At 71.0% G+C, this 55867-nt stretch carries 53 protein-coding genes, 1 tRNA gene and 1 pseudogene (1 of these 55 cut by a window edge); 16 read left to right on the top strand and 39 right to left on the bottom strand.

What is annotated here, in order from left to right; translation table 11 throughout:
* From ACH4D3_RS29160 to ACH4D3_RS29150, 3 genes are all read left to right on the top strand, one after another.
* Positions 1 to 117 carry the 3' portion of an ABC transporter permease gene (locus ACH4D3_RS29160; RefSeq protein WP_398327961.1) on the top strand. It extends 1503 nt beyond the left edge of the window, so 117 of the gene's 1620 nt are visible here — the last part of the coding sequence; its start codon lies beyond the left edge, outside the window; the stop codon is at positions 115 to 117.
* Between the two features lie 133 nt (positions 118 to 250).
* On the top strand, positions 251 to 715 hold the full coding sequence (locus ACH4D3_RS29155; RefSeq protein WP_398327958.1) for a cupin domain-containing protein: 465 nt from the start codon (positions 251 to 253) through the stop codon (positions 713 to 715).
* A gap of 67 nt (positions 716 to 782) precedes the next feature.
* On the top strand, positions 783 to 1058 hold the full coding sequence (locus ACH4D3_RS29150; protein WP_398327955.1) for a hypothetical protein: 276 nt from the start codon (positions 783 to 785) through the stop codon (positions 1056 to 1058).
* Here ACH4D3_RS29150 and ACH4D3_RS29145 read toward each other — a convergent pair.
* Positions 1041 to 2270, bottom strand: a complete 1230-nt coding sequence (locus ACH4D3_RS29145; RefSeq protein WP_398327952.1) for a cytochrome P450 — start codon at positions 2268 to 2270, stop codon at positions 1041 to 1043. The genes ACH4D3_RS29150 and ACH4D3_RS29145 overlap by 18 nt on opposite strands.
* A 47-nt stretch (positions 2271 to 2317) precedes the next feature.
* On the opposite strand from ACH4D3_RS29145, the gene ACH4D3_RS29140 reads away from it, so the two are divergent.
* Entirely contained in the window at positions 2318 to 2836 is a 519-nt protein-coding gene (locus tag ACH4D3_RS29140) for a GNAT family N-acetyltransferase (protein WP_398327949.1), read from the top strand.
* Here the strand turns inward: ACH4D3_RS29140 and ACH4D3_RS29135 are convergent.
* A complete protein-coding gene (locus tag ACH4D3_RS29135; RefSeq protein WP_398327946.1) occupies positions 2808 to 2996 on the bottom strand; it encodes a DUF397 domain-containing protein in 189 nt (62 codons plus the stop codon). The two genes, ACH4D3_RS29140 and ACH4D3_RS29135, sit on opposite strands and share 29 nt — an antisense overlap.
* Complete coding sequence (locus tag ACH4D3_RS29130; protein WP_398327943.1) at positions 2996 to 3847, bottom strand: helix-turn-helix domain-containing protein; 852 nt, start codon at positions 3845 to 3847, stop codon at positions 2996 to 2998. Before ACH4D3_RS29130 ends, ACH4D3_RS29135 begins: the two co-directional genes overlap by 1 nt.
* A 233-nt stretch (positions 3848 to 4080) precedes the next feature.
* On the opposite strand from ACH4D3_RS29130, the gene ACH4D3_RS29125 reads away from it, so the two are divergent.
* Entirely contained in the window at positions 4081 to 4518 is a 438-nt protein-coding gene (locus tag ACH4D3_RS29125; protein WP_398327941.1) for an ATP-binding protein, read from the top strand.
* Here the strand turns inward: ACH4D3_RS29125 and ACH4D3_RS29120 are convergent.
* The 19 genes from ACH4D3_RS29120 to ACH4D3_RS29030 all read right to left on the bottom strand — a co-directional run bounded on the left by ACH4D3_RS29120 (position 4488) and on the right by ACH4D3_RS29030 (position 24684).
* Positions 4488 to 5153 carry a response regulator gene (locus tag ACH4D3_RS29120; protein WP_398327938.1) on the bottom strand — a complete coding sequence of 222 codons (666 nt, stop codon included), beginning with the start codon at positions 5151 to 5153 and terminating at the stop codon, positions 4488 to 4490. The genes ACH4D3_RS29125 and ACH4D3_RS29120 overlap by 31 nt on opposite strands.
* Positions 5150 to 6496, bottom strand: coding sequence for a sensor histidine kinase (locus tag ACH4D3_RS29115; protein WP_398327935.1), 1347 nt, complete (start codon positions 6494 to 6496; stop codon positions 5150 to 5152). The genes ACH4D3_RS29120 and ACH4D3_RS29115 overlap by 4 nt, the downstream gene beginning before the upstream one ends.
* Before the next feature lie 96 nt (positions 6497 to 6592).
* Complete coding sequence (locus ACH4D3_RS29110; RefSeq protein WP_031085127.1) at positions 6593 to 7279, bottom strand: response regulator transcription factor; 687 nt, start codon at positions 7277 to 7279, stop codon at positions 6593 to 6595.
* Positions 7276 to 8682: a histidine kinase gene (locus ACH4D3_RS29105; RefSeq protein WP_398327931.1), complete on the bottom strand. Its 1407-nt coding sequence runs from the start codon at positions 8680 to 8682 to the stop codon at positions 7276 to 7278. The genes ACH4D3_RS29110 and ACH4D3_RS29105 overlap by 4 nt, the downstream gene beginning before the upstream one ends.
* A complete protein-coding gene (locus ACH4D3_RS29100) occupies positions 8675 to 9922 on the bottom strand; it encodes an acyltransferase (protein ID WP_398327928.1) in 1248 nt (415 codons plus the stop codon). The genes ACH4D3_RS29105 and ACH4D3_RS29100 overlap by 8 nt, the downstream gene beginning before the upstream one ends.
* On the bottom strand, positions 9915 to 10904 hold the full coding sequence (locus tag ACH4D3_RS29095; RefSeq protein ID WP_398327925.1) for an alpha/beta hydrolase: 990 nt from the start codon (positions 10902 to 10904) through the stop codon (positions 9915 to 9917). Before ACH4D3_RS29095 ends, ACH4D3_RS29100 begins: the two co-directional genes overlap by 8 nt.
* Before the next feature lie 216 nt (positions 10905 to 11120).
* Positions 11121 to 12068 (bottom strand): alpha/beta hydrolase, encoded by a 948-nt coding sequence (locus ACH4D3_RS29090; RefSeq protein WP_398327922.1) that lies wholly within the window; start codon positions 12066 to 12068, stop codon positions 11121 to 11123.
* A 164-nt stretch (positions 12069 to 12232) separates the two neighbouring features.
* A complete protein-coding gene (gene kynU / locus ACH4D3_RS29085) occupies positions 12233 to 13444 on the bottom strand; it encodes a kynureninase (protein WP_398327919.1) in 1212 nt (403 codons plus the stop codon).
* Positions 13437 to 14252, bottom strand: coding sequence for a tryptophan 2,3-dioxygenase (locus ACH4D3_RS29080; RefSeq protein ID WP_398327916.1), 816 nt, complete (start codon positions 14250 to 14252; stop codon positions 13437 to 13439). Before ACH4D3_RS29080 ends, kynU begins: the two co-directional genes overlap by 8 nt.
* A 145-nt stretch (positions 14253 to 14397) precedes the next feature.
* Positions 14398 to 14811, bottom strand: a complete 414-nt coding sequence (locus tag ACH4D3_RS29075) for a DUF3151 domain-containing protein (RefSeq protein ID WP_030183762.1) — start codon at positions 14809 to 14811, stop codon at positions 14398 to 14400.
* 212 nt (positions 14812 to 15023) lie between these two features.
* Complete coding sequence (locus ACH4D3_RS29070) at positions 15024 to 16490, bottom strand: MFS transporter (protein ID WP_398327913.1); 1467 nt, start codon at positions 16488 to 16490, stop codon at positions 15024 to 15026.
* 81 nt (positions 16491 to 16571) lie between these two features.
* The gene (gene fbaA, locus ACH4D3_RS29065; protein ID WP_398327911.1) at positions 16572 to 17603 is read right to left on the bottom strand and encodes a class II fructose-bisphosphate aldolase; all 1032 of its coding nucleotides are present in this window, start codon (positions 17601 to 17603) and stop codon (positions 16572 to 16574) included.
* A gap of 173 nt (positions 17604 to 17776) precedes the next feature.
* Positions 17777 to 18325, bottom strand: a complete 549-nt coding sequence (pyrE, locus tag ACH4D3_RS29060) for an orotate phosphoribosyltransferase (RefSeq protein WP_398327908.1) — start codon at positions 18323 to 18325, stop codon at positions 17777 to 17779.
* 10 nt (positions 18326 to 18335) lie between these two features.
* Positions 18336 to 19133: an aldose 1-epimerase gene (locus tag ACH4D3_RS29055; protein WP_398327906.1), complete on the bottom strand. Its 798-nt coding sequence runs from the start codon at positions 19131 to 19133 to the stop codon at positions 18336 to 18338.
* A 79-nt stretch (positions 19134 to 19212) separates the two neighbouring features.
* Positions 19213 to 20115, bottom strand: a complete 903-nt coding sequence (locus tag ACH4D3_RS29050; RefSeq protein ID WP_398327903.1) for an SRPBCC domain-containing protein — start codon at positions 20113 to 20115, stop codon at positions 19213 to 19215.
* A gap of 52 nt (positions 20116 to 20167) precedes the next feature.
* Positions 20168 to 20914, bottom strand: coding sequence for a response regulator (locus ACH4D3_RS29045; RefSeq protein ID WP_398327900.1), 747 nt, complete (start codon positions 20912 to 20914; stop codon positions 20168 to 20170).
* Positions 20911 to 22083, bottom strand: coding sequence for a sensor histidine kinase (locus ACH4D3_RS29040; protein ID WP_398327897.1), 1173 nt, complete (start codon positions 22081 to 22083; stop codon positions 20911 to 20913). The genes ACH4D3_RS29045 and ACH4D3_RS29040 overlap by 4 nt, the downstream gene beginning before the upstream one ends.
* A gap of 307 nt (positions 22084 to 22390) precedes the next feature.
* Positions 22391 to 24049, bottom strand: coding sequence for a polyamine aminopropyltransferase (locus ACH4D3_RS29035; RefSeq protein WP_398327894.1), 1659 nt, complete (start codon positions 24047 to 24049; stop codon positions 22391 to 22393).
* A gap of 98 nt (positions 24050 to 24147) precedes the next feature.
* Entirely contained in the window at positions 24148 to 24684 is a 537-nt protein-coding gene (locus ACH4D3_RS29030; protein ID WP_398327891.1) for a DUF2617 family protein, read from the bottom strand.
* Between the two features lie 843 nt (positions 24685 to 25527).
* Between ACH4D3_RS29030 and ACH4D3_RS29025 the strand changes: the two genes are divergently transcribed.
* A complete protein-coding gene (locus tag ACH4D3_RS29025; protein ID WP_398327888.1) occupies positions 25528 to 26718 on the top strand; it encodes a pyridoxal phosphate-dependent aminotransferase in 1191 nt (396 codons plus the stop codon).
* Between the two features lie 90 nt (positions 26719 to 26808).
* Here ACH4D3_RS29025 and ACH4D3_RS29020 read toward each other — a convergent pair whose 3' ends face one another.
* From ACH4D3_RS29020 to ACH4D3_RS29005, 4 genes are all read right to left on the bottom strand, one after another.
* Entirely contained in the window at positions 26809 to 27345 is a 537-nt protein-coding gene (locus ACH4D3_RS29020; protein WP_164418319.1) for a YbjN domain-containing protein, read from the bottom strand.
* A gap of 125 nt (positions 27346 to 27470) precedes the next feature.
* Positions 27471 to 29114 carry a recombinase family protein gene (locus ACH4D3_RS29015; RefSeq protein WP_398327884.1) on the bottom strand — a complete coding sequence of 548 codons (1644 nt, stop codon included), beginning with the start codon at positions 29112 to 29114 and terminating at the stop codon, positions 27471 to 27473.
* Between the two features lie 172 nt (positions 29115 to 29286).
* Entirely contained in the window at positions 29287 to 31884 is a 2598-nt protein-coding gene (gene clpB, locus ACH4D3_RS29010) for an ATP-dependent chaperone ClpB (RefSeq protein WP_398327881.1), read from the bottom strand.
* Between the two features lie 282 nt (positions 31885 to 32166).
* On the bottom strand, positions 32167 to 32502 hold the full coding sequence (locus tag ACH4D3_RS29005; RefSeq protein ID WP_328561712.1) for a hypothetical protein: 336 nt from the start codon (positions 32500 to 32502) through the stop codon (positions 32167 to 32169).
* A 252-nt stretch (positions 32503 to 32754) separates the two neighbouring features.
* Between ACH4D3_RS29005 and ACH4D3_RS29000 the strand changes: the two genes are divergently transcribed.
* Positions 32755 to 33768 carry a helix-turn-helix transcriptional regulator gene (locus ACH4D3_RS29000; protein WP_385352694.1) on the top strand — a complete coding sequence of 338 codons (1014 nt, stop codon included), beginning with the start codon at positions 32755 to 32757 and terminating at the stop codon, positions 33766 to 33768.
* A 25-nt stretch (positions 33769 to 33793) separates the two neighbouring features.
* Positions 33794 to 34777, top strand: a complete 984-nt coding sequence (locus ACH4D3_RS28995) for a LuxR C-terminal-related transcriptional regulator (RefSeq protein WP_398327878.1) — start codon at positions 33794 to 33796, stop codon at positions 34775 to 34777.
* On the opposite strand, the gene ACH4D3_RS28990 is transcribed toward ACH4D3_RS28995, so the two are convergent.
* From ACH4D3_RS28990 to dnaK, 6 genes are all read right to left on the bottom strand, one after another.
* Entirely contained in the window at positions 34740 to 35777 is a 1038-nt protein-coding gene (locus ACH4D3_RS28990) for a LuxR C-terminal-related transcriptional regulator (protein ID WP_398327875.1), read from the bottom strand. The two genes, ACH4D3_RS28995 and ACH4D3_RS28990, sit on opposite strands and share 38 nt — an antisense overlap.
* A 156-nt stretch (positions 35778 to 35933) precedes the next feature.
* Complete coding sequence (locus ACH4D3_RS28985) at positions 35934 to 37052, bottom strand: substrate-binding domain-containing protein (protein ID WP_398327872.1); 1119 nt, start codon at positions 37050 to 37052, stop codon at positions 35934 to 35936.
* Positions 37053 to 37256: 204 nt separating this feature from the next.
* Complete coding sequence (locus ACH4D3_RS28980) at positions 37257 to 37712, bottom strand: heat shock protein transcriptional repressor HspR (protein WP_059299450.1); 456 nt, start codon at positions 37710 to 37712, stop codon at positions 37257 to 37259.
* A gap of 5 nt (positions 37713 to 37717) precedes the next feature.
* On the bottom strand, positions 37718 to 38914 hold the full coding sequence (gene dnaJ, locus ACH4D3_RS28975) for a molecular chaperone DnaJ (protein ID WP_398327868.1): 1197 nt from the start codon (positions 38912 to 38914) through the stop codon (positions 37718 to 37720).
* A gap of 42 nt (positions 38915 to 38956) precedes the next feature.
* Positions 38957 to 39634 (bottom strand): nucleotide exchange factor GrpE, encoded by a 678-nt coding sequence (grpE, locus tag ACH4D3_RS28970; RefSeq protein ID WP_398327865.1) that lies wholly within the window; start codon positions 39632 to 39634, stop codon positions 38957 to 38959.
* Positions 39631 to 41490 carry a molecular chaperone DnaK gene (gene dnaK, locus ACH4D3_RS28965; protein ID WP_398327862.1) on the bottom strand — a complete coding sequence of 620 codons (1860 nt, stop codon included), beginning with the start codon at positions 41488 to 41490 and terminating at the stop codon, positions 39631 to 39633. Before dnaK ends, grpE begins: the two co-directional genes overlap by 4 nt.
* Before the next feature lie 446 nt (positions 41491 to 41936).
* On the opposite strand from dnaK, the gene ACH4D3_RS28960 reads away from it, so the two are divergent.
* The 3 genes from ACH4D3_RS28960 (at position 41937) to ACH4D3_RS28950 (ending at position 46795) form a co-directional block, all read left to right on the top strand.
* Positions 41937 to 44219 (top strand): heterodisulfide reductase-related iron-sulfur binding cluster, encoded by a 2283-nt coding sequence (locus tag ACH4D3_RS28960; protein ID WP_398327859.1) that lies wholly within the window; start codon positions 41937 to 41939, stop codon positions 44217 to 44219.
* A gap of 133 nt (positions 44220 to 44352) precedes the next feature.
* Positions 44353 to 45684 carry an FG-GAP repeat domain-containing protein gene (locus tag ACH4D3_RS28955; RefSeq protein ID WP_398327856.1) on the top strand — a complete coding sequence of 444 codons (1332 nt, stop codon included), beginning with the start codon at positions 44353 to 44355 and terminating at the stop codon, positions 45682 to 45684.
* A gap of 154 nt (positions 45685 to 45838) precedes the next feature.
* A complete protein-coding gene (locus tag ACH4D3_RS28950; protein WP_398327853.1) occupies positions 45839 to 46795 on the top strand; it encodes a Yip1 family protein in 957 nt (318 codons plus the stop codon).
* Between the two features lie 98 nt (positions 46796 to 46893).
* Here ACH4D3_RS28950 and ACH4D3_RS28945 read toward each other — a convergent pair whose 3' ends face one another.
* Entirely contained in the window at positions 46894 to 47391 is a 498-nt protein-coding gene (locus ACH4D3_RS28945; RefSeq protein ID WP_003975262.1) for a phosphoribosyltransferase, read from the bottom strand.
* 34 nt (positions 47392 to 47425) lie between these two features.
* Entirely contained in the window at positions 47426 to 48001 is a 576-nt protein-coding gene (gene dcd / locus ACH4D3_RS28940) for a dCTP deaminase (RefSeq protein WP_109029314.1), read from the bottom strand.
* Between the two features lie 509 nt (positions 48002 to 48510).
* On the opposite strand from dcd, the gene ACH4D3_RS28935 reads away from it, so the two are divergent.
* The 3 genes from ACH4D3_RS28935 (at position 48511) to ACH4D3_RS28925 (ending at position 50095) form a co-directional block, all read left to right on the top strand.
* A tRNA-Gly gene (locus ACH4D3_RS28935) sits at positions 48511 to 48584 on the top strand.
* Between the two features lie 453 nt (positions 48585 to 49037).
* The gene (locus ACH4D3_RS28930; RefSeq protein ID WP_224353298.1) at positions 49038 to 49373 is read left to right on the top strand and encodes a helix-turn-helix transcriptional regulator; all 336 of its coding nucleotides are present in this window, start codon (positions 49038 to 49040) and stop codon (positions 49371 to 49373) included.
* Entirely contained in the window at positions 49373 to 50095 is a 723-nt protein-coding gene (locus tag ACH4D3_RS28925) for a cation transporter (protein WP_398328433.1), read from the top strand. The genes ACH4D3_RS28930 and ACH4D3_RS28925 overlap by 1 nt, the downstream gene beginning before the upstream one ends.
* A gap of 134 nt (positions 50096 to 50229) precedes the next feature.
* Here the strand turns inward: ACH4D3_RS28925 and ACH4D3_RS28920 are convergent, their stop codons facing one another.
* From ACH4D3_RS28920 to ACH4D3_RS28900, 5 genes are all read right to left on the bottom strand, one after another.
* Positions 50230 to 51384 (bottom strand): XRE family transcriptional regulator, encoded by a 1155-nt coding sequence (locus tag ACH4D3_RS28920; RefSeq protein WP_033276654.1) that lies wholly within the window; start codon positions 51382 to 51384, stop codon positions 50230 to 50232.
* Between the two features lie 32 nt (positions 51385 to 51416).
* Positions 51417 to 52085 (bottom strand): hypothetical protein, encoded by a 669-nt coding sequence (locus ACH4D3_RS28915; RefSeq protein WP_051724607.1) that lies wholly within the window; start codon positions 52083 to 52085, stop codon positions 51417 to 51419.
* Between the two features lie 188 nt (positions 52086 to 52273).
* Entirely contained in the window at positions 52274 to 53425 is a 1152-nt protein-coding gene (locus ACH4D3_RS28910) for a tyrosine-type recombinase/integrase (RefSeq protein WP_398327848.1), read from the bottom strand.
* Positions 53425 to 53637 carry an excisionase family DNA-binding protein gene (locus ACH4D3_RS28905; RefSeq protein ID WP_031043819.1) on the bottom strand — a complete coding sequence of 71 codons (213 nt, stop codon included), beginning with the start codon at positions 53635 to 53637 and terminating at the stop codon, positions 53425 to 53427. The genes ACH4D3_RS28910 and ACH4D3_RS28905 overlap by 1 nt, the downstream gene beginning before the upstream one ends.
* 126 nt (positions 53638 to 53763) lie before the next feature.
* Positions 53764 to 54021 carry a helix-turn-helix domain-containing protein gene (locus ACH4D3_RS28900; RefSeq protein ID WP_030401440.1) on the bottom strand — a complete coding sequence of 86 codons (258 nt, stop codon included), beginning with the start codon at positions 54019 to 54021 and terminating at the stop codon, positions 53764 to 53766.
* A gap of 505 nt (positions 54022 to 54526) precedes the next feature.
* Here ACH4D3_RS28900 and ACH4D3_RS28895 point away from each other — a divergent pair.
* Complete coding sequence (locus tag ACH4D3_RS28895) at positions 54527 to 55483, top strand: hypothetical protein (RefSeq protein ID WP_031043824.1); 957 nt, start codon at positions 54527 to 54529, stop codon at positions 55481 to 55483.
* A pseudogene (locus tag ACH4D3_RS28890) lies at positions 55480 to 55770 on the top strand (ATP-binding protein); the annotation flags it as partial. The gene ACH4D3_RS28895 and the pseudogene ACH4D3_RS28890, both read left to right, overlap by 4 nt.
* Positions 55771 to 55867: the final 97 nt, after the last annotated feature.

Here is a 55867-nt window from a genome sequence, read left to right as displayed (position 1 = left end):
CTGCCGAAGCTGCCCGGCGGGGAGATGAGCTGGTCGCCGGTGCTGGTGCTGGTCCTGATCGCCGGGGCGCTGGTGGCGGCGGGGCTCGCCGGGCTGCGGCGGCGGGACCTGACGTGACGTTCGCGGGGCCGGTACGGGCCGCGGACGTCGGAATCCGGACAGATCGCGGCGGATCGCGGCGGCCCCTTGCGGGGAGGCGACGCAACGGAAATAGTTGAACGCTAAACCACAGTAGAAGGGGAGCACCCACATGAGCGTCGCGCTCGTACGCAACCCCGGCGAAGGCAGCCACTACCACTACTACGACAGCGTCCAGGAACAGGTCGTGTCGACCACCGAGACCCAGGGAGTGGTCACCGTCGCGCGGGTGACCGCGCGCCGGTCGGACGCACCGCCCCTGCACGTCCACAGCCGTGAGGACGAAAGCTGGGTGGTGCTGTCCGGTCGCGTCCGCTTCTGGATCGGCTCGTCCTCGCTCGACGCGTGCGACGTCCACGACGCCGGGCCGGGCGCCTACGTCTTCGGTCCCCGGTCGGTGCCCCACACGTTCCAGCCGCTCACCACGACGGCGGAGCTCCTGGTCATCAACAACCCCGGGGCGATCGAAGGCTACTTCCACTCGGTCGGCGACGCCGACGCGCGTCACGACGCGGACCACGTCGACGCGCTCGCCGAGTACGGGGTGGCCCTCCTCGACGCCCCGCCCCAGGCATAGGGCGTCGCGACTGCCACTTCCGCCCCGCCGTGAAACCGGGGCGGGGGGCGCGGACGTCCTGACGGGCATGAAACGAGACGCGGGGACGTACGGCGGCTGCCTGGTGTCGATGGCGGGTGCCGCGGGGGCCCTGTGGCTGTGGGGCGCCTCGGACCGCACGCAGCGGCACCTCGGCAACGAGTTCGAGAACAACGGGCAGGACTTCGGCGCCGTCCTCACCGAGCTGCCGTTCGTCTTCCTCGCCGGGGCCGTCGTACCCGCCGTGGTGTGGGGGCTCGGGGCGTGGCTGCTGGGACGGCGCCGGCGCTCGGAGTCTTCGAGGGCTTCAGAGTTCCACGCGTAGCTCCTTCAGCCCGCGCATCACGAAGTTCGGCCTGCGTTCCGGTTCCGCCGCCAGGCGCAGCCCCGGGGCCCGCTCCAGCAGGGACGTCATGGACGCCGCCAGTTCGATGCGGGCCAGCGGGGCGCCGATGCAGTAGTGGATGCCGGCGCTGAAGGAGATGTGCGGGTTGTCCCGGCGGGTGAGGTCGAGGCGCTCCGGGTCGGTGAAGACCGCCGGGTCGTGGTTGGCCGAACCGAACAGCATCGCCACCTCCGCGCCGCGCGGGAGGGTCGTCCCGTCGATCTCGATCTCGTCCAGGACCCAGCGTTCGAAGAGCTGGAGCGGGGTGTCGTAGCGCATCAGCTCCTCCACGGCCGACGGGACGAGGGAGTGGTCCGCGCGCAGGGCGGCCAGCTGGTCGGGGTGGCGGAAGAGCGCCAGCCAGCCGTTGGTCGTCGCGTTCACCGTGGCCTCGTGACCGGCGTTCAGGAGCAGGACGCAGGTCGAGATCATCTCCTGCTCGGTGAGGCGGTCGTCGTCCTCGTCGTGCGCCGCGATCAGGCCCGAGATCAGGTCGTCGCCGGGGTCCTTGCGGCGGGCCGCGATGAGTGTGCGCAGGTAGTCCGAGAAGTCGAGCGAGGCCCGGACCGCCTTCGCCGCCGTCTCCTCGGACGGGTTCAGCTCGTACATCCCGCAGATCTGCGCCGACCAGGGACGCAGCGGGGCCCGGTCGGACTCCGGGATGCCCAGCATCTCGGCGATCACGGCGACCGGCAGCGGCTCGGCCACGTCGGTGAGCAGATCGCCGCCGCCCGCCGCGACCAGCCGGGCCACCAGGTCGTCCGCCAGGCCGTGCACGTACGGCTTCAGCCGCTCCACGGTGCGCGGCGTGAACGCCTTCGACACCAGGCGCCGGATCCGGGTGTGGTCCGGCGGCTCCAGGTCGAGCATGCCGTGGTCGTTCAGCGTGTGGAAGGGCTCCTGCTCCGGCGGGGGCGGGGTGCGCCCGAAGTCCTCGTGGCTGAAACGGTGCTGGTACGTCCGGCCGAGCCGACGGTCGCGCAGCAGCGCCGACACGTCCGCGTGGTGCGGAACCAGCCACTGGTCGCTCGGCTCGTAGTAGAGCACCCGCCCCCGGGCCCGCAGCTCGGCGAAGGCGGGGTAGGGGTCGGCGACGAACGCGGGGTTCCAGGGATCGAACGCGAGGTCGGACTCATCGGATTCAGCCGTCATGGACGGACGATAGGAAACGAAGAGCGTCATGCGAAAGGGGACGGACCATGTCAGAGGTGCGCCAGGCTCTCGTCACCGACCACCGCACGATCGTCGAATGCGTGCGGAGGTGGTGGGGCGACTCCCGCACCCCGGAGCAGGCGCACGAGTTGTCCCTGCTGCTGCCGAAGCTGTTCCTGCAGTTCTTCTCCGGCACCAGCCTGGTGCTGGAGGATGACACCGGTATCAGGGCGTTCCTGGTCGGCTTCTACTCCGCCGACGACGAGGACGAGGCATACATCCACTTCGTGGGGGTGGATCCGGCGCTGCGCGGGCAAGGTGTGGCCCGCGGGCTCTACACGACGTTTTTTCAGCGGGCCGCCGAGGCCAAGCGCCGCCACGTGCGTGCGATCACCTCGCCCGCGAACACCGGGTCCATCGCATTCCACCGGGCCATGGGCTTCGTCCTGGAAGAAGGCGATCACCGCATCGACGGCCTGCCCGTGCACAGCGACTACGACGGCCCCGGCCAGAACCGCGTGTGCTTCCGCAAGGAACTCACGCCCCGGGCCGGGAGTGCCGCTTGACGCCCTCGACGAAGGCGGCGAAGGCGGGGACGGGGACGGAGAGGGTCGCGCGGGCGGGGGCCTTGGAGTCGCGGATGGCTATGTGGGTGACCGACTCCGCGATCTCGACGCAGGTGTCGCCGTCGCCGCCGCTGGAATAGGTGGACTTCCGCCAGTTCATCACAGCTCCTTCGCCAACCGGTGAATGAGATCCCGCGACGCTGCGGAATCCAGCGACGCGCTCTTCACCTTACGGAACAATGTGCGAAGGTTTTTCAGCTGAGGCTCCGCATCACAGAAGGAAGCGCCGGTGGGCGAATCGCGCAGCCCGGTGTCTAGTTGAGGTACCGGACCGCCCAAATACATCAATGACGCCCCGGCACCCCCGAAGCCCTCGCAGTCGACGGGGATGACCTGCACTGTGGCCCGCTTCTGCTCAATCGCGTCCAGAACAAGGCGCAGTTGAGTGCGGGACACCTGGCGGTCAGCCACGTGGACGCGTAGGGCGAACTCATGAACAACGGTTTCGTACGGCGTCGCATTGTCGCGCTCGATGACCAACTGTCGGTTCATCCGGTGCTCCACACGCGACGCCACCTCGCTCTCGGGCAGCTCGGGGCGCATGTAGCGGAAGACCGCGCGTGCGTAGTCGGCGGTTTGCAACAGGCCGGGCACGTGCGTGATCACCACCTCTCGTAGGTACGTCGCGTGGTACTCGGCTTCAGCGGTGTCCAGGAACGCCGGAGGCAACACCCCCCGGTACTCCTCCCACCAGCCGCGCGTCCGATCGGTCGCCAAGGATACGAGCGCGTCGATCAACGCCTCGTCGGTGCAGGCGTAATAGGAGGCCAGACGGCGAACGCGCTCCGCACTGACAGCCGCGATGCCCAGCTCCACGTGACTCATCTGGCCCGAAGTCGAGTTCAGGAACGCTGCCGCCTCACGAGCCTTCAGGCCGGCAGCCTCGCGCAGCCTGCGCAATTCCGTTCCCAGGCGCACCTGTCGGGCAGTGGGATTACTCCTCGGCGGCATGCATCCTCCCGGTTCAACGCCCCTCTGGCGGCGCCACGTTCGGGTGTCAGATTACGGCAACCAGTTGCCGTGGCACGAATTTGTGCCATACCGTCAGTGACGCGACGCACACGCTGCGGCACCCCGGGGCACCGGAAGCGCACCGCACCGTCCTGCCATGACGGACGCGGCATGGACACCGCCCGGAGGCCGTGCCCTCCCTCACCTCCCCTGCACCCGAACGGAGTTGCCGCATGCCCGAAGACGAGTCCTGGGAGTACTCCCTGTACATCCCCAACGACCCGCGCGCAGTCACCGTCAGTCGGCGCACCCTGCGCCTCATTCTCACCATGCACGGACTGATCCGCCTCGTCGATGTCGCGGAACTCCTCGCGGCGGAGCTGATCGGCAACGCCGTGCTGCACACCAAGGGCCCCGCCGCACTGCGGGTGCGCTGGTCGCCGCCGGGGACGCTGCGGATCGGCGCGTGGGACGCGGACCCCGAACCGCCCGACGCTCCCGCCCGGTTGGCGGACGTGACCGACGACGAGAGCGGGCGGGGGCTCGCCCTCGTCAGAGCCTGCTCCGACCTGTGGGGCTGGCAGCCGCTCTCCCGGTTCGGCAACAGGGGCAAATACGTATGGTGCGAGGTCGGTGCCGGTCAGCCGGGTGTGACCAGCCGCGCCTCGTAGGCGAAGACGGCTGCCTGGGTGCGGTCTCGCAGGCCGAGCTTCACCAGGATGCGGCTGACGTGGGTCTTGATGGTCGACTCGGCGACCACCAGGCGTTCGGCGATCTCCGCGTTGGACAGGCCCTGCGCGATCAGGACGAGGACCTCCGTCTCGCGCTCGGTCAGGTCGCCGTAGGCCGCCTGGGCCGAGGACATCAGGCGCGGGGCGTCGGAGAGCTTGGAGAACTCGGTGATCAGGCGCTTGGTGACCGTGGGCGCGAGGAGCGCTTCGCCGGACGCCACCACCCGGACGCCGTCCGCGAGCTGCCGGGCCGAGGCGTCCTTGAGGAGGAAGCCGGACGCGCCCGCGCGCAGTGCCTGGTACACGTACTCGTCGAGGTCGAAGGTGGTGAGGACCAGCACCTTGGACGTGGTGTCCGCCGCCACGATCTCCCGCGTCGCCTCGATGCCGTTCAGCTCGGGCATGCGGATGTCCATCAGGACGACGTCCGGGGCCAGCTCGCGGACCTTCGCCACCGCCTCCCGGCCGTTGACCGCCTCGCCGGCGACCTCGATGTCCGGCATCGCGTTCAGCAGGACCGAGAAGCCCTCGCGCACCATCATCTGGTCGTCGGCGATCAGTACGCGGATCGTCATGCCTCGTCCTCGGTCTGCACGGTGACCGGCAGGAACACCGTCACCTCGTATCCTCCGTCGTCCGTCGGATTCGCCGTCATCCCGCCGTTCAGCATCGAGACGCGTTCACGCATGCCGGTGATGCCGTGCCCGGCGCCGGGCGACGCCTTGACCAGGGTGTTCGGTGGGACGGCGGTGTTGACGACGCGCAGGCCCAGGCCGCCCAGCACGTAGGAGACCTCGACGCGGGCCGTCGAGCCGGGCGCGTGGCGCAGGCTGTTGCTCAGCGCCTCCTGCACGATCCGGTACGCCGACAGCTCCACCCCGGGCGGCAGCTCGCGCACCGCGCCGGTCACCGCCTTGTCCACGACCAGGCCCGCCTCGCGCACGTTGGCGAGCAGGGCGTCCAGGTCGGCGAGCGTCGGCTGCGGGGCGTCCGGGGCCTCGTAGTCCTCGGCGCGGACCACTCCCAGGACGCGGCGCAGCTCGGTGAGGGCCGCCACCGCGTTCTCCCGGATGGTCGCGAAGGCGCGCTCCAGCTCCTCCGGCGGATTCTCCACGCGGTAGGGCGCGGCCTCCGCCTGGATGGCGACCACCGACATGTGGTGCGCGACCACGTCGTGCAGCTCGCGGGCGATGGTGGTGCGCTCCTCCAGCAGGGTCCGCCGGGACCGCTCGTGCGCCGTGACCGTCTGCTCGGCGGTCACCTGCTGCCGGGCGTCGCGCCGGATGTGCCACACCGATATCAGGAGCAGGCCGAAGGCGTTGAGGACCAGCAGCGGGGTGGCATTGCTCCCGAAGTGGCCGGCACCCCAGAAGGAGTCGTTGACGAATCCGTACGCCGCGGTCAGGGCCCACATCCACGCGGCCGTCCGGGGCCGGGTGCGTATCGCCACGATCAGCATGACCACGGTGTGACACAGGAACGCGCCGGGCAGCCACGGCCAGTTCGCGTAGCTGCTGCCGAGCAGGGCGACCACGGGGGTGGCCGCCATGGACAGCCAGAAGGCACCGACGGGCCGGACCAGTGTGGTCAGCACCGGAACCGCGCACACCAACCCGCTCAGCAGGCTGAGCGGGCCGTCGGGCACGCCTTCGACCGTCCCGGCGTAGAGGCACAGGAGAGCGAGGGCCACCACCAACGCGTGCGGGATGCGGGCGGCGTGGGTCTTCAGTCTGGCCGGCAGGCGGCGGGCCACCGGGCCGTCGGTGCCCATGCGAGGCAGCGGTCGGTAGGCGAAGGCGTCGTGGAACAGGTCCTCGCGCAGCCCGCTCAGGGCGTTCATCGCCAGCCGGTACTCGGGGCTGCGCGATCCGCTTCCGCCTCCGGGAGGCGCGGTCCGGATCTGGGTCGTCTCGGTCACGTTGGCAACCGTAGGCGCAGCCGAGGTACGACGTCGTCACCAGTGAGAGGGGTCCTGCGGCATCCATCTCAGGTACTACGGAGGCAACGACGGGGCTCAGTACCCCGCGGGGCGCACCAGCCCCGACTCGTACGCGAACACCGCCGCCTGCGTGCGGTCCCTGAGGCCCAGCTTCACCAGGATCCTGCCCACGTGGGTCTTCACCGTCTGTTCGGCGACCACCAGGCGCTGGGCGATCTCCGCGTTCGACAGGCCCTGCGCGATGAGGGCGAGCACCTCCGTCTCCCGCTCGGTCAGCTCGCCGACGCGGGCCTTCAGCGGGGCGCGCGGGCGGTCGTCCAGCCGGGAGAACTCGGCGATCAGCCGCCGCGTGATCCCCGGCGCGAGCAGGGCGTCACCGGCGGCCACCACCCGGACGGCCTCGGCGAGCTGGTCGGCGGAGGCGTCCTTCAGCAGGAACCCGGAGGCCCCCGCCCGCAGTGCCTCGTACACGTACTCGTCGAGGTCGAAGGTGGTCAGCACCAGCACTCTGATCTCCGGTGTGGCCCCGGTGATGCGCCGGGTGGCCTCGATGCCGCCCAGCTCGGGCATCCGGATGTCCATCAGGACGACCTCGGGGGCCAGCTCGGCGACCTTGGCCACGGCGTCCAGGCCGTCCACCGCCTGCCCGATCACCTCGATGTCGGGCTGGGTGTTGAGCAGCACGGTGAAACCCTGCCGGACCATCTGCTGGTCGTCGGCGATCAGCACGCGGATCACGCGGCCGTTGCTGCTGGTCGTCATGGGGAGTCGTCCTCGGTGGAAGGGGCTGCGGGATCTGAAGGGTGGGAAGGGTCCGAAGGGCCGGTGAAGGGCCCGGCGGGCAGGTCGGGGACGTCGGCCGGCAGGAACGCCGCCACCTGGTAGCCGCCGTCCGGCAGCGCCTGCGCCGTCAGCGTGCCGTCGAGCATCGCCACCCGCTCCCGCATGCCGAGCAGCCCGTGCCCGGCCCCCTGCGACGGCGCCGGTGTGCGCAGCGGCCGGGTGTTGGAGACCACCACACGCAGCCCGATGGAGAGGTGGATGAGGTGGACCTCGGCGCTCGCACCCGGCGCGTGCCGCAGTACGTTGCTGAGCGCCTCCTGCACGATCCGGTACGCCGACAGCTCCACGCCGGGCGGCAGCGGTCTGCGCGTCCCGCTCGTATCGGTGGTGACGGACAGTCCGGCGGCCCGAATGTTGTCCACCAGCGCGTCGAGCCGGTCCAGGGTGGGCTGCGGGGCGTGCGGGGCGGCGTCGCTCCCCTCGGGCGCCTCCAGCGCGTCCGGGTGCTCGGCGCGCAGCACGCCCAGCACCCGGCGCAGCTCGGTGAGCGCCTCCAGTGCGTTCTGCCGGATGCCGGCGAGGTTCTCCTTCAGCTCGTCCGGCGGGTTCTCGACGAGGAGAGGGGCGACCTGGGCCTGGATGGAGATCACCGACATGTGGTGGGCGACCACGTCGTGCAGCTCGCGCGCGATGCGGCCGCGCTCCTCCAGCAGGGTGCGCCGGGCTCTCTCCTCGGCGGTGAGCGAGGTCTGCTCGGCCAGTTGGGTGCGGGCCTCTCTACGGCCGCGCAGGGCGATGCCGAGAAGGACGACGACCGCGAACAACGCGACCGCCAGCCAGCCGGTGGGCTGGTAGTTCCGCGCACCGATCAGGCCCTGGAGCACATAGGTGATCAGTGCGCTCAGGGCAAACGCCTCAACGGCCACGCGCGTACGGACGCGTAGAGCGAGCAGCAGCATCACGAACATGTGGGCGATCAGTCCGGCGGCCGTCCAGGGCCAGGTGAACTTGTAGTCCTCGGCGTTCATCAGCACCGCGAAGGCTCCGACCACGGTGGCCGCTGTCGACAGCCACCACGCCGGGACCGGCCGCCACAGTGCGAGCACCATCGCGCAAGCCGAACCGAGGGCGATCAGGAACGCGAACTCCGGCTGCAGCTTGCTGTGGTCATTGAGCTGGGCGGTGTCCCCCAGCAGCACCCCCAGCGCCGCCAGGCACACCACCCCGTGCGGGAACCAGCGCAGCCACACCGAGGGCGGCAGCGGGTCGGCCCGCCAGGTCCACAGGTCGTCGTGGAGCACGCGCAGCGCGCGCCCGGCCCGGACCCGGGACCGGGTCCACTGCCGTTTCCCCCATCGCCTCACGGGCTCCACCCTAGACATGACGTGCACCCGCCGTGGTCCCCCGGCGCCGCGGGCTGTGCACACGGACGACCCGGGTGCCGCGCCGTACCCCACCGTGCTCGCAGGAGCGGAAGGTGGCCCAGCAGCCGGCCAGGACCAGCGCGAACACCGGGAGCCAGGCGAGCCGGGCCGCGACCCAGTCCAGGCCGTCGGGACGCGTGTGCAGGCCGGGCAGACGGCCCGCGAGGAGGCCGGTGGCCGTGGTCGCCATCAGCGCCGTCTGGTGCCAGAGGAAGATCGTCATCGCGGAGAGGTTGACCAGCGCGACCGCGGCCCACGCCACGGGACGCCGCATCGCCCGGCGCAGCCGCTCGCGCAGCAGCAGGGCGAGCCCGCACTGGGCCAGTCCGAAGGTGACGGCGGCCAGGGTCGGCGGGTTGAGGTTCGACACGGGCGCGCCGGGGACGCCGACCATCGACGCCGGGTAGCCCGCCCAGGCGACGAGCGCCGCGGTCGCCGCCGTGCCGCCGGTCAGCAGGATCCAGCCCGACCGGCGGCGGTCCAGCTCACCGCGGGACCAGGCGGCGCCCAGGGTGTACGGGACCAGCCAGCCGGCCGCGAGGTTGACCCAGCCGAGCCCGGACGGAGCGCCCAGACCGAAGCGCAGCAGGTCCACGTGGAGGACGACGACCAGCGGCCACAGCGGATGCATCCGGGTCAGCAGCGGTGTCGCCGCGGTCAGCGCGGCGAAGACCAGCAGGAACCACATCGGGGACAGCGCCAGCTTCACCAGCGTGTGCACGGTCACGAAGTCGGCGCCCGTCAGGAGCAGCAGCGCCGCCGTCGCCGTCCACAGGGCGAGGACGGCCAGGACCGGCCGGAAGAGCCGGGACAGCCGGGCGGTCAGCCAGCGGCCGTAGGACTCGCCGCGAGCACGGGCCGACGCGTATCCGCGGGTGGCGACATGACCGCCGACCAGGAAGAACACGGCGAGGGTCTGGAAGGCCCAGGAGACCGGGGCCAGCCAGGGCATGTCCCCCAGCGGGCTGGCCGCGTGCAGGCTGCCGCCGTCGGCGACCAGGGCCGTCACCAGCCAGTGCCCGAGGACCACCCCGAGGATGGCGAGGGCGCGCAGGGCGTCCACCGCCCGGTCCCGGTCCTTGGGAGTGGCCGCGTCGATACGGGCGGCGGCCTCGCGCAGGGCGCCGCGTGCGAACGACGGTATGACGGTCGGGGTCGGTGCCGGGGTCGGTGCCGGGGTCGGGGCAAGGTCAGGCATGGGTCACTTCCGTGGTCTCGCCCAGGGCGATCCGGGCCAGGTTCGTCAGGGAGCGGGAGCCGGGGTCGAAGTAGTCGCTGTGGCCGCCGTCCCCGGCGTCGAAGACCTGGGCACCGAAGGCCGCGGAGACCGGGTCCGTGCCGAAGCCGACGGTGGTGCCGAAGAGGTCGGCGCTGACGTGCGGAACGTGCTCCACCCAGTCGTCGGAGCCCCGCCCCGCCCATATCCGGGCGTCGGAGCGCAGACCGGCGGCGGTGTCGGCGCCGGTGCCGGGGCTGCCGACCAGGGCGATGTCGGCCACGTCCAGGCCGTCGGCGGCGCGGGCGCAGACCACCGAACCGTAGGAGTGGCACAGGAGGGTGAGGCGGGTGCCGGGGCCGGTGATCCGGCGCAGGTCGCCGACCAGGGCGCGCAGCCCGGGGGCGGCCCGGTCGGCGCGGTCGGTCGTGGCGACGGTGGTGCTGACGGTGCCCGGCGTCTCGTAGCCCAGCCAGGCCACGACGGCGGTGCGGGTCCCCGCGGGAGCCTCGGCGACGAGCTGCCGGTGCAGGGCCAGGGCGGCGGCGCGGAAGCGGCCGTAGGTGTCGAGGCCGGTGTCGGAACCGGGCACCAGGACGGCGACGCGGTCGGCCCGCGCCAGGTCGCCGAAGACCTCGGTGGCCAGTCCGGCGCCCCGGCCGTCGAAGGCGAGGAGGCGGCGGGACCGGTCGGCCATCGCGCGGTCCGCCGCCGCGCGGTGGCGGTCGCCGTGGTCGGCGGCCATCCGGGAGGCCTCGGCCGCGTTCGCCCGGTTGGCGGCGTACGCCTCCTGCAGCGTCGCGGCCGTCGGGGCCGCGAGCGCGGCGGGCGGCGGGGCGGGGATCTCGGGCCGCGCGGCCCCGGAGAGGGGAAGCGCCACGGCACCGGCGATGAGGGCGGCACAACCGGCGCGGCGCCATCCGCCCACCCGCCGCCGCCAACGTACCGTCGTCCCGGGCCCCATGGCCGCCCCCCTCCAGCACGCCCGCCCACCGGACGCGTCTGCAAGGGAAGTTATGGATCAGGCCGGGTAACCCGCGTCCCGCCAGGGAACTCACCTGCGGGGTAGCTCTCAGGTACTACGGGTACGACGGGTACGACGGGTACGACGGGTACGACGGGTACGACGGGTGTGACGGGTGTGACGGGTGTGACGGGTACGACGACACCCGCCGTCCGCTCACCAGGCCAGCTGCGCGATCTCCTCCGCCACCACCGCACACGCGTCCGCCGCCGGGTCGATCAGCGGGTAGTGGCCGACGTCCTCCAGCAGCGTCACCCCCACCACCTCCCCGGCCTTCGCCGCCGCGTCCGCGTACGCCTCGGCGACCGCCTGCGGGACGTCCACGTCGGCGCGGCCCTGCACGAGGGTCGTCGCGATCCCCGTGGGCAGCAGCAGGGCGGGGTCCGCGTACGGGCGGCGCTCGGCGAACAGCTCGCCGTCGCCCAGCAGTTGCCGCGCCGCGCCACCGCACACGCCGAGCCGGTCGGCGACCTCGAAGTCGGCGATCGGCGCGAGCGCGACCACGCCGCGCAGGGGCGTCGGACGGTCGGTCCGCCACGGGGCGTCCGCGGGCAGCAGGTGCCTGGCGGCCGCCCACAGAGCGAGGTGGCCGCCGGCGGAGTGGCCGGTGAGCACCACGCGCCGCGCGTCCGCCCGCGGCAGGTGCCGCCGGACCAGCTCCGGCAGGGCGTCCAGCGCGGCGGCCACGTCGTCGAACGTGTCGGGCCAGCGCCCCGCAACGGGATCACCACCCGTGCCCGCCGCACCGGTCCTCGCGCCCTCCGCACCGGCTCCCGCGCCCTCCGCACCGACTCCCTCCGCCCCGCGCCGGTATTCCACACTGGCCACGGCGAAGCCCCGGCGGGCCAGGAAGCCGGCGAACGGGCTGATGTGGCGCCGGTCGTACGGGGCCCGCCACGAGCCTCCGTGCAGGACCACCACGACGGGAGCGGCCTCGCCCGGGCCCGCCTCGCCGCGCGGCTCGTAGAAGTCGATCACCTGGTCGGGGTGGTCGCCGTAACCGGCGGTGCCGTCGGGTTCGACCGCCGGGTGGGAGAGGGCCGATTTCTCCTCCGCCGCGTCCCTCGCGGCAGCGGTGCCCGGTTCTGCGGCGGCGTCCGGCATGGTCAACCTCTCAGCGACGGAACGGTGTTGGCGGACCGGGAGTGTGAAATCGGCCGTTGGCGGGACGTTATCAGGCCGATGACGTGCGCGGACATGGGGATGTGACGCTGGGTGAGGACCGGACGAGGATGCGTACGGTCCCCACTCGACGACCCGCCCGCGGCTCAGCCGACCAGCGTCCGGGCCAGCACCCGCGCCGCCCGCTCCACGTCCGCGAAGCCGACGTACAGCGGGGTGAAGCCGAAGCGCAGCACGTCGGGGGCGCGGTAGTCGCCGACCACCCCGCGCTCGATCAGCCGCTTCATCACCTCGCCCGCGTCGTCACAGCGCAGCGCGACCTGGCTGCCCCGCTCGGCGTGCGCCGCCGGGGTCACGGACTCCACGCGGCCGTCCGGGACATAGGCCCCGACGCAGCGCAGGAAGAAGTCCGTCAGCGCCAGCGACTTCTCCCGCACCGCCGCCACCGAGACCCCGTCCTCGTCCCACACGTCCAGCGCCGCGTCCAGGGCGAGCAGGGAGAGGATGTCCGGCGTGCCGACCCGCCCGCGCACCGCACCGGAGGCCGGGGCGTAGGCGGGCCGCATGCCGAACGGCTCGGCGTGCGAGTTCCAGCCGGGCAGCGGGGAGTCGAAGCGGGGCTGGAGGTCACGGCGGACGTACAGGTACGCGGGCGAGCCGGGGCCGCCGTTGAGGTACTTGTAGGTGCAGCCGACCGCCAGGTCCACGCCGTGCTCGTCGAGTCCGACCGGCAGCGCGCCCGCGCTGTGGCACAGGTCCCAGACCGCGTACGCCCCCGCCGCGTGCACCGCGGCCGTCAGCGCGGGCAGGTCGTGCAGCCGGCCCGTGCGGTAGTCGACGTGGTTGAGGAGTACGGCCGCCGTACGGTCCCCCAGCGCCGACGGCACCTCGGCCGGGGCGACCGGACGCAGGGCGCACCCCGTCATCCGGGCCGCCGACTCGGCGATGTACCCGTCCGTGGGGAAGGTGGTGGCGTCCACGAGGATCTCGTTCCGCCCGGGCCCGTCCTCCTGCGCCATGCGCACCGCCGCGACTAGCGCCTTGAAGACGTTGACGCTGGTCGAGTCGCCGACCACGACCTGCCCGGCGGCCGCGCCGACCAGCGGGGCGATCCGGTCGCCGATCCGCTCCGGCGCGGTCCACCAGCCGCTCTCCTCCCAGGACCGGATGCGCAGCTCGCCCCACTGGCGCCGTACGACGTCCGCCACGCGCGCGGGGACGTGCGCGGGGAGGGCGCCCAGCGAGTTGCCGTCGAGGTACGTGACGTCGTCCAGGACGAACCGCTCGCGCACCGCCGCGAGTCCGTCGGCGGCGTCCAGCTGCTGCGCCTCGCCCGCGAGGCCCGTCGGCTCAGACATAGGACCGCGCCGTCCACAGCTCGGGGAACACGTTGCCCCGGGCCCGCTTCTCCAGCCAGGCCACCCCGGCGGAGCCGCCCGTGCCGGTTTTGGAGCCCATCGCGCGGCGGGTGGCGACCAGGTGGTCGTTGCGCCAGCGCCAGACCAGCTCGGCGACGTCGGTGAGGGCCTCGCCGAGGCGGGCCAGCTCGCCGTTCTGGTCGCCGGAGTAGACGGCCGTCCAGGCGGCCTCCACCTCGGGCGCGGCCTCGTACTTCTGTGTGACGTCGCGCTGGAGCACGGCGTCCGGGATGTCGTACCCGCGCCGGGCGAGCAGCCGGACCACCTCGTCGTACAGGCTCGGCTCGTGCAGCGCCTTCTCCAGTTCCGCGTGGACGCGCGGGGCGCCGCGGTGCGGGACGAGCATGGACGCGGACTTGTCGCCGAGCAGGAACTCCAGACGGCGGTACATCGCCGACTGGAAGCCGGAGCCCTCGCCGAGGGCGGACCGGTAGGAGTTGAACTGGGCCGGCGTGAGCTGGGCCAGGGGGGTCCAGGAAGCGTTCAGCGCCTCCAGCTCGCGCACCGAACGCTTGAGCGCGTCGGTCGCCACCGGGATCCGGTCCTCGCGCAGGGCGCGGGCGGCGGTCTCCCACTCGTGGACGATGACGGTGAACCACAGCTCCATGACCTGGGTCGTGACCAGGAAGACCATCTCTCCGGGGTCGTCGGAGAGGGTGTGCTGGAGGTGGGTGAGCACGTCCGCCTTGACGTAGTCCTCGTAGGGCGTGCTGCCCTCGAAGTCGAGATTCGGGGCGTCGTGGGACATCGCTGTCTCCTGATGTGCACGGGTAGCGGTCCGCCCTGCCGTTACCGGCACGGGGCCCCGGTCCCCAACGGCATCCTCCGCAATCGTCGCAGGAAACCGCAAGGCCCGCCCGCGCGCGGCGGGCGGGCCGGAGCGTGCACCGGGGTCAGCCCAGCACCTCGGCCGCGCTCGGCGAGGAGTCCTTCAGGAACTGGCTGCAGCGCTCGTACTCCTCCTTCTCGCCGATCGCCTGGGCGGCGCGGGCGAGGGCGTGCAGGGCGCGCAGGAAGCCGCGGTTCGGCTCGTGCTCCCAGGGCACCGGGCCGTGCCCCTTCCAGCCACTGCGGCGCAGGGCGTCGAGGCCGCGGTGGTAGCCCGTACGGGCGTACGCGTACGACTCCACGACGCTGCCCCGCTCGAACGCCTCGTCGGCCAGGCGGGCCCAGGCGAGCGAGGACGTCGGGTACTTCGCGGCGACGTCGGCGGGGGAGGTGCCGCCGGCCAGCAGCTCGCGCGGCCCGGGGTCGTCGGGGAGGTGGGTCGGGGGCGGTCCCCCGAGGAGGTTCTCGTGAATGGCCATGGGACAAGTCTGCGGTATCGCCGGCGGCAGCTGGACGGGGCGGGGTGCGTTGTCGGGTGCGGGTGCGTTGTGGCTGGGCGCGCAGTTCCCCGCGCCCCTTGAGGGCATGACCCGGGCGTCGGCCGGGGCGGCGCCCCGCATTCCCTTCCGTGCGCGGTTCCCCGCGCCCCTTGAGGGCATGACCCCGGCGTTGGCCAGGGGGGTGCCCTGGGTCACCCTTCGTGCGTGGTTTCCCGCGCGCCTTCCAGTGGGGGTGTCAGGACCGAGCCGTGGGTGCGGCACTGGGGGCGGGGGCAGTCCGGGGCCGGGCGGCGCACCGTGGTGAAGGCGATCACGGAGCCCGCCACCAGGACGCCCGCGCAGATCAGCATCGCCGGTCCGAACGCGTCGTCGAACGCGTCGGCCGACCGGTACGCCTCCTCCCCCATGCCGGTGAGCAGGGGCAGCGCGGCGACCGCGACGAGCCCCGCCGCACGGGCCGCCGCGTTGTTGATGCCGCTGGCCAGACCGGCGCGCGCGGTGTCCACGGCGGCCAGCACGCTCGCCGTCAGCGGCGCCACCAGCGTGACCATGCCGAGGCCGAGCACCAGCAGGGCGGGCAGCACGTCGGCGAGGTACGAGGCGCCGGGACCGACGCGCAGCATCAGCACCATCCCGGCGGCGCAGAGCAGCGGGCCGACGGTGAGCTGGAGGCGGGGGCCGAGGCGCTCGGCGATTTCGCCGGAGCGGGCGGAGAGCAGCAGCATCAGGACGGTGGTCGGCAGCAGGGCCGTACCGGCGGCCAGCGCGGACCAGCCGACGACGACCTGGAGCTGGAGCGCGGCGAGGAAGAAGAAGCCGCCGAAGGCCGCGTACACGCACAGGGTGACCAGGTTGACCGCCGTGAACTGGCGGGAGGTGAAGACGTCGAGCGGCATCATCGGGTCCTTGCCGCGCCGCTCGACGACGACGAAGGCCACGGCGGCCACCGCCCCGGCCACCGCGCTCAGCGCCACCGCCCAGGACGCCGTACGGGCCTCGATCAGCGCGTAGGTGAGCAGCGCGAGGGCCGCCGCGCACAGGACGGCGCCGAGCACGTCGAAGCGGGTGTGGGCGCGCTCGTCCGAGGACTCGGGGACGTGCCGCAGCGCGATCGGGGCGCACAGCAGCGCCAGCGGGACGTTGAGCAGGAACACCCAGCGCCAGCCCGCGCCGTCCACCAGCCAGCCTCCGAGGAACGGCCCGATCGCCGCGCCGACGCCCCCGAACCCCGACCACAGGCCCACCGCACGGCCCCGGTCGTCGGCGTGGAAGGAGGCCTGGATCAGGGCGAGGGAGCCGGGGGTGAGCAGCGCCCCGCCGACGCCCTGGAGGGCACGGGCGGCGATCAGCACACCGGCGTTCGGCGCGAGGCCGCACAGCAGGGAGGCGGCGGCGAACCACAGCACGCCCAGGACGAAGATCCGGCGGCGGCCGAACCGGTCCCCGAGGGCGCCGCCGAGGAGGATCAGGCCGGCCAGCGTGACCATGTACGCGTTGACGGTCCACTGGAGGGCGGCCAGGTCGGCGCCGAGGTCGCGCCCGATGTGGGGCAGCGCGACGTTGACGACGGTCGAGTCCAGCAGCGCCATGCTGGAGCCGAGGACGGTGGTCAGCAGGATCCACTTGCCCTGCGGTGAGGACAGCCGGACATCGGGCATGGTCCAGATATACACCCGGCTGTGCGGCGAGCCCGGCGCGAAGGGCGCCGGGCTCGTGCGTACGGTCGTGTCGACCGGGTGTTACTTGATCTTCTGGCCCGCCGAGCGCAGGTGCCCGCAGGCCTCCACGACGCGCGCGGCCATGCCGGCCTCGGCCAGCTTGCCCCAGGTGCGCGGGTCGTACGTCTTCTTGTTGCCGACCTCGCCGTCGACCTTCAGGACGCCGTCGTAGTTGCGGAACACGTGGTCGACGACCGGACGCGTGAAGGCGTACTGGGTGTCCGTGTCGATGTTCATCTTGACCACGCCGTTCTCCAGGGCGGTGGCGATCTCCTCGGCGGTGGAGCCGGAGCCGCCGTGGAAGACGAAGTCGAACGGCTTGCTGCCGGCCGGCCGGCCGTACTTCGACGCGATGCCCTCGTTCAGCTCCTTGAGCAGCTCGGGGCGGAGCACGACGTTGCCCGGCTTGTAGACGCCGTGCACGTTGCCGAAGGACGCGGCGAGCAGGTAGCGACCCTGCTCGCCCAGGCCCAGGGCCTCGACGGTGCGGACGGCGTCGTCGACCGTGGTGTAGAGGGAGTCGTTGATCTCGTGGGAGACGCCGTCCTCCTCGCCGCCGGTCGGGGTGATCTCGACCTCAAGGATGATCTTGGCGGCGCGGGCGCGCTCCAGCAGCTCGGTGGCGATGGAGAGGTTGTCGGCCAGGGTCTCGGCCGAGCCGTCCCACATGTGCGACTGGAAGAGCGGGTTGCGGCCGGCCTTCACCCGCTCCTCGGAGACCGCCAGCAGCGGGCGGACGTACCCGTCGAGCTTGTCCTTGGGGCAGTGGTCGGTGTGCAGGGCGACGGTGACGTCGTACTTCTCGGCGACGATGTGCGCGAACTCGGCGAGGGCGACGGCGCCGGTCACCATGTCCTTGTTGTGCTGGCCGCCCAGGAACTCGGCGCCGCCGGTGGAGATCTGGACGATGCCGTCGCTCTCCGCCTCCGCGAAGCCGCGCAGGGCGGCGTGCAGCGTCTGGGAAGAGGTCACGTTGATGGCGGGGTAGGCGAACTTTCCTGCCTTCGCCCGGTCCAGCATCTCGTTGTAGACCTCGGGAGTTGCGATGGGCATCTGTCCGCTCCTTGTATGTGCGGGTGGGCGTGTTGTTGCTTATGGCCCTGACCTAGGACTGGGGGGCGACGTCATCGTCGGCCCCATCCTTCCAGACGGAACGGGAATACCCGAGTGGACCCCGGTCCCGTCTCGGCCCCTGGTCCCCCTGGCACCCCCTGGTACCCCTGGTGTCAGTCCAGGCCCAGCTCGTCCTTGCCGTACGCGTACCGGTACGGCACTCCGGTGCCCGCCTGGATCTTCTCGCCGGCCCCGGTCGCCCGGTCGACGATCGTCGCGACGGCGACCACCTCGGCACCGGCCTCGCGCACGGCCTCGACGGCGGCGAGCGGGGTGCCGCCGGTGGTGGAGGTGTCCTCGACCACCAGGACGCGGCGGCCCTTGATGTCCGGGCCCTCGACGCGCCGCTGCATCCCGTGCGTCTTGGCGGTCTTGCGGACCACGAAGGCGTCCAGCCGCCGCCCCCGTGCCGAGGCGGCGTGCAGCATGGCCCCGGCGACCGGGTCGGCGCCCAGGGTCATCCCGCCCACCGCGTCGAACTCCAGGTCGGCGGTGAGGTCGAGCAGCACCTGGCCGACCAGGGGCGCGGCCTCGCCATCGAGGGTGATGCGGCGCAGGTCGACGTAGTAGTCGGCCTCCAGACCCGAGGAGAGGGTCACCTTGCCGTGCACCACGGCCTTGTCCTTGATCTGCTGCAGCAGCTCGCCACGTACATCCGTCATGTACGCCAGCTTAAAGGCGGCGCCAGGTCCAGGTCGTCGTGGCCTCCAGCGGCTCCAGGGGCGTGACCAGGCGGGGAAGGGTGTTCAGGCCGTTGGGCGGGCCGGTCTGCGGCTCCACGCAGACGGCGGCCTCCTGCTCGTCGTACACCACGGCCCACTGCTCCCGGCTGGTCACCTTCAGCTCCAGCCGTCCCGGCCAGGTGAGGGTGACGTCGACGCCGTCGGGCATGCCGAAGCAGTCGTCCCAGGGGCCCGGCTTCGGGTCGACGCGGTTGCCGGTGGGGAGGTGGTCGTCGCCGCGCTCCTCCTGCCAGGCGGGGTCGAAGGCGATCTCCACACCGGTGCCGTCCGCGCCGTCGAGGGTCCGGTTGAACCAGGGGTGCCAGCCGACCTGCGCCGGGAAGGACGACTCGTACGTCTCCACGGACATCGTCAGCGTCAGCGCGTCCTCGGCCAGGGCGACGACCTGGGTGACGCGGCCGGTGTACGGCCAGGGATCGACGAGGTCGTACGTGAGGACGGCCTCGCTCCCGCCGACGCGGGCGGTGCGCCAGGCGGCGTCGCGGGCGGTGCCGTGGATGGCGTGCGGCGGGGAGTTCAGCGGCATCTGGTGGACCACGGCGCCGTCGCTGAAGCGGCCCTCGCGGATGCGTCCGCACCAGGGGACCATCGGGAAGCAGCCGTAGCGCTCGCCCTGGCGGAGCAGCTCCGTGCCGCCGACGCGGAGCCCGCCGATCCGGCCGCCGTTGCCCGGCAGCACGGTCGCCTCCGCGTCGCCCGCGGTCAGCGTGATGGGTTCGTTACTCACGCCACGACCCTACTGGGGCGATCAAGGGTGCCCCACCCGGCGGTGGTGCGGGGCGGCCCCGCGGTGGGTCCGGCGGTGGTCAGCGGCGTCTGCGCAGTGCGCGGCCCACCACGATCGCCGACGCCACGACCAGCGCCGCCGCGGGGGCGGCCCAGCGCAGGGGGGCGCCGACCGCGCCCGCCTGGGGCGCGGGCACGGGGGCGTACCGGCCGCGCGGCGGGGCGTGGTCCACCTCCTCGGCGCTGCGGCCGATCATCGTGCGGCGCGCGTGCGCGGCCTCGGCGGGGGGCGGGACGGCCGGCTCGTCGTCCGTGCGCCCGCCGCCGTGCGCGTCCCCGTCCCCGTCCGCGTCCGCTTCCGCCTTCTCGTCCGCGTCCGCGTGTGCGTGCACGTCTGTGGCTGCGTCCGTGTCTGTGGCTGCATCCGTGTCTGTGTCCTCGTCGCTGTCCGCGAGGGAGGACGGGGGGACCTCGGTGTCGAAGACGGAGGCGGGGCGCGGTTCGGGTTGCGGGCTCGGCTCCGGCTCCGGCTTTGGCGCCGCCTCCGGCGCGGGGGGCGTCCGCGCCGCCGTGGCCAGGTTCTCCGCGAAACGGGCCAGCAGCCGGGTCGTGGCCGACGCCACCGAGTCCGGCGGCAGCTCCGTGACCCGCCCGTCCGCGGTGGCCGTCCCGGTGAACGTGAGGGTGGTGCCGCCCTCGGCGTCGTCCGCGCGCAGCGTCAGCGCGAGCGCGACCGCGCCGGTGCCGCGCGACTCGGTGGCGTCGCCCTCGACGGAGTACGTGCCGTCCTCGCGCGCGGACAGGCGCAGGGAGCCGCGGTAGGTGATGGAGTGACTGCCGATGCGTACCTTCAGCCGGCCCGCGACGGGCTCGGCCCCGGCGTCCTGCTGGAGCCCCGGAACCGCCCGGGCGACCCGGACGGGGTCGGCCAGCACGTCCCTGAGCCGCTCGGCCGGAACCGGAACGAACACCTCATGCTCCATGTCACGGCACCCTACCCAGCGGCGGCCCGCCGCACCCCCCGTCGGCACAAAGTCACCCGGCGCCCGCGCTCCCCGGCGTCACCAGTCCCGTCTCGTACGCCACGACCACCGCCTGGGCCCTGCTGGTCAGGCCCAGCTTGGTCATGGTGCGGTTGAGGTGGGTCTTCACGGTGGCCTCGCTGATGAACAGCCGGTCGGCGGCCTCGGCGTTGCTCAGTCCGCGGGCGACCAGTCGCAGGACCTCGGCCTCGCGGCCGGTCAGCGTCGTCAGCTCGGGCGGCGGCGGAGCGGCGTGCCGCGGGTCCGCGCGCCCCGTGTCCGTCATCCGCGTGAACGCCTCCACCAGGCGCCGGGTGACCACGGGGGCGAACAGCGCGTCGCCGCCGTGCACCGCGGTGACCGCGGCCAGCAGCCGTTCGGGGCCCGCGTCCTTGAGCAGGAAGCCGGACGCGCCGGCCCGCAGGGCGCCGTACACGTACTCGTCGAGGTCGAAGGTGGTCAGGACGAGGACGCGGGGCGCCGGGTCCACCGCCTCGGCGAGGATCCGCTCGGTGGCCTGGATGCCGGTGAGGCCGGGCATGCGGATGTCCATCAGGACCACGTCCGGCCGGGTCCGCGCGGCCAGCTCCACCGCCTCGGCGCCGTCGGCCGCCTCGCCGACCACCTCCATGCCGGGGGCGGCGCGCAGCAGCGTGGCGAGGCCGGTGCGGACGAGGTACTGGTCGTCGACGACGAGCAGGCGGATCGGCCCGGCGGCGGCGTGGTGCGGCCCGTCCGTCGGGCGGTCTGCGTCGGTCATTCCCGCACGGAGTCTCCCCGGCGTGCGACTTGTACCGGCGTCGGAAGGGTCAGGCGCACGCCGAATCCACCCTCGCTGCGCGGGCCGACGGCGATCGTCCCGCCGTAGAGCTTGGCCCTCTCCCGCATCCCGATCAAGCCGTGGCCGCCCCGTTCGGCAGGTGTGTCCGGATCCGGTCCCCCGGCCGGTCTCCCGGCCGGTCCGTCGTCGGTCACCGAGACGGTCACCTCGCCCGCGCGGTAGGCGAGTTCGACGGCGGCGTCCGCGCCGGGCGCGTGCTTGAGCACGTTGGTGAGGGCCTCCTGCACCACCCGGTAGACGCACAGCTGAACGCCCGGCGGAAGGGCGCGCGGAGTGCCGGTGACACGCAGCCGCACGCCCACGCCGCCGGTGCGCACCCGGGTGACCATCTCGTCGAGCTGATCGAGGCCGGGAGCGGGGGCGCCGTCCGCGCCCTGCACGCCGTCGGCGCGCAACAGGCCGAGCATGCGGCGCAGTTCGGCCAGCGCCTCGCCGCTGGCGCCCTCGATGGTGTCCAGGGCGTCGCGCGCGGTGCGGGCGTCGGACCGGAAGACGAAACGGGCGAGGCCCGCCTGGACGTTGATGACGGCGATGTGGTGGGCGACCACGTCGTGCAGTTCGCGGGCGATCCGCACCCGTTCCTCGGCGACCTCGCGCCGGGCCCGGTCGGCCTGTTCGGCCCGCAGCCGCAGCGTCAGCTCGCCGGTCCGCCGGGCCACGTACCCGAACCGCCACAGCACCAGCGGGAAGCCCACGGCCTGCCCCGCCACCGAGGCCATGGCCCCGGAGTCGCTGCGCAGCCCGGCGTAGATCCACACCCCGGCGAGCAGCGCGGCGCAGGCGGCGGCGGTGCGGGTGGGGCGCTGGGCGGCGACGGTGTAGACGGCGAGCATGGGGCCGAAGGAGCCGACGACGGGCCAGTAGTCGAGGGTGATGTAGAGCGCCCAGCAGGCGTGGACGGCCAGGCAGACGGTGACGGGGGCGCGGGTGCGCAGGACGAGGGGGAGGGTGAGCAGGGCGACGAGCGTCCAGGCGAGCGGGTCGAGCGCGGGCCACCCCTGGGCGACGGCCTCGGTGCCGAGCAGGACCGCCACGGTCGTCAGCGCCGCGGCGATCAGGCCGTCGGCCGCCAGGGGGTGCAGGCGCATTCCCGCAGCGTAGGTCCGCCGCCCGGCGTCGGCGTCATCCTCCTGCCGTACCGCGGAAGTTGCAGGAACCGGGCGACTACCGCGCCGGGTTGGCTCCGGTCTCCACCCACCGCCGGATTCCGGGACGCGCGGGGCGGCCGTAGATTCTCGGTGCGAGCGATCCACAGGGGGGTGTGGCGGTCCGTCCCGCACCGGGGGGGGGAGGGTCGGGCCGCCGCACGGAAACTCGGTGGATCGCGGTCGCGGCGCCCGTGCGGGCGTGCGGGCGGCCGGGCGTGCGGGCGGGCGGGCGGCCGGGCGTGCGGGCTCAGAACCGCGGATGCACGAGCGTGGAGGGCGGCAGCCCGGCCATCCGGGTGCGGGCCGCCTCGCGGACGCCTCGGGCCAGGGAGTCCGGGGTGATGCTGCGCGGGCGGGGTGCCGCCGGGTCCAGGCGCGGGACGGGGGCCGCGCGCGCGGCCAGCAGGAAGCCCCAACTGCGGGGCGCGGGAGGGTCCGCGGCCGCGCGACGCGGGCCGGGCGCGGAGCCGGAGCCGGTGTCGCGTGCGCCGACGCGGTAGGCGACGGCGGGCAGGCCCGCCGCGCGGAGGGTGGCGTCCACGGTCCAGAAGGCGCGCGGGTGTGCGTCGACCGGGCCCGCGTGGACCGCCAGCCGCCCGTCGGGCGCGAGCACCCGCCGCAGCAGTCCGTAGAACTCCTGGGAGTACAGCTTCGTGCTGGCCGTGATGCCCGGGTCGGGCAGGTCCGAGATCACCACGTCGTACGCGGCGGAGGGCGTCGCGCGCAGCCGGTGGAAGGCGTCGCCCGTGAGGACCCGGACGCGCGCGTCGCCGTAGGCGTGCTCGTTGAGGGTGGACAGCCCGGGGTCGTGCCGGGCCAGCCGGGCGAGGCCGGGGTCGGCCTGAAGGACGTCGACGCGGCGCACACCGGGGTGGCGCAGCACCTCCCGCGCGGCCAGGCCGTCGCCGCCGCCGAGGATCAGCACGCGCGCGTGCGGGCCGCTCATGGCGGGGTGCACCAGCGCCTCGTGGTAGCCCCGCTCGTCGCCGGCGCGCACCCGCAGCCGCCCGTCGAGGTACAGGTCGAGGGGCCGGCCGTCGGCGTCGCCGGTGACGACGACCTCCTGCACGTCGGTCCGGACGGCCACCCGGACGTCCTGGCCGTACACGGCGTGCCGGGCCGCGCGTTCGAAGTCGTCGGCGAGGACGGTCGCCGTGGCGAGCAGGGCGAGGACGACCGCGTTGGCGATCAGCAGCAGCCAGCGCGCCCGGCGGGTCAGGTCGCGCCGGAACAGTCCGAGGACCAGGGCGGCGCCGACGACCGCGTTGACGGTGCCGGTGAGCAGGGCGCCGGTGAGCTGGCCGAGGAAGGGCAGCAGGACGAACGGGAAGGCGAGGCCGCCGACGAGCGCGCCGACGTAGTCCGCGGCGAACAGGTCGGCGACGGCGCCGCCCGGGTCCTGCCGGCGCACCCGCTGGATCAGCTCCATGAGCAGCGGCACCTCGGCGCCGATCAGCACGCCGATGGCGAGGGAGAAGGCGACCAGCAGGACGCGCGGGCCGTCGGCCCACAGGCCGCCCCAGCCGCCGGTCCAGGCGAAGACCGCGTACAGCAGCATGGCGCTGGAGCCGCCGACCAGGGCGAGCGCGGCCTCCAGGGCGCCGAAGCCGGCCGCGGCCAGGCCGCGCAGCCGTTTGGCGGCGAGCGAGCCGAGGCCCATGGCGAAGACCATGACGGACAGGACGACGGACGCCTGGGTGACCGAGTCGCCGATCAGGTACGAGGCGAGCGCGACGAGTTCGAGTTCGTACACGAGCCCGCAGGCCGCGCACACGAACACGCCCGCCAGCACCAGGAACCGCCCGACGGCCGGCCGGACGGGCAGCCGCGCGGGCGCCTCCGGACCGCAGGGGCCGCCCCAGGACGGCGGAGAGCCGGGCGGGGCGGGCGCGTGCGGTTCGATCACGCAGTGACGTTACGTCACTCCAGCACTGCGCTTCGTCACCCACACGTGTGAAACTCGGGGCCTGTCGTGCACCACAGGTTTATCCGGCCCCCGCCCGCTCACACCGCGGACGGGCTGAGCCGGTCCGTCGGCACCCGCACGCCCACGCGCGTCCGGGTCGCCACCAACTGGCCGTCCTGCGGATAGGCGTGCCAGGTCCGCCAGTGCACCTGCCCCTCGTGCCGCTGGGCCAGCAGCGCGGTGAAGGCGTGCGGACTGCCGGGGAAGACACCGGCCAGGCCGTGCGGGTGGTCGGAGACCAGGGCCAGCAGCTCCTGGGCGCGGCCGGCGAAGGAGCCCGGCGTCAGCACCTCGACGCGGGCGGCGAACTCGTACTCCCAGTCGCCCACCCGCTTGGCGACGCCCAGGGGCAGGGGGGTGCTGCTGCCGGGGATGCACGCCACCGTCTCCGAGCAGCTGCCCCGCTCCTCCTCGAGCAGGACTTGGTGGGAGGCGCCGAGCAGCCTCAACTGCAGGCGTGCGTCCGTCAGTTCGATGTCGAGACAGGCGAGCGCGGGCAGCGGTTCGCGGCCCAGGGCCCAGGCCAGGTCGGCGGCGCGGGTGTCGGTGTAGGCGGTTTTCAGGGTCGTGAGCATGGATCGGCTCCGCAAGCACACAAGGAGAGGAAGGTGTGGGGCCTGCGCATCCGTGGCACTGCCGGGGATGCGGCCCGCTCAGCCCAGTCGGCCGGTCAGGAGGGGGGTCAACAGGTCGTCCGAGGAGCTGCGTTGATGAGGGAGAGCGAATCATGAACGATGGGGCCGCCACAGCGTTTTTACCCAACTTCGTGACGTTTCCATCCCTCAGGGGGCTCCACAGCTCAACTGTTCAACCCCCGGCGCACACCCCGCCCGTACGGAGTGCGCCCGGCGTGGGAACGCCCACCGGGAGGGTGACCCGGCGGGCGCTCGTGGTGGGGACGCGGGGCCCGGTCCCAGGAACGGGCCCCGTGCAGGGGATGCGGTTCCCCCTGACCGAAGGCTCAGCTGCCCCGTGTCAGCCGCCGCCTCCACCGCATCCGCCGCCGCCCCCTCCCCCGCAGGACGACCCGCCTCCGCAGGACGAGCCGCCACCGCAGGAGTGGCCCGAGTGGTGGCCGCCGGAGGACGAACCGCCCCCGTCACCGGCCCACCAGCTGCTGGTGCTGCCCCCGCTGCCACTGCCGCCGCCCGAGCCGGACCAGGGCCTGCCCCGCCCGGTGCGGGACGGGCGCCGACTCACCGAGATTCCCCTGATCAACAGGGCTGCGACCAGGATCAGAACAATGCCTGTGACCATGGCTCCACCCTCCTTCCGTTCCCGGGCCCACGCCCGGAAGTCCCCCGAAGCAGTCCCCCGTCGGACGCCTCGCTGCGTGTCGGTGAACGGGAGATGCCCCTCGCCACCACGCCCCAAAGCAGAGTTGAGGAAGTCCAGAGCTTCGGCGCAGGATGACCGGCATGACCTCGATGAGCTCCAGCGCCCGCCCCCTCCTGAACCGCCGGCTCGCGGAGTTCGGGACGACGATCTTCGCCGAGATGTCCGCCCTGGCGGTGCGGACCGGGGCGATCAACCTCGGCCAGGGCTTCCCCGACACCGACGGCCCCGAGGAGGTCCGGGAGGCCGCGGTGCGGGCGCTGCGCGACGGGCGCGGCAACCAGTACCCGCCGGGCCCCGGCGTCCCCGAGCTGCGCACCGCCGTCGCCGACCACCAGCAGCGCCGCTACGGCCTGTCCTACGACCCCGACACCGAGGTCCTGGTCACCGCCGGCGCCACGGAGGCCATCGCGGCCGCCCTGCTGGCCCTGCTGGAGCCCGGCGACGAGGTCGTCGCGCTGGAGCCGTACTACGACTCGTACGCGGCCTGCATCGCGATGGCGGGCGGCACCCGCGTGCCGGTGACCCTGCGGCCGCACGAGGGCACGTTCCGGCTGGACCTGGACGAGCTGCGCGACGCGGTCACCGACCGCACCCGCCTGCTGCTGCTGAACACCCCGCACAACCCGACGGGCACGGTCCTCACCCGCCAGGAGCTGGCGGCGATCGCCGAGCTGGCGGTGGAGCGGGACCTGCTGGTGGTGACCGACGAGGTCTACGAGCACCTGGTCTTCGGCACCGCCGAGCACCTCCCCCTGGCGTCCTTCCCGGGGATGCGGGAGCGCACGGTGACCATCGGGTCGGCCGGCAAGACGTTCTCGTTCACCGGCTGGAAGGTCGGCTGGGTCACCGCCGCGCCCGCCCTGCTCACGGCGGTCCGCTCGGCCAAGCAGTACCTGACGTACGTGGCCTCCGGGCCCTTCCAGTACGCGGTCGCCGAGGCGCTCGCGCTGCCGGAGTCGTACTTCACCGCCTACCGGCAGGACATGGAGGCGAAGCGGGACCTGCTGGCGGCGGGGCTGGCCGAGGCCGGATTCGGGGTGTACCGGCCCGCCGGGACGTACTTCGTCACCACCGACATCCGCCCCCTCGGCGAGCGCGACGGCTTCGCCTTCTGCCGCTCCCTGCCCGAGCGCGCGGGCGTCGTCGCCGTCCCCAACGCGGTCTTCTACGACCACCGGGAGGAGGGCGCGCCCTTCGTGCGGTTCGCGTTCTGCAAGCGGCTGCCGGTGCTCCAGGAGGCCGTACAGCGCCTGAAGGACCTGGCGGGCTGAGCACACCCGCACCGTGGCCGGGTACGACGAGAGCCCGGGCCCCCGCACTGCCGGGGTCCGGGCTCTCCAGTGTTCGGCCGCGGGGGCGGACTACTCGCCGTCCTCGTCGGTCGGCTTCTCCGACTCGTTGACGTCCTGCTCCAGGCCGAGCTGCTCCACGAGCCACCGGTCGAACTCGATGGCGGCCCGCACCCAGCTGACCGTCGAGGAGACGAAGTGCTCCAGGCTGACGCCCATGCCGATCAGCATCTGCGCCTCGCCGATCAGGCGGACCGTGCCGTCGTCGTGGGTGTGGGAGTACACCTTGGGCCACAGGGTGCGCCGGTTCCAGTCGTCGACCGACTCGAGCAGCTGCGGCTTCTCGTCGATCTGGTGGGGCCGGTCGTAGAACGTCCGCACCGAGAAGACCTGCTGGTCACCCTCGCCGCGGAACATGAAGTACGTACGGAACTGCTCCCACGGCGCCGCGAGGTCGCCCTCGTCGTCGACGACGTACTTCAGCTCCATCTGTTCGAGGAGCTGCTTCACAAGATCCTGATCCGGGACGACGGGGCCCGCCGGTCCTTGGGGCTGCGGCTCGGGCTGCTTGCCCCCGAAGTTCGGAATCGAAGACGGGTCGATAGACATTCTGGGACACTCCTGCGGTCGTCTGGCTCGTCCGGCCATAGCTGAGGCCAGACGTACGGACCACCCTCTCTCGCCTGGGCCGTGCCCGGCAACCTGCCTGGCCGGGCGTCGGCCGCGTGGCCGGATCAGCGCGAGTACCAGAACCCCGGTCCCATCCCCTTGGTTCGCCGCAGATGTGTGAAATATCGGCGGGCCTCCTCCTCGAGAGGGTCGATCCCGACGACCTCCTCAGCCTCTCTCGAAGGACTCACGCCGCTCACCCGTCGCTGTGAAGCGGAGGGAAGGTACATGTGTACGCTTCCCGACCTGTGCGTTCCTTCACAGAAGAAGCGAACACCGGCCTTGGCGAGGAGCGCTGCCCGGCTCTCCCAGGCCTTGGCCGCACGCCACTGTTTTCGGTAGGTCACACCAGTGGGCTCCTCCTTCCACCGCGCGTGGACCACCGGCTCAGCCTCCAGCCTCGTGATCGTTCTCGCATGCTCGTCCATCTGCCGGGTGAGAGCTGCAACGGCAGCCGGTGCGGTTGCCGTCCCGATGGCGACGGTGAGATTGGCAAGGGCGCTGCGCAACTCGGCGACGGCCGCAGTGTGGTCCCGACCCGGTACATAGGTGCGCTTCATCTCGGTCCGGTCTCCGGCCTGGTCCAGAAAGTCCCGCTCCACGACCGCACAGAGACTTTCGGCCCGCCACGTCGAAGGAGTCTCACAGCGATTCATTTCGGAGACGGACCGGCACTGGTAGTACGTCAAGACCGCCGTCGTGCCATCAGCCAGATGGTTCTTCTGGTGCCGAACGTACATAGGCCGACCGCACATGCAGAAGACCACACCGAGCAGCGGAGTCCGCCAGCGCTTGCCCGGTCCGGATTCCGCCGTGCGCTGCTCGGTGAGAACCACTTCCTGCAGCTCTGCGAACTCTTCGGATGTGAGGACGGGGTCGGCCCAGACCACGGGTTGCCCCTCGGCGTCCAGGACAGGTTCGGAACGATGCATCATCACACCCATCAGGGCGGGTGACCTGAGAATGTTGCGCAGTGGCGTCACGGACCAGCGGGTCCCCTTCTCCGGCCTGCGTTCCTGTTCCGGCAGATCCTTGTTCTGTTCCCTGCGCTGGTGATCGCGGGCGCTCGGCACACCTCGAAGGTTCCAGTCCCTCGCCACGGCGTAGACGGTGCCCTCGCCATGCACAAGACGGTCGTAGGCTTCACGCACGAGCTGCGAGGTACAGGGATCGACCATCAGACGCTTGCGGCGTTCCCCCAGGTGGGAAAAGACCTCGGCACGATAGCCGAACGGCCAGACACCACCGTTCCACAGCCTGTTCTCCCGGAAGAACTGCGTGCGGTCGAGCTGTTTGGCCTGCACCGCTTTGCGGTACTTGGTCGCCTGCGCCGCCTTGATACCCGCGAGCATCCGTCCGTCTTCGGACTGGATGTCGAACGTCGGATCGTCGAGTACCTCGACATCCTTCCCGTGCTTCAGGATCCAGTCGACAAAGTGCCACCAATGCATGTCATCCCGCGTAATGCGGTCCTGCTCGGTGACCATGAGCACGTCCCATTCGTGCACCAGCGGCTCTGCGAGCCATCTCCTCAGACTGGGACGCTGATCGAGATGGACAGCCCCGGAGACGGTGGCGTCGACGACACGTCCCACCTCCCTGTAGGTGCACTGGCGCATCGCGCGCGTCAGGGCCTCGTCCTGTCTCGTGAGTGCTGAGGACGCCTCGGTGTCACGACTGATGCGCTGAACGGCCAGAACTCGCTTCATATCGATATCCCTCCCATTCGACACAACGAGCACACCAGCGCATCAGTTACATCAAACCCTCATTATCGACTCGAAGTTCACCGTGTAAAACCGCATCGCGGGGGTCCGCACGACGACCACCGCGGTCCTGGAGGACCGCTCCAGGACCGCGGTGGGGAGGACCTTGCGCTCTCTACAGCGTCTTGCCGGTCGCCGGGCCCACGATCAGGTCGTCGCCGAAGCGGTCCACGCGGACCGTGTCACCGTCCTTGATCTCGCCGGAGAGGATCTCCCGGGCGAGCCGGTCGCCGATCGCGGTCTGGACGAGGCGGCGCAGCGGGCGGGCACCGTAGGCCGGATCGTTGCCCTCCTCGGCCAGCCAGGCGAGGGCCTCGTCGGTGACCTCCAGGGTGAGGCGGCGTTCGGCGAGCCGGCGGGCCAGGCCGTTGATCTGGAGCCGTGCGATCCGGCTCAGCTCCTCCTTGCTGAGGGCCGAGAAGACCACCAGGTCGTCGAGCCGGTTGAGGAACTCCGGCTTGAAGGAGGACCGGACCACCTCCAGGACCTGCTGCTTCTTCTCCGCCTCACCGGTCGTCGGGTCGACCAGGTACTGGCTGCCCAGGTTGGAGGTGAGCACCAGGATGGTGTTGCGGAAGTCGACGGTGCGGCCCTGGCCGTCGGTGAGGCGGCCGTCGTCGAGCACCTGGAGCAGGATGTCGAAGACCTCCGGGTGCGCCTTCTCCACCTCGTCGAGGAGCACGACGGTGTACGGCCGCCGCCGTACGGCCTCGGTGAGCTGGCCGCCCTCCTCGTAGCCGACGTATCCGGGCGGGGCGCCGACCAGCCGGGCCACGCTGTGCTTCTCGCTGTACTCGCTCATGTCGATGCGGACCATGGCCCGCTCGTCGTCGAAGAGGAAGTCGGCGAGCGCCTTGGCCAGCTCGGTCTTGCCGACGCCGGTGGGGCCGAGGAAGAGGAAGGAACCGGTCGGGCGGTCCGGGTCGGCGATCCCGGCCCGGCTGCGCCGTACGGCGTCGGAGACGGCCCGTACGGCCTCGGTCTGGCCGATGAGCCGCTTGCCCAGCTCGTCCTCCATGCGCAGCAGCTTCTGCGTCTCGCCTTCGAGCAGGCGCCCGGCGGGGATGCCGGTCCAGGAGGCGACGACGTCGGCGATGTCGTCGGCGCCGACCTCCTCCTTGACCATGGTGTCCCGGGCGACCTCTTCCTCCGCCTCGGAGGCGGCCTCCAGGTCGCGCTCCAGGGTGGGGATCTCGCCGTAGAGCAGCTTGCTGGCGGTGTCGAAGTCGCCGTCGCGCTGGGCGCGTTCGGCCTGTCCGCGCAGTTCGTCGAGCTTCTCCTTCAGCTCGCCGACCCGGTTGAGGGACTGCTTCTCCTTCTCCCAGCGGGCGGTGAGGCCGCGCAGTTCCTCCTCCTTGTCGGCGAGGTCGCGCCGCAGCCGCTCCAGGCGCTCCAGGGAGGCGGCGTCGGTCTCCTTGCCGATCGCCAGCTCCTCCATCTTGAGCCGGTCGACGGAGCGCTGGAGTTCGTCGATCTCGACGGGCGAGGAGTCGATCTCCATGCGCAGCCGGGAGGCGGCCTCGTCGACCAGGTCGATGGCCTTGTCGGGCAGGAAGCGGGAGGTGATGTACCGATCGGAGAGGGTGGCGGCGGCCACCAGGGCGCTGTCGGCGATCTGCACCTTGTGGTGGGCCTCGTAGCGTCCCTTGAGCCCGCGCAGGATGGCGATGGAGTCCTCGACGGTGGGCTCGGCGACCAGCACCTGCTGGAAGCGGCGCTCCAGGGCGGGGTCCTTCTCGATCCGCTCCCGGTACTCGTCGAGGGTGGTGGCGCCGACCATGCGCAGCTCACCGCGCGCGAGCATGGGCTTGAGCATGTTCCCGGCGTCCATGGCGGAGTCCCCGCCGGCGCCGGCGCCGACGACGGTGTGCAGCTCGTCGATGAAGGTGACGACCTGCCCGTCGGAGTCCTTGATCTCGGCGAGGACGGTCTTCAGCCGCTCCTCGAACTCACCGCGGTACTTGGCCCCGGCGACCATGGCGCCGAGGTCCAGCGCCACCAGCCGCTTGTCCTTGAGGGACTCGGGCACGTCCCCCTTGACGATCCGCTGGGCGAGTCCTTCGACGACGGCGGTCTTGCCGACGCCGGGCTCGCCGATGAGGACGGGGTTGTTCTTGGTCCGCCGGCTGAGCACCTGGACCACCCGCCGGATCTCCTGGTCGCGCCCGATGACGGGGTCGAGCTTCCCGTCCCGTGCGGCGGCGGTGAGGTCGGTACCGAACTTCTCCAGGGCCTTGTACTGGCCCTCGGGGTCGGCGGTGGTCACGCGGCGCCCTCCCCTCGCCTTGCGGAAGGCTTCCTGCAGCTTCTTCGCACTGGCTCCCTGCCCCTCCAGTACCTCACCGGCCGCGCCGCCCTTCGCGGCGATGCCGAGGAGCAGGTGCTCGGTGGAGAGGTACTCGTCCCCGAGTTCCTTGGCGCGGGCCTGGGCGTCGGCGACCACGGCGAGCATCTCACGGCTGGGTTGCGGGGGTGCGACGGTGGACCCGGTCACGCTGGGCAGCCCGGCGACGATGCGTTCGGAGCCGGTGCGCACCGCGGCGAGGTCGGCCTCGACGGCGACGAGCAGGTCGGTGATGTTCTCGTTGTCCTGCCCCTGGAGCAGGGCCAGGAGCAGGTGGGCGGGGGTGAGGTCGGCGTTTCCCTCGGTCACGGCCCGGTTGCTGGCCGCGTTGATCGCGTCCCGGCTCCGGTTGGTCAGCTCGGCGTCCACGTTCTGGCTCTCCTCCTCGCGTCAGTGCTGACTCGTCCAGCGTACACAAAGTTGAGTCGATTCCACTCAAGGTGGAGACGCACGTCTCCCCTCGGAGACGCCAGGGTGGTCGCACAAGGAGTCGAGGCCGCATCACACGAGTGCCTTTTCGGCCAGTCGTGGAACCGGCCACTGTCGCGAGATGTCCGCACATGCGACAGCGGCGTCACCGTGTTCAGGTCACGGTGACGCCGCTGCCGGGGGGAAGCACCTGAGCGATTGTGTTACGACGGGGGAATCGCGTCAGGCGCTGCGGGGGGTGGCCGAGATGGTCCTCACTTCGGGGATCTCCGGCTGATCGAGCCGGTGGTCCCGCTGATCCAGGTTCACGAAAATCATTCCGTACCGGATGGCGCACCGCACGGGCTGCGGCGCCCCCCGAGGCCGCCGCAGACACCGGTACGCACGTACGTCGCCGTCCTCGTCCAGCGTGACGACGACCGGCTCGCCGAAGACGGTCACCATCAGGGAGTCACCGGCGTGCGGTATCGCGGTGACCAGGTCGATGAAGTGCCAGCCGGAGCGGTAGGCGGTGGCCATTTCACGACGGAAGGAGCGGTCGTCGGGTGGCGTGGTCACTTCAGCCCCCCGTGTTCGCAACGCCCGATGGCCAGTGACTGTCCGCCCGAACATCGCCCTCCGTGTCGGAGTGAAAGCTCAGCGCTCCGAAGATCGCGGCGGCGAAGAGGGCGCCAGCAAGCACCGAGCGAACCAGTCTGTTGCGCATGGTCGGCTTCGTCCTCACTCGTAAGTCTCCTCTTCCCCCGTCAGGTAAGACGATGGCTCATTCCAACACCTCATGGCCACACAATCGGTGCATCATGTTCCTGCATGTTCAGGACCCTGGGGGGTGGAGATTTGGTGGCAAATCAGACTAAGGCGTCGCATCCCCATGCGGTGACCGAACTGTGCGACGAAGGTACCCGGCTCTACGCGAACGCCCTACGCACGGGACGGATCGCGAGGGCGGACGTGGAGTCCGCTCCCTGCCTGATGGAACTGGCGCTGATACACCCGGATCCGGACGATGCCGACTGGTTGCGTCCGGTGCCCCCGTCGGCCGCTCTGGCCCAGCGCCTGCACCCCATCGAGCGGGAGATCACGGAGCGGCGGCGGCTCTCGATCGAGCTGGCGGACGCGTTCGAACCCTTCATGGCCATCGGCACGCAGCCGGCGAGGAGCGAGCACTCCATCACGGTGCTGGAGGGCGGTGACCGCATCAACTCGGCCCTCAACCTGGCCACCACCCAGTGCCAGACGGAGATGCTCACGGTACAGCCGAGCGACGACCGGTTCTCCGAACGCAGCCTCACCCAGGGGCTCGAGCGGGACAAGCCGCTGACGGAACGCGGCGTACGGATCCGCACGCTCTACCAGCACACGGCCCGGTACAGCCCGCAGAAGATCGCCTATGTCGCCCAGCTGTCCAACGGCAAGGCGGAGTACCGCACGATCGACGAGGTGGTGGAGCGCCTCATCGTCTGCGACGAGACCGTGGCGTTCATCCCGACCCGCGACGACCAGCAGGTCGCCCTCGAGATCCGCAACCCCGGCCTGGTCCGTTACCTGATCAAGGTCTTCGAATTCATGTGGAGCCGGTCCGTGCCGCTGAGCGCGGGCGCACCCTACGAACCCGCACCGGGTGGCATCACCGACATCCAGTACTCCATAGCCAAGCTGCTGGTCGAAGGACACGTCGACGAAGCCATCGCCCGGCGCCTGGGCATGAACGTGCGCACCTGCCGGGCGCACATAGCCAAGCTGGCACAGGCCCTCGGCAGCGGCAGCCGCGCCCAGCTCGGCTTCCTCATCGCCCAGTCCGGGATCCTGGAGAACGATCACTGATCGCAGTCGACGAAGAGAGTCACACGTGACCCCAGAGGTGCATCACCACGGAGCGGAGGAGCTGTGTGATGCGGGCCTGGAGATCTACGCCCGCGCACTGCGGGAGGGGCACCTCCCCGGCGCCGCCGCGGCGACGGCACCCTGCCTGATCGACAACGGCCTCCTCCACCCCGCCGTCGACGACCTGGACCGCCTGGAGCCCGTGCCGCCCACCGTGGTGCTGCAACGCCTGCTCCGGTCCTCCGAGGACCGCGTCGCCGACGAGCGGCGGCGCGGGCAGCGGATGGCCGATGTCTTCGAGCCCCTCATCCGCCTGGGCCGGCGCGACGTCCTCACCGAGGACACCCCGGCCCTCAGAATCCTCGGCAGCAAGGAGCGGACGGGCCAGGCCATCGAGGAAGCCATGGCCGAGGGCAGGAAGGAGCTCCTCGCGATCCAGCCGCACGACTCGCACGTCACCAAGCGCCCCGACATCCTCGAAGGGGCCATGAAGCGGGACCAGGCCTTCCTCGACCGCGGGGCCCGGGTAAGGGCGTTGTACCAGCACACCATCCGCCACGCCCCCTACACGCGGGCCCGCTACGAGCAGCTGACCGGCGACGTCGAGGCGCGCACCCTCGACGAGGTCACCGAACGCCTGATCATCGTCGACCGCACCGTGGCCTTCATCCCCGCCAGCGCCGACCGCTCCCTCGCCCTCGAAGTACGCCACCCCGCCCTCATCGCCTACTTCGTCAACACCTTCGACCGCCTGTGGCACCTCGCCACCCCTATGCACCCCCAGGCCGTCCACCCGCCCACCCTCAACGGCATCACCCCCCGCCAACGCGCCATAGCCGCCCTCCTCGTCGAAGGCCACACCGACACCGACATCGCCGACCGCCTCGGCATGAACGTCCGCACCGCCCGCGTCCACATCGCCAAACTCGCCGCCACCCTCGGCAGCGAGAGCCGGGCACAACTCGGCTACCTCATCGGGCAGTCGGGGATTCTCGATCAGAAAGGATGACGGGGGCCGGAGCCCTGCGCGGGGCGCCGTCCAGGCCGGCCTGGGCTATGCGGACGCCCAACTGCGTGCGGCTGGCCGCACCCAGGGTCTCCGAGAGCCGGGCGATGTGCGCACGGGCCGTACGGACGCTGATGCCGAGGCGTTCCGCGATCACCGCGTCCTGGTGGCCCTCCGCGAGGAGCGCCGCGATGGACTGCTCGCGGTGGGAGATGCCCTCGATGCCGGTGTCGGGGAGGGCGGCGGTCAGGGGGATGGCGAGGCGCCACAGCCGTTCGAAGACCGTGACCAGGTAGGAGATCAGGGCGGGGTGGCGCAGCTCCAGTGCCATCGTGCGGTCGGTGTTGGCGGGGATGAAGGCGACGGTGCGGTCGAAGAGGATGAGCCGGTCGATGACCTCGTCCAGGGTGCGGGCCTCCACCGCGTCGCCCATCAGCTCCAGGTAGTTGAGCAGGCCCTGGCCGTGCCGGGCCACGTGCGTGTACAGGTCCCGCATCCGCACCCCGCGCCCGCGCAGCGCCAGCGCCCGGTGCAGGCCCTCGGACAGCTCGTGCTCGCGCCGGATGCCGCCGGGCTGGACGGTGAGCACCTCCGTCGTGCAGGCCTGCGTCGCCTCGTCCATCGCGGCCTGGATGCGGGACAGCCCGTCGAGGACCCGGATCGCCGTGCTCTCCGTGCCGGCCGGGGTCTGGAGCAGCCGGCCGAGGCCCGCGTACCACTCGAAGGCCTCCACCGCCGAGCCCACCCGCCGCTGACTGGCGCTGACCTCGTCGTGGACCCCGCGCAGCAGCCGCGTCATGACCTCCTGCGGGGAGGTCGGCACCAGCCAGTCCATGTCGTCGGGGTCGGGGTGCAGCAGGGCCAGTTCCAGGAGGCAGGGGACCGGCTCGGCGTCCCGGCGCGGCACCCGGCCGCGCCGGACCGCCCGGGAGTACACGCGGTCCCCGGCCGCGCACAGCCGGTCGGCCCCGTGGGGGTGCTCCTGAGCCCCGTGCCCGGCCATCGCCCATCCCACCCCCGGTTCCGGCTCTTCCGCAGCGCAACTATGCGCGGCCGGGACCGGCTCCGCAACAAGGCTCCGCCGCGGACGGAGGCCGAAAAGAGCCGGTTGCGGGCGGAACGCCCGGTCACCGTGGAACCGGGCGGGCACGCGGGCTGTCTACTTCAGACCGAGCTCCGCGCACGCGTCCTCGTACTTGGCGGTGCAGATGTCGGTGACCTTGTAGAAGCCCTCCGCGACGACCGTCTCCTCGATGTTGGCCTTGGTCAGGGCGACGACGGGGACGAGCTGGGCGGGGACGCCCTTGTGGGTGGGGCTGTCGACCTTGTCGCGGGCGAGCGCGTCGAACTGGATGTCCCGGCCCTGGACCCGCGCCACGGCCATCTCCGCGGCGTTCTCGGCCTCCTGCGGGTAGGACTTGTACACGCTCATGTACTGCTCGCCGGTGACGATCCGCTGGACCGCCGCGAGTTCCGCGTCCTGGCCGGTGATCGGCGGCAGGTCGGTGACGCCCGCGTCCTCCAGGGCCTTGATGATGCCGCCCGCCATGCCGTCGTTGGCGGAGTAGACGCCCGCGATGTTCTTCTTGCCGATCTTCTCGATCGCCTCGGTCATGTTCGCCTCGGCGTTCTCCGGCTTCCAGTCCTTGGTGTCGAAGGACTGGGCGATCGTCACCTTGCCGTTCAGCTCCGCCAGCGCGCCCGCCTTGAACTGCTTGGCGTTCGGGTCGGTGGACGAGCCGTTCATCATGACAATCTTCTCGGAGCTCTCCGGGTCGCCGCCGAGCGCCTCGATGAGCGAGCGGCCCTGGACCTCGCCGACCAGCTCGTTGTCGAAGGAGATGTAGGCGTCGATCGGACCCTCGGCCAGCCGGTCGTAGGCGATGACGGGGATGCCGGCGTCCTTGGCCTTCTGCACGCCGTCCGCGATGGCGTGCGCGTCGACCGCGTCCAGCACGATCACGTCGACCTTGTCCTCGATCATCTGCTGCATCTGGTCGGCCTGCTTCGTGGCGCTGGCCTCGGCGTTGGCGTACTTGACGATGCCCTCGTCGCGCGTCAGCTCGCCGATCTTCTTCTTGAAGAAGGGGTAGTCGAACTGCTCGTAGCGCGTGTTCTCCTTCTCCGGCAGCAGCAGCCCGACCAGGAGGTCGTTGCCCTTGGACGGGCTGGCGTCGTCGCTGCTCTCCGACGCGCCCAGCATGCCGCAGGAGGCCAGCGAGAAGGTCATCAGGGACGCGGCCACGGATATGGCGATTCGACGGGCACGGCTGCTCACTGCGCTAGACCTTCCGACACACGGGCGTAGTTGGTATCCAGGTGACCCAGGTGACCCCGGTGAAGAGAGCCAACGCTGTCTTCACCAAATCGTCAAGAAGTACTAGACCAATGAGACAGCACCGTTGTGAACCGGCCCCGGAGGACGCGGTGGTCCTCCGGGGCCGATGATGCCGTTTTCCCTTGTGCCGTCTGCCGGTCCGGCTCAGTCCGAGGACTGGCCGTGGCGCTTGGGCCGCCAGACCACCAGCGCGCTGGTCTGCTGTACCTCTTGGTAAGGAACCAGGTCACGGCGGTACGACGCGTGCACGGCGGCCTCGCGCTGGCGCATCGCCGTGGCCGCGCCGTCGAGGGCGGCGGCCAGCTCGGCCGCGCGGGCCTGCAGCTCGGCGACCTGGTTCTCCAGTTCGATGATGCGCTTGATTCCGGCCAGGTTGATGCCCTCGTCCTGCGACAACTGCTGGACCTGTCGCAGCAGTTCGATGTCGCGGGCCGAGTAGCGCCGGCCGCGGCCGGCCGTGCGGTCCGGGGAGACCAGGCCGAGGCGGTCGTACTGGCGCAGCGTCTGCGGGTGCAGACCGGAGAGCTGGGCCGCCACCGAGATGACGTAGACCGGGGTGTCCTCGGTCAGTTCGTACGGGTTGCGTCGACGACCGTCCATTCCCGTCAAGCTCCCTTCGCGGCCTGGAACAACTCCGCCCGCGGATCCTCGTCCGCGGTCGCCTCGCGATACGCCTGAAGCGCGTCACGAGCCTTCCCCGTCAGATCCTTCGGAACACTCACCTCCACGGTGACCAGGAGGTCGCCGCGGGTGCCGTCCTTGCGGACCGCGCCCTTGCCCCGGGCCCGCATGGTGCGGCCGTTGGGCGTGCCCGCCGGCAGCTTGAGCGTGACGGGCGGACCGCCCAGGGTCGGGACGCGGACCTCGCCGCCGAGGGCCGCCTCGGCGTAGGTGACCGGGACGGTGACGGTGAGGTTGTCGCCCCGGCGGCCGAAGACGGGGTGGTCCTTGACGTGCACGACCACGTACAGGTCGCCCGCCGGACCGCCCCGCTCGCCCGGCGTGCCCTTGCCGCGCAGCCGGATGCGCTGCCCGTCCGAGACCCCGGCGGGGATACGGACCTGCATCGTCCGCGAGGACTTGGCGCGTCCGGAGCCCTTGCAGACCTCGCAGGGGTCCTCGGCGATCAGGCCGCGGCCCTTGCAGTCCGGGCACGGGTCGGTGAGGGAGAAGCCGCCGCCCGAGCCCCGGGCGACCTGGCCGGTGCCGACGCAGGTCGGGCACACGCGCGGCGTGCCGTTCTTGTCGCCGGTGCCCGAACAGGCCTTGCAGGGCGCCTGCGAGGACATCCTGAGCGGCACGGTCGCGCCCTCGATGGCCTCGGTGAAGCTCAGGGTGACCTCGGACTCGATGTCCTGCCCGCGCCGCGGCTGGGTGCGCGTGCCGGTGCCCGGTCCACCGCCGGTGCGGTTGAACAGGCCGCCGAAGACGTCCCCGAGGCCACCGCCGAAGCCGCCGGCGCCGCCCTGGCCTCCCCCGCCCTGGGCGCCGCCTCCGAAGAGGTCGCCCAGGTCGAAGTTGAAGGTGCCGCCGCCCGCGCCCGGCCCCGGACGGAAGCCGCCGTTGCCGAAGAGGGCGCGGGCCTCGTCGTACTCCTTGCGCTTCTTGGGGTCACCGAGGATGTCGTTGGCCTCGGAGATCTCCTTGAAGCGCTCCTCCGCCTTGACGTTTCCCTTGTTGGCGTCCGGGTGGTTCTCGCGGGCGAGCTTCCGGTACGCCTTCTTGATCTCGGCCTCGGTGGCGTCCTTGGGGACGCCGAGAACCTTGTAGTAGTCCTTCTCGATGAAGTCCTTCGTGCTCATCCCCGACGTCCCTCCTCTCGCGCCCTACGTGTCACTTCGAGCTCAGCCCTCGTCCGGGCCACCGCTCTCCTTGGTCCCGGCGTCGTCCTCCGCGCCGGAGGCGTCCTGCGCCTCGGTGGCGTCCTCGGCCGGCTTGACCGTCTGGGCGCCCGGCTGCGGCTCGGCGACCGCCACCCGCGCGGGGCGGATGGTGCGTTCGCCGATCCGGTACCCGGGCTGCAGGATCGCCACGCAGGTCGTCTCGGTGACGTCCGGTGCGTAGGAGTGCATCAGGGCCTCGTGGATCGTCGGGTCGAAGGGCTCGCCCTCCTTGCCGAACTGCTGGAGGCCCATCTTGGCGATGACCGTCTCCAGCGACTCCGCGACGGACTTGAAACCACCGACCAGTTCGCCGTGGTCCCGGGCGCGCCCGACGTCGTCGAGCACGGGAAGCAGCTCGGACAGGAGGTTCGCGACGGCGATCTCCTTGACCGCGACGCGGTCCCGCTCCACCCGGCGGCGGTAGTTCTGGTATTCGGCCTGGAGGCGCTGGAGGTCCGCGGTGCGCTCGCTCAGCGCGGTGCGCACCTGGTCCAGCTGGGCCACCAGGCCCGCGTTCTCACTCGCGTCCCCGGCCGGGGCCGCCCCCTCTTCGGAGGCGGCCTGCGGCTCGGCGTCGTCAGGGGTGGCGCCGGAGGGGACGTCGGGCTTCTCGTCGAAACCCGGGGTCTCCTCCGTCACGCGGCACCGTCCTTGCGCTCGTCGTCCACGATCTCGGCGTCGACGACGTCGTCGTCGGCCTTGTCACCGGCGCCCGCGTCGGCACCGGCGCCCGGGGCCTCGCCGCCGGCGGCCTGCGCGGCCGCCGCGTCGGCGTACATGGCCTGGCCCAGCTTCTGCGAGACGGCGGCGACCTTCTCCGTGGCGGTGCGGATCTCGGCGGTGTCCTCGCCCTTGAGCTTCTCCTTCAGCTCGGCGACGGACTCCTCGACCTCGGTCTTCACCTCGCCGGGGACCTTGTCCTCGTTGTCCTTGAGGAACTTCTCCGTCTGGTAGACGAGCTGCTCGCCCTGGTTGCGGGACTCGGCGGCCTCGCGGCGGGCGTGGTCCTCCTCCGCGTACTTCTCGGCCTCCTGGCGCATCCGGTCGACCTCGTCCTTCGGCAGCGAGGAGCCGCCGGTGACGGTCATCTTCTGCTCCTTGCCCGTGCCCAGGTCCTTCGCGGTCACGTGCATGATGCCGTTGGCGTCGATGTCGAAGGCGACCTCGATCTGCGGGACGCCGCGGGGCGCCGGCGGCAGACCGGTCAGCTCGAACATCCCGAGCTTCTTGTTGTACGCCGCGATCTCGCGCTCGCCCTGGTAGACCTGGATCTGCACGGAGGGCTGGTTGTCCTCGGCGGTGGTGAAGATCTCCGAGCGCTTGGTCGGGATCGTCGTGTTCCGCTCGATCAGCTTGGTCATGATGCCGCCCTTGGTCTCGATGCCGAGGGACAGCGGGGTGACGTCGAGCAGCAGGACGTCCTTGACCTCGCCCTTGAGGACACCGGCCTGCAGGGCGGCGCCGATGGCGACGACCTCGTCCGGGTTGACGCCCTTGTTGGCGTCCTTGCCGCCGGTCAGCTCCTTGACGAGCTCGGCCACGGCGGGCATACGGGTGGAACCGCCGACGAGAACGACGTGGTCGATCTCGGACAGCTGGATCCCGGCGTCCTTGATGACGTTGTGGAACGGCGTCTTGCAGCGCTCCAGCAGGTCGGAGGTCAGCTGCTGGAACTGGGCGCGGGTGAGCTTCTCGTCCAGGTGCAGCGGGCCCTCGGCGGAGGCCGTGATGTAGGGGAGGTTGATCGTGGTCTCGGTGGACGAGGACAGCTCGATCTTGGCCTTCTCGGCCGCCTCGCGCAGGCGCTGCAGCGCCATCTTGTCCTTGGCCAGGTCCACGCCGTGGCCGGACTGGAACTGCTTGACCAGGTAGTCGACGACGCGCTGGTCCCAGTCGTCACCACCGAGGTTGTTGTCACCGTTGGTGGCCTTCACCTCGACGACGCCGTCGCCGATCTCCAGCAGCGAGACGTCGAACGTACCGCCACCGAGGTCGAAGACCAGGATGACCTGCTCGTCCTTGTCGAGGCCGTACGCCAGCGCGGCGGCGGTCGGCTCGTTGACGATGCGCAGGACGTTGAGGCCCGCGATCTCACCGGCCTCCTTGGTGGCCTGGCGCTCGGCGTCGTTGAAGTACGCCGGGACGGTGATGACCGCGTCGGTCACCTTCTCGCCCAGGTAGGACTCGGCGTCCCGCTTCAGCTTCTGCAGCACGAAGGCGCTGATCTGCTGCGGGTTGAAGTCCTTGCCGTCCAGGTTGACCTTCCAGTCGGTGCCCATGTGGCGCTTGACCGAGCGGATGGTCCTGTCGACGTTCGTGACCGCCTGGCGCTTGGCCACCTCGCCGACGAGCACCTCGCCGTTCTTGGCGAAGGCGACGACGGACGGCGTGGTCCTGGCGCCCTCGGCGTTGGTGATGACGGTGGGCTCGCCGCCCTCAAGAACGCTGACGACGGAGTTAGTCGTGCCCAGGTCGATGCCGACCGCACGTGCCATGGTGAATAACCTCCAGCTGACTTGAGTGGAACAGGCTCAAGTGTGCATGACGCCCGGCGATGGGTCAACAGAGGTGAGTCGAGCCGACTCAACTCTTATCCGTTCCTTACACGCAACGACGCCCCGACCTGCACGTTCTCGGTACTCGCGGCCTGACGAACCGGAAAAATCGTCGCCCGAAAGGACGCACCACCCGCGACTCCGGTTGCCCCGCGAGGCGCCTGAGACACTCCACCCGCGGACCGCCGCACCCGCGCCACGCCGACGGGGGCGCCGACTCGGCGCCGGACGCGGCACCCCGGGGTCAGGGTTGCCTCAGCGACGCAGATCACCGCACGTCCGACTACAGTGCGGCGGAGGATGGGGGTACTCTCAGACGAACTGAATAAGTTACCGCTTAGTAATACCGCCCCCCTCGTAACCTCGCAGGCCCGAGGAGCCCCCAAATGCAACTCGCCGCGATCATCGTGTCGCTGGTCCTGATCGTGGTCGGCGTCGCACTGTTCGGCCGCGCCGTCCTGCAGATCGTCAACTACATGCGGCTGGGCCAGCCGGTGCCGGCCGGAACGCGGACCAACGACCCCGTGGACCGCACCGTCACCGTGGTCAGGGAGTTCCTCGGCCACACCCGGATGAACCGCTGGGGCATCGTCGGCGTGGCGCACTGGTTCGTCGCGGTGGGCTTCTTCTCCCTGCTGCTGACCATCGTCAACGCCGTCGGCCAGCTCTTCCAGGCCGACTGGATCCTGCCGGTCATCGGCGACTGGGCGCCGTACAACGTCTTCGTCGAGTTCATCGGCACGATGACGGTGCTCGGCATCCTGGTCCTGATCGTGATCCGGCAGCTCAGCCACCCGCGCAAGCCGGGCCGCAAGTCCCGCTTCGGGGGCTCCAACTTCGGCCAGGCCTACTTCGTCGAGGCCGTCATCCTCATCGTCGGCGTCTGCATCTTCATGCTGCACGCGCTGGAGGGCGTCCTCCACCACGTGGACGGCTACGAGGCGTCGTTCTTCATCTCGTACCCGGTCGTCGCCGCGCTCCGGGACGTCGACCTCTCCACCCTCCAGAACCTCGTCTACTTCTTCGCCGGGCTGAAGATCGCGACCTCCTTCATCTGGATGATCACGGTCGCCCTGAAGACCGACATGGGCGTGGCCTGGCACCGCTTCCTGGCCTTCCCGAACATCTGGTTCAAGCGCGACGCCAAGGGCGGCACCGCGCTCGGCCCGCTGCTCCCGATGACCTCGGGCGGCAAGCCGATCGACTTCACCGACCCTGGCGACGACGACGTCTTCGGCGTCTCCCAGGTCGAGCAGTTCTCGTGGAAGGGCCTGCTGGACTTCTCCACCTGCACCGAGTGCGGCCGCTGCCAGTCGCAGTGCCCCGCCTGGAACACCGGCAAGCCGCTCTCCCCTAAGCTCCTGATCATGTCCCTGCGCGACCACGCGCACGCCAAGGCCCCCTACCTGCTGGCCGGCGGCGGCAAGACCATGGAGGGCGAGGAGAAGGCGTCCGAGGAGCAGCTCGCCGGTGTCCCGGCCGCCGCTCTGGCCGAGGCCGAGCGCCCGCTGATCGGCACCCTCGAAGAGAACGGCGTCATCGACCCGGACGTCCTGTGGTCCTGCACCACCTGCGGCGCCTGCGTCGAGCAGTGCCCGGTCGACATCGAGCACGTCGACCACATCGTCGACATGCGCCGCTACCAGGTCATGATCGAGTCGGCCTTCCCGTCCGAGGCGGGCACGATGCTCAAGAACCTGGAGAAGAAGGGCAACCCCTGGGGCCTGGCGAAGAAGCAGCGCCTGGAGTGGCTCAAGGAGCTGGACTTCGAGGTCCCGGTCGTCGGCAAGGACATCGAGGACCTCACCGAGGTCGAGTACCTGTACTGGGTCGGCTGCGCCGGCGCCCTGGAGGACCGCGCCAAGAAGACCACCAAGGCCTTCGCCGAGCTGCTGCACATCGCGGGCGTCAAGTTCGCGATCATGGGCGGCGACGAGAAGTGCACCGGCGACTCCGCCCGCCGCCTCGGCAACGAGCCCCTGTTCCAGGAGCTCGGCATGGAGAACGTCATGTCCCTCAACGCCGCCTTCGGCGAGGAGATGGACGAGGACGGCAAGGTGCTGCCCGAGTCGGCGAAGCCCAAGTCGGCCAAGAAGATCGTCGCCACCTGCCCGCACTGCCTCAACACCCTCGGCAACGAGTACCCGCAGCTCGGCGGCGACTACGAGGTCATCCACCACACCCAGCTGCTCCAGCACCTGGTCGACGAGGGCAAGCTGCTCCCGGTCACCCCGGTCGAGGGCATCATCACCTACCACGACCCCTGCTACCTGGGCCGCCACAACAAGATCTACACGCCCCCGCGCGAGATCATCGCCGCCGTCCCGGGCGTCCGCAACGAGGAGATGCACCGCCACAAGGAGCGCGGCTTCTGCTGCGGCGCCGGCGGCGCGCGGATGTGGATGGAGGAGCGGATCGGCAAGCGCATCAACAACGAGCGCGTCGACGAGGCCCTGTCCGTCAACCCGGACATCGTCTCCACGGCCTGCCCGTTCTGCCTGGTCATGCTCACCGACTCGGTCAACGGCAAGAAGAACGACGGCAAGGCCAAGGAATCCATCCAGGTCGTCGACGTCGCCCAGCTCCTGCTGGACTCCGTCAGGACCCCGGCCGACCCGACCGGCGACCCGCAGCCGGAGAGCGAGCCGACGCCGGAGCCGGTGAAGTAGCCGCCGCTCACCCGCTCGACCGACACCCCCGGGTTCCTCCGAACCCGGGGGTGTCGCCGTATCTCGAACGCGTGCATGATTACCCGGTCGTTGTCGGTGCTGGTGGTACGGGTTGATACGGACGAGGTGAACGGTGCGGCGCCTGCGAAGAAGCACCCTGACCGGCACGGCCGCCGTCGGCTGCCTGCTGCTGCTCGCCGCCTGCGGCCACGGACCGGCACCCGCGGCCGAGGACGCCGCCGCGCCCACCCCCGTACGCGCCGCCCAGGCCCCCGCCCTGCTCCCCGTCCCGCACGGCGAGGGCAGCGAGGTCCCCGACGACTTCAACGGCGACGGCCACCGCGACCTGGTCCTCGACAACCTGGTCACGGCGGAGACCCACACGGACGACGCGGGCATCGGCATCGTCTACGGCTCACCCCGCGGACTGGTGCCGGGAGCCCGGCAGTTGCTCACGCCGAAGAAATACGCGGCGCCGACCGACGGCCAGTTGCCGGCCGTCTTCGAGGCGGAGGCGAGCTGCGACCTCGACGGCGACGGCTTCACCGACCTGGTGGTCACCACCGACCCGCCCTACGACGGCCAGGGCCGCCCCCCGGTCCCCCTCCAGCTCCTCTTCGGCTCCCCGTCGGGACCGACCGGCCGCGCGGTCCCGCTGACCATCCCCGACAAGGCCCGCTACGGCAACGACTGGCCCGAGCGCCCGGTGTGCGGCGACTTCGACGGCGACGGCGCCCAGGACCTGGTCGTCCACGCCTCCGCCGGCCGCCTCAGCCACCTGCGCGGCCCCTTCACCCGCAAGGGCGCCCCGCACAAGGCCGGCGCGGCCATCCCCTCCCCCGGCGAGGCCCCGGCCGGCCCCGCCGCCGACGTGAACGGCGACGGGTACGACGACCTCGTCGTCCGCGTCTCCGCGGGCCCCGGCAGGGCGGCCCTCGTCCTGGGCGGCCCCGACGGCCCGGCCCGCACCGGGGTCACCCTCCCCACCGGCGTCGACATCGCCCTGGGCACCTTCGGCAAGGGCAAGGCGCTGGACGCGGCGGTGGGCACCCCGGACGGCACCGCGCTGCGCTACGACCTCCCCACCGCGGCCGGGGGTACCTCCCGCGCATCGAGCAGTGGGGGAGGCACCCTCGGCGCGCCGGGCTCGATGCTCGACGCCGCCGACTTCGACGGCGACGGCCTGAGCGAGCTGGTCTCCAGCGGCTCCGCAGTCCGGGTGTACCCCGGCCGCGAAACGGGTCCCACGACCCGGGGCGCGGTCACGGTGCGGCCCGCGGCGACGGGCACGACCCGAGTGCTGACAACCGGCGACTTCGACGGCGACGGCCTGGCGGACCTGGTACTGCGCACCTCCCAGGGCGACACCGAGGACTCCGTCGAGGTACACCGGGGCGCGGCGAAGGACCTGGTCACGGCACGGGCCGCGGTCACGTTCTCGACGGCGCAGTTCCTGGCCCCGTAGCGGACCGGCCGGCCGTACGGTGCCCCGTGTCCCGTACGGCCCTTAGGGGACGCCCCGGTCAACCCCCGTAAGGGATGTCACAGCTCGGCAGCAAAGGACCCCCGAACGGCCGGGCCCCGCACGTCACTCTCCGGGACCAGGTACGTTCGAAGGCGTGGCTGGATTCAGGATCGGACGCGGCCGGGACAACGGCGCTCCAAACGCGCGACCGCAACGCCCCCCGTACGGACAGCAGGCGCCCCAGGGACCCCCGTACGGCGGCCCGGCGACGCCTCAGCAGCCGTACCCGCAGCCGCCGTACGGAGGTGGCGCCCCCGGACCGGGCGGGGCCCCCGGCGGATCCCCCTGGCCGCAGGCACCCGGCGGACACGGCGGCGGACACGGTGAGCCGGAGTACTTCGGCGACGGCGGCTACGGACAGGGCGGCCCCGGCGGCCACCCCCAGCAGGCCCCGTACGACCCGTACGCGGCCAACAACCCGGGCCACACCCAGGCGTTCAGGGTCGACGACCCCTACAACCAGGGCGACACCTACCGCGCCGGCTCCGCCCCGGCCCCCGGCCCGGTCGGTCCCCGCCTGCACTGGAAGGACCTCCTGAGGGGCGTCGTCCTCGCCCCCAACCAGACCTTCCTCCAGATGCGGGACTACGCGATGTGGGCCCCGGCGCTCATCGTGACGTTCCTCTACGGCCTGCTGGCGGTCTTCGGCTTCGACAACGCCCGCGAGGAGGCGATCAACGCCACCCTCTCCAACGCCATCCCGATCGTCCTGACCACGGCGGTGGCGCTGGTGCTGAGCGCCTTCGTCCTGGGCGTGGTCACCCACACCCTGGCCCGCCAGCTCGGCGGCGACGGCGCCTGGCAGCCCACGGTCGGCCTCTCCATGCTGATCATGTCGCTCACGGACGCCCCGCGCCTGGTCGTCGCCATGTTCGCCGGCGGCGACGCGCCCTTCGTCCAGATCCTCGGCTGGGCCACCTGGGTCGCGGCCGGCGCCCTGCTCACCCTGATGGTCAGCCGCTCCCACGACCTGCCCTGGCCCAAGGCCCTCGGCGCCTCCGCGATCCAGCTGATCGCCCTGCTGTCGATCGTGAAGCTCGGCACGTTCTAGTCCCAGACATGCGGAAGGGCCCCGGCGTGCAGGTCACGCCGGGGCCCTTCGCGTCGCCGCCGACTGACCGTCCGACTGTCCGTCCGTCCGACGTCCGGTCAGGCGTCGAGCACCTGCCCCTGCCGCCGTACGACGGGCGGCTGAACGCTCCACGGGAAGTTGATCCAGTCATCGGTCCGCTTCCACACGTACTCGCACTGGACGAGGGAGTGGGACTTCTCATAGATCACCGCGCTGCGGACCTCGGCGACCGTGTCGAGGCAGAAGTCACGCACCAGCTTGAGCGTCTTGCCGGTGTCGGCGACGTCGTCGGTGATCAGGACCTTCTTGTCGGAGAAGTCGATGACGTTCGGGACCGGCGCGAGCATGACGGGCATGTCGAGGGTGGTCCCGACCCCGGTGTAGAACTCCACGTTCACGAGGTGGATGTTCTTGCAGTCCAGCGCGTACGCCAGCCCACCGGCGACGAAGACGCCCCCGCGGGCGATGGACAGCACTATGTCCGGCTCGTACCCGTCGTCGGCGACGGCCTGCGCCAGTTCGCGCACGGCGACGCCGAACTGCTCGTAGGTCAGATTCTCCCGAACATCACTCATGCGCGCGTCCTGCTCATCCTGCTCATCACTGGGTTCATACCTGGGTCCGATGGAAATTGAGGAAGGACCGGGAGGCGGTCGGCCCCCGCTGGCCCTGGTAGCGGGACCCGTAGCGCTCGCTCCCGTACGGGTGCTCGGCCGGCGAGGTGAGCCGGAACATGCACAGCTGCCCGATCTTCATCCCCGGCCACAGCTTGATCGGCAGGGTCGCGAGATTGCTGAGCTCCAGCGTCACGTGCCCGGAGAACCCCGGGTCGATGAACCCGGCGGTGGAGTGCGTGACCAGCCCGAGCCGCCCGAGCGAACTCTTCCCCTCCAGCCGCGAGGCGAGATCGTCCGGCAGCGAGACGACCTCGTACGTACTGGCCAGCACGAACTCGCCGGGATGCAGGATGAACGGCTCGTCGCCGTCCGGCTCCACGAGCCGGGTCAGGTCCACCTGCTCGACGGAGGGGTCGATGTGCGGGTACCGGTGATTCTCGAACACCCGGAAGTAGCGGTCGAGACGCACGTCGATGCTCGACGGCTGCACCATGGAGTCGTCGAACGGATCGATCCGCACCCGCCCGTTGTCGATCTCGGCCCGGATGTCCTTGTCTGAGAGAAGCACGCACCGAGGATACGCAAGACGCGCGGAGCGGCGACAACCGCCGCCGCGCCGCGCGCCCGAACCCGCTCTGCGTCCGTGCTACCGCTTCTCCGCGCCCACCGGCACGGCACTCCGCAGCCGCGCACACCGCGGACATCGGACGAGCCGACCGGGGCCGAGTCGATCGGCCTGCTGCATCGGGAACGAGGTGGCGGTGAACACGTGCCCATCGGCACAGCGGACGACGGTGCGCTCCATCAAGTCCTTCAAGTCCCTTCCCCAAGAGCCGCGTCTGGCTTACTACCCTGACGACAAAAGCCACAGTACGGGATGAAAGAGACGACTCTCCAGGCGGCACTCCGCCCTCACGCACACCCTCTGCGAGGCCCTCACGGTACGCCCCAACTCCGAGCCGCCGCAGCCGCATCCCCACCCCGAAACGACCACCGGCTCCACGGCGCGAACACCGGGAGCCGGGCATGGGGTAGAGTGAGCGAGCGTCCAGGCACCGACCACGGTCGGCGTCTTACGCGGGTGTAGTTTAATGGTAGAACATCAGCTTCCCAAGCTGAGAGCGCGAGTTCGATTCTCGTCACCCGCTCCACTTCGAACCCCCAGGTCACCGATCCGGGGGTTTCTTGTTGTCTAGTCCAATCACAGGGCGGCGTGCCCTCCGCGTGCCCTAACTGCAGGTGGGCCACGCCCAGGTGAGCCCTAGCGCGCCATCCCAACCCATCCAGCGCCGGAATGTCTCGAATAGCGAGACGTATTTCATGTGACCTGCACCACTCCTTGTGTTGCCGCACGGGGAGTAGCTTCCGCAAAGCAACAGTTCGCCGCGAGTCGGCGACAAGGCGCCGCTGCGCGATTGCAGCCTCGACGGAAACCGGGGCGACCTGGAGGAGCAGCAGCCATCGGAAGGGGCACGGCGCTGCTGGATGTCACGGCGTTTCAGCACGGGCGGGCAGTACGCCGGAGGTCGGCGGCAGGATACGCGTGGACCACCACCCAAAGATTCACGATCCTATGAATTCAGGATTTGATGTACTGTCGGGGCGTGCTGACTGTTGCCCCCGACATCGAGGTGCTGGCCCGGTTCGGCCGCGCGCTCGCCGACCCGATCCGCTGCCGCATCCTGCTCGCCTTGCGCGAAGCGTCCGCATATCCCGCCGACCTCGCCGATACCCTCGGCATCTCGCGGACACGGCTGTCGAACCACCTGGCATGTCTGCGCGACTGTGGGCTGGTCGTCACCGCGCCCGACGGCCGACGCACTCGCTATGAGCTCGCCGACGTACGCCTCGGCCACGCCTTGGACGACCTGCGCACCGCCGTGGTGGCCATCGAGACCGACCGGACCTGCAGCGAAGCCGACGAGAAGGGATGCTGCTGATGGTCGCCGGGATATCGATATCCCTCGGGCCGTCTCCAGCCCGCCGCGAAGCGCTGGCTCGCCGGATACGCCTCCTGGTCGCCGCCACCATCACCTACAACGTCATCGAGGCAATCGTCGCCATCACCGCAGGCACGATCGCGTCGTCCACTGCCCTGATCGGCTTCGGACTCGACTCGGTCATCGAGGTCTCATCCGCTGCCGCGGTCGCCTGGCAGTTCTCCGCGGCCGACCACGCCGTCCGCGAAGCACGCGAACAGCGGACCCTGCGGATCATCTCCGTCTCCTTTCTCGCGCTCGCCGCGTACGTCAGCTTCGGCTCCGTCCGCGCATTGACCGGCAGCGGTGAAGCCGAACGTTCCCTCTCCGGCATCGTCATCGCCGCTCTGTCACTCGCGATCATGCCGCTCCTGTCCGCCGCCCAGCGCCGGGCCGGCCGGGAGCTCGGCTCCGCGAGCGCGGTCGCCGACTCCAAGCAGACGCTGCTGTGCACGTACCTGTCCGCCGTTGTCCTTCTCGGCTTGGTCCTCAACGCCACCCTCGGCTGGTCCTGGGCCGACCCCATCGCCGCTCTCGTCATCGCCGCAGTCGCCGTCAAGGAAGGCCGCGACGCGTGGCAAGGTGGGGGCTGCTGCGCGCCCACATCAACCGCACCGGTCCCGTCCGCCGCGGCTGAGACAGACACCTGCGGCTGTCGCGCCGGCTGCGACTGCTGCAGCTGACGTCCAACGTCAAGCGAGCCCCGCCGTGGTGCCGGGGCCCGCTTCACGTCAGGATTACGCGCTTGTCGTTGGCGGCTGTTCCGCTGCCTCGCCGAAGCCGCGACAGGCGCCGCGGAGCCGGCGCCCTCATCGGCTCATCGGACGACGGACAGGTGGGACCGGTCAGTCTTTCCGATGCGCTGCCGCCCCTCACCCTCCTGCGTGGTGACGACGAGGCCGAAGACGAGGTCATTGAGGTCGGCTGGCTGGAGGTGCAGTTCACGGGCGATGTCGGTGAGTCCCGTGCCCTCACTTCGCAGGGTCGCGAACACCTTGCCCAGGATCTGGGAGGTCTCGCGGACCACGCCGCTACGCGGCTCAGACCTTCGGTAACCGAGGCGACCGAGCTCCACGCAGTGGGTTCGGTACTGCCACTCGGTGGTGAGGCCCAGTTCGTGCAGCCGGTGGGCCAGCGCCATGGCGGCGACCTTCCAGCGGCGCTTGGCCTGAAGGATCCAGTTGGTACTCGCACCGCGCGGGGCGTGTGCAAGAACGTCCGCTCGTGGCATCAGAAGCGCTGCCGCGAACCGATGGGCCTCCGCCTCAGCCTGCGGACCATGCGGCATCTGCTCCTCACCGTGGAGGACGAGATGCCCGAGTTCGTGGGCCGCGTCGAAACGCCCGCGCTCCGCGGTCTTCTCGGTACTCAACAGCACGAACGGAACCCCACGGTCCCAGAAGGAGAACGCGTCGACCTCCGGGCAGTCGCGGGAGAGCGAGAAGACACGCACCCCATGCGCCTCCAAGAGGTGCACGGCGTTCGGGATCGGTGCGTTGCCGAGGCCCCAGCGGGCCCGCACCAGCGCGGCAGCTTCCTCTGCCGGAACGTCTGTGCCCGCAGCCTCCCCGGGGTGAGGAATGCGGTCCGCGTCCGAACCAAGACGGCTGAAAGACGTGAGCGTCGGGATATCGGGAGAGGGCAAACGGAAACGCGCGCCGATCCAGTCCTGGAGGACCCGCGCCAACCGTCCAGAGCTGAGGGCGATGTCCCGTTGCGAGGCGGTCATCTTGCTCAGGGCGCGGAAGCTCACCGAATCCACCGTCAGTTCGGCGATGTCCTCGGCGGTGAAGAAGGACGACGGGAACTCCAAGGCCGCCGCGAGTGCCTCCAGGGAAGGTGGGCTGGGGACAGCACGCCCATTCTCGAAGTCGGACAGCCTGCGCGGCGTCAAGCCGGCCATCTGGGCAAGTCGGGTGACGGTCAGTCCTCGACGCTTGCGCGCGAGGACCAGCCGGGATGCGGTGGTCATGGAAGGAGCCAAGTGTTGGTCGTGCTGAGTGGTCAGGACAGGCGCTCGATCGGAATGTCGATGCCCCCCTGGTCGTCGTCGACATCGTCGACGAACGGAGTGAAGCCCTCGAAGTCGATCCAGGGAAGGATGATCCGCTCGTACCAGCTGCTGATCTTGCCACGGCTGCCGGTGTCATTGGGGAGCGACAGCTCGGCGTGGAGCCGGGTTCCCTGATCGGTCTTCGAATGGTGGTAGAGCAGGAACCAGGTGGGGATCCCGTCACCGGCGTCTTGTTGCTCAGACACCGTCTCCACCTCGCCGAACAGCAGCAGCTGGCGGTTGGCCTCCACCCGCTTCATCACAGCGTTGCCCTTGGGGTAGCGCGTGGAGGGAGTCAGCGCGGCATAGCCGGTCTCCACGCTGCCACTGGATGCGGTGATGGCGAAGTCGCCAGAGGGCGCGAGGAGGAGAGGAACGTTGCTCGGGCTGATGCTGTTCCACCCGACCGGCTTGTAGGTCTCTCGCAGGAAACGGATCGTGCGCCCCCAGAAGATGTTGCCGGGCAGCGAGACGGGATCCAGCGGCGTGCAGAAACTACGTTCCGCCTCGGCTCTGCGCAGAACGTCCTCGATCGCTTCGACCGACAGCCCCAACTTGGCGAGCCGATCACGGACCCGAGGACTCTCCGCGTGCACAACAGTCATGCCCAGCCCTTCCACGCACCGACTCGACTTCCGGAAACTCTCCCTCATTTGAGGGAGGAAATCAAGAAATGAAGCAGGTCAGTGACGACGCGGCCAATGCCAAACTGGTTACCTGGGGTCTCTACTCCTTCGAACCGCGCAGCTCAGCGCGGGCGCGGGCCGGGTCGAAGCACTCGCCCGGGCCGACGCACGGGCGGCGCGTGTCACGCCTCGCAGACCCCCTTCTCAGCAGCAGGAGCTCGGTGCCGCTGGGACCGGACCTCGGCGTCGATCCCTTGAGCCAACTTCCTCTGATGCTTGGCCGTCGAGTGCTGGTAGATCAGCTGGGCCCGTTCCGAGGACTGGCCGGCGCGCACCATGAGGTCCTTCAGCTTGGCGCCGGTGTCGGCGGCGAGGGTGTTACCGGTGTGCCGGAGGTCGTAGAAGCGGAAGTTGTCCGGCAGCCCCGCCTTCGTCCTGGCCTTGCGCCACTTCCGTCCGAACGTCGAGCGGCGGAACGGGGCTCCCCTCTCCCCGACGAAGAGGAGCCCGTCCGGCTCCTTCTCGGAGAACCACTGCACGTGGCGTCGCAGCTCGGGCAGGAGGAAATCGGGCAGGTACACGGTGCGCTTGCCCGCTCGTGACTTGGGATCGCCGGTGACCCTCCTGCCGTTGGTCAGCTCCGGGGACGCATGCGTGATCCGCAGGGAGCATTCGTCGAGATCGACACTGCGGCGGCGCAGTTCAGCCAGTTCCTCGGGGCGGAGCGAGGCGAAGGCACCGAGCAGGACCATCAGGCGCCAGCGCGGACCCATGGCGTCGGCGAGGTCGAAGACCTGCTCCACGGTGGCGGTCGGCCGCTCGTCGGCTTCCTCCCGACCGGCGCCCTTGATCCGGCACGGGTTGGTCCGCAGGAGGTCGTCATCGACCGCGGTCTGCAGAATGGCCTTCAGCAGCCGGTACGACTTGGCGACCGTCGTGGCACCCGTTGCCTTGAGCCGCTCGGCTCGCCAGGTGCGGACGGAAGGCGGTGTGATCTCGTCCAGGTCCTTGCTGCCGAAGGCCGGCAGGAGGTGCAGGCGTAGCAGGCCGTCGTAGCGGTCGACCGTGGTCGGGGCCAGACCGCGCTCCTCCACCCAACGGAGGGCGTACTTCTCGAAGTTGATCGCGCCGGCGTCCGGGTCACGCCAGTGGTCACGCTCGATGTCGGCGCGGACCAGGTTCAGCCAGTCCTGCGCGTCGGTCTTCGTGTCGAAGGTCTCGGGGGCCTTGTGGCGCTGCCCGTCCGGGCCCAGGTAGCGGGCCTGCCATCGACCGGACGGGAGCTTGCGTACGGTACCGAACTCCCGACGACGCTGGAGCTTGCGTGTCGGCATCAGGCGGCCCGCCCGTACCGAGTGCGGGTGCGCCGGGTCGGCTCGACCGTGCGCGCCTCGATGTACTCGGTGACGGCACTCTCGGGGACGCGCACGGGACGTCCGAGCTTGACGTAGCGAATGCGGCGCTCGGCGATCAGACGGCGAACGAAGCGTTCGCCGGTACCGAGCTGTTCGGCGGCTTCGGCCACCGTCAGAAGGCGGTCAGTCATGGGCGACCGCCCCCTTTCGGCTGTGCTGCTGAGTGCAACGGGCCGGGGCTATTGCGAGTCGGTGCAACGGTGAGACTTCCTTACCGAGGTCGAAACTGGAGCGGGCACGGCGGACCGGTGGTGGCTTCAACAGGTCGCGGAGTCCTGGAGCAGGGCGCGGGCCGGGACGCGAAGTGCCTGCGCGAGGGTGAGCAGGTCGTCGACGTCGCAGCGGCGCTGAGCGCGTTCGATGCGGGACAGCATCGTGTTGGACATTGGCCGGCCAAGGGCGGTGACGCGAGCGGCCAGCTCTCGCTGGGAGAGGCCGCGCTCGGTGCGGAGAATTTCGATCGTGCGGGCGGCCCTTATCCCGGCTGCGCCGATTTCCAGTGAACGTGCTGCCATGACTCCAATTCTCGGCTGTGTTCGCCGGTTTGGTTAACCGGCGATCGTCGGCTATGTTGCGCCGCCGTGCGTTTGGCAGGCGGGTGGCCATTTCGTCGATGGGTTCCCTGTGACGGCGACCCGAGCAGTGCTCGACAGCGTCTCTGACGTGGGGTGTTGTGTTGTAGCTTCGCCACTCGCCGGACGTCAACGCCTTGCCGGTGTGATCCTTCTGGCTTGACGCCCGGAACAACTATTTGGTCAACCGCAGATCGTGACCTACCGTTTTCACGCCGCCCTCGCCGCCCCGATTCCCGACGGCCTTTCTGCCGACAGAGATTCGACAGGTCAGGGCTGGACTTGTGCCGCCCGGGTGTGGCTATGTTGACGACACCCCCGGAAAGCGCGCCCGGCTCTCAGCCAGCCTCGCGTCAACGGCCGGCCAACTCCCCCGCCTTTGCCGTCACGACCGACGGTGAGCCATGGGTGCCCGCCCATCGGCCACCGAGTAAGGAACACTCCGCTCTTGGCACGGATCCGCACCATCAAGCCCGAAGCCTTCGTCTCCGAATCCCTCGCCGTCGTCACCCTGACCGCCGAGCGCACCTTCTTCGGTCTGCTCACTCAGGCCGACGACCAAGGCCGCTATCGCGACCACGCGGCGATCATCGCCGGTCAGCTGTGGGTTCTGCGTCCGGAGCACACTCCCGCCGAGGTCGAGAAGGATCTCGCCCAGCTGGCCGACGCCGGCCTGGTCTGCCGGTACAAGGGCCCGGACGACAAGCGCTACCTGCACATCGTCACGTGGCACAAGCACCAGAAGATCAACCGGGCCAGCAAGAGCCGCATCCCGGCCTGCCCTCGCCACAACGATCCGAACGGTGCCCCGGGCGGCACCGAGGCTGTCGAGGCCGTGGCACCCGCGCCGTCCGTAACGCACGGAGCCGTCGCGGACCATGCGCCGAACCCTCGCGGAGGTGGCAGTGAAGGGGCACGGAACCCGCACGATCCCTCGAACCAAACGGAAACCACCAGCAAAACCGCAGGTCAGAAGGCGTTCAGTGAGCCCTCACCTGAACCTCACGGACTCGTGCTTGAGGCCGCGGTGACACCTCACGGTCCGGATCTAGGACCTAGGATCATGGATCTAGGATCTACCCCTTCGGGGGGCGCAAGCGCCCCCGCGGCCAGCACCGTCTCGGCCAAGCAGCTCATCGCCGAATACAGCGCGGCATGCGCCCACCGCCCGCCCCAGGACGTCCTGGGCCATCTCGGCCGAGAGGTGCGCAAGCTGCTCGCCGAAGGCATCGCTCCCGACCACGTCAGGGCAGGGCTCGTCCTCCACAGGACCAAGGGCAGGCACCCCAGCATCCTGCCGAGCCTGGTGCACCAGGCCATGAACGCCGCCCTCGCCCAGCCCGTCATCCACAGGGCGTGGACAAACCCCGCCGACGTCGAAGCCGCCTACGGAGAACAGCTCTGACCTCCACCCTCACCCGCGAACCCCAGCCCGTCGGCCCGCTCGCCGACCGTCTGAACGGCATACTGGCGGGCCGTGGCATCGACCCCGGCGCCGTAGCCGCGGAGCCGTCCGCCGAACCCGTCACCGCCTTGGAGCTGGCCGACGCCCGCATCCCGGCCCGCTACCGCCGTGCCCTCGCCGACCACCCTCAGATCATCGCCTGGGCCGACCACATCGCCCATGCCGGACGCCCCGGCCCGAGTGGGCCTGGCATCGCCGAGGGTCCCTCCCTGCTGATCGCCGGCCCGGTCGTTATCGCCGGTTCGTTCGCGATCTGAGCATGTTTTGCAGCTCAGGACGGTTCTTCGATCGATGTGACGTGGTCAGCAGGGGCCGATGGTTCGC

The sequence above is a fragment of the Streptomyces sp. NPDC018026 genome (genome assembly GCF_044327745.1).
In the GTDB taxonomy this organism is placed as follows: domain Bacteria; phylum Actinomycetota; class Actinomycetes; order Streptomycetales; family Streptomycetaceae; genus Streptomyces; species Streptomyces rubrogriseus.
Note: the sequence above shows the minus strand (reverse complement) of the source record. Positions and strands in the feature narration are given on the sequence as shown.

Coding starts and splice junctions, on each gene's coding strand:
- ACH4D3_RS28945 (WP_003975262.1), bottom strand. CDS start 47,391: ATGAGTGATGTTCGGGAGAATCTGACCTACGAGCAGTTCGGCGTCGCC.
- kynU (WP_398327919.1), bottom strand. CDS start 13,444: ATGTCTGAGCCGACGGGCCTCGCGGGCGAGGCGCAGCAGCTGGACGCC.
- ACH4D3_RS29090 (WP_398327922.1), bottom strand. CDS start 12,068: ATGCCGGACGCCGCCGCAGAACCGGGCACCGCTGCCGCGAGGGACGCG.
- ACH4D3_RS28905 (WP_031043819.1), bottom strand. CDS start 53,637: ATGACTGACCGCCTTCTGACGGTGGCCGAAGCCGCCGAACAGCTCGGT.
- ACH4D3_RS29155 (WP_398327958.1), top strand. CDS start 251: ATGAGCGTCGCGCTCGTACGCAACCCCGGCGAAGGCAGCCACTACCAC.
- ACH4D3_RS29075 (WP_030183762.1), bottom strand. CDS start 14,811: ATGGCCATTCACGAGAACCTCCTCGGGGGACCGCCCCCGACCCACCTC.
- ACH4D3_RS29070 (WP_398327913.1), bottom strand. CDS start 16,490: ATGCCCGATGTCCGGCTGTCCTCACCGCAGGGCAAGTGGATCCTGCTG.
- fbaA (WP_398327911.1), bottom strand. CDS start 17,603: ATGCCCATCGCAACTCCCGAGGTCTACAACGAGATGCTGGACCGGGCG.
- ACH4D3_RS29040 (WP_398327897.1), bottom strand. CDS start 22,083: ATGCGCCTGCACCCCCTGGCGGCCGACGGCCTGATCGCCGCGGCGCTG.
- ACH4D3_RS29030 (WP_398327891.1), bottom strand. CDS start 24,684: ATGCTCACGACCCTGAAAACCGCCTACACCGACACCCGCGCCGCCGAC.
- ACH4D3_RS28920 (WP_033276654.1), bottom strand. CDS start 51,384: ATGACCACCGCATCCCGGCTGGTCCTCGCGCGCAAGCGTCGAGGACTG.
- ACH4D3_RS29125 (WP_398327941.1), top strand. CDS start 4,081: ATGCCCGAAGACGAGTCCTGGGAGTACTCCCTGTACATCCCCAACGAC.
- ACH4D3_RS29110 (WP_031085127.1), bottom strand. CDS start 7,279: ATGACGACCAGCAGCAACGGCCGCGTGATCCGCGTGCTGATCGCCGAC.
- ACH4D3_RS28980 (WP_059299450.1), bottom strand. CDS start 37,712: ATGGACGGTCGTCGACGCAACCCGTACGAACTGACCGAGGACACCCCG.
- ACH4D3_RS29105 (WP_398327931.1), bottom strand. CDS start 8,682: ATGTCTAGGGTGGAGCCCGTGAGGCGATGGGGGAAACGGCAGTGGACC.
- ACH4D3_RS29140 (WP_398327949.1), top strand. CDS start 2,318: ATGTCAGAGGTGCGCCAGGCTCTCGTCACCGACCACCGCACGATCGTC.
- ACH4D3_RS28900 (WP_030401440.1), bottom strand. CDS start 54,021: ATGGCAGCACGTTCACTGGAAATCGGCGCAGCCGGGATAAGGGCCGCC.
- ACH4D3_RS29050 (WP_398327903.1), bottom strand. CDS start 20,115: ATGGAGCATGAGGTGTTCGTTCCGGTTCCGGCCGAGCGGCTCAGGGAC.
- ACH4D3_RS29145 (WP_398327952.1), bottom strand. CDS start 2,270: ATGACGGCTGAATCCGATGAGTCCGACCTCGCGTTCGATCCCTGGAAC.
- ACH4D3_RS29080 (WP_398327916.1), bottom strand. CDS start 14,252: ATGTCCCACGACGCCCCGAATCTCGACTTCGAGGGCAGCACGCCCTAC.
- ACH4D3_RS29020 (WP_164418319.1), bottom strand. CDS start 27,345: ATGTCTATCGACCCGTCTTCGATTCCGAACTTCGGGGGCAAGCAGCCC.
- ACH4D3_RS29000 (WP_385352694.1), top strand. CDS start 32,755: ATGTTCAGGACCCTGGGGGGTGGAGATTTGGTGGCAAATCAGACTAAG.
- ACH4D3_RS28910 (WP_398327848.1), bottom strand. CDS start 53,425: ATGCCGACACGCAAGCTCCAGCGTCGTCGGGAGTTCGGTACCGTACGC.
- ACH4D3_RS29045 (WP_398327900.1), bottom strand. CDS start 20,914: ATGACCGACGCAGACCGCCCGACGGACGGGCCGCACCACGCCGCCGCC.
- dnaK (WP_398327862.1), bottom strand. CDS start 41,490: ATGGCACGTGCGGTCGGCATCGACCTGGGCACGACTAACTCCGTCGTC.
- dnaJ (WP_398327868.1), bottom strand. CDS start 38,914: ATGAGCACGAAGGACTTCATCGAGAAGGACTACTACAAGGTTCTCGGC.
- ACH4D3_RS29130 (WP_398327943.1), bottom strand. CDS start 3,847: ATGCCGCCGAGGAGTAATCCCACTGCCCGACAGGTGCGCCTGGGAACG.
- ACH4D3_RS29100 (WP_398327928.1), bottom strand. CDS start 9,922: ATGCCTGACCTTGCCCCGACCCCGGCACCGACCCCGGCACCGACCCCG.
- ACH4D3_RS28925 (WP_398328433.1), top strand. CDS start 49,373: ATGGTCGCCGGGATATCGATATCCCTCGGGCCGTCTCCAGCCCGCCGC.
- pyrE (WP_398327908.1), bottom strand. CDS start 18,325: ATGACGGATGTACGTGGCGAGCTGCTGCAGCAGATCAAGGACAAGGCC.
- ACH4D3_RS29095 (WP_398327925.1), bottom strand. CDS start 10,904: ATGGGGCCCGGGACGACGGTACGTTGGCGGCGGCGGGTGGGCGGATGG.
- ACH4D3_RS28990 (WP_398327875.1), bottom strand. CDS start 35,777: ATGGCCGGGCACGGGGCTCAGGAGCACCCCCACGGGGCCGACCGGCTG.
- ACH4D3_RS29120 (WP_398327938.1), bottom strand. CDS start 5,153: ATGACGATCCGCGTACTGATCGCCGACGACCAGATGATGGTGCGCGAG.
- ACH4D3_RS28960 (WP_398327859.1), top strand. CDS start 41,937: ATGCAACTCGCCGCGATCATCGTGTCGCTGGTCCTGATCGTGGTCGGC.
- ACH4D3_RS29135 (WP_398327946.1), bottom strand. CDS start 2,996: ATGAACTGGCGGAAGTCCACCTATTCCAGCGGCGGCGACGGCGACACC.
- ACH4D3_RS29150 (WP_398327955.1), top strand. CDS start 783: ATGAAACGAGACGCGGGGACGTACGGCGGCTGCCTGGTGTCGATGGCG.
- ACH4D3_RS29025 (WP_398327888.1), top strand. CDS start 25,528: ATGACCTCGATGAGCTCCAGCGCCCGCCCCCTCCTGAACCGCCGGCTC.
- ACH4D3_RS29015 (WP_398327884.1), bottom strand. CDS start 29,114: ATGAAGCGAGTTCTGGCCGTTCAGCGCATCAGTCGTGACACCGAGGCG.